The following is a 56,895-nucleotide window of genomic DNA, read 5'->3' on the forward strand; positions in this document are numbered from 1 at the left end:
CACCAGCAGGGCCCGGGCCAGATCGACCACGACGATCAGGCGCCGGCGATCGATGCGATCCGAAATCGCCCCACTGAGCAGCGCGAACAGGAGCCAGGGCAGTTGCTGGACCAGCCCGGCACCGGCGATGGACACCGGGTCGGTGGTCAGCGTGGCGACGAGCAGCGGGGCGGCGACGGCACCGAAGCCGTCGCCGAGGTTGGATACCGCGCTGGCGCCCCACAATTTGTGGAAGTCCGCGCCGAGGCGCGCGGTGACAGAGGCAGGCAAAGGAGAGCTCCTTGCGAAGGGCCGGAAACAGGGTCCGTATGCCGCTTCGGAGCGCGCTGTGGGAACAGACCTACGCCGAAGCGAGGACCTTGGCCGTACGCATGGGGAACCTCCTCTGCCGGTGCCTCATTGTCCGGTATCCATCCGCGAGGGAACAACCGATTTACCCATGACCGCGCCCGCTCAGTGATTGCGTTTGGAGGTGGTGGGTTTGCTGGGCTTCTTCTTGCTGTTGTTCGTGCCGTCGCTGTCGGGCTCCCATTCGTAGCCGGGAGTTCCGTTCTCGCAGTAGGAATCGGCGACCTTGGTGTCGGTGGCGTCGAATTCGCACCAGCGGTCGCCGCTGCAGGCGACCGAACCGAAGCCGGCCGCGAGGGTGATCACCACGGCGCCGGTGACAGTGCGCAGACGGGTGCCGGAATACATGTTCTCTCCTGGTTATTCGTGGGAAGGGCGACCGCGCGGTGGCGAATCAGGGGGTGAGCCGGAGGCGGGCCACGACGGCGCGATGGTCCGTACCCGCGAGGGTGAATGTACTGATGTGCTCGGTGGTGCCGCCTGATACCAAAATATGATCGATACCGATCAGCGGGCCCCAGGTTCGGTCGGCCGGATAGGTGAGCAGCCTGCCCGCACCGGCCTGTTCGGCGGCAGCGGCGAAATCGCCGCTCACCAGGCGACGGAAGGCCGCGTGGTCACTGGTCGCATTGAAGTCGGCGCCGACCACCGCCGGCCCCGGCGATGCGCGCAGGATGGTGTCGACGGCGCTCATCTCCTTCGCCCAGACAGCGGCGTCCACGGTCGGCGGGATCGGGTGGAAGGCGTGGATCGCGACAGGCCCGAGGGCGGGATGGGTGAGCGTCGCGGACAGGTTGCCGAGCACGAACTCCTGGTGGCGCATCGGATCCGACAGCGGGAACCGGCTGTAGATACCGGTACCCCCGCCGCCGGACCCCGGGTCCAGATAGTTGTACGGGAGCAGAGCGCCGAGACCGTCCGCGGTCAGGGCATCGACCGCCTCGGGCGTGAGTTCGTCCACGGTGAGCACGTCGACGCCGCGTTCCCGGACCGCGGTCACGAGCGCGGCCGTATCCGCTTCGCCGAACAGCAGATTCGATTGCAGCACGGTCAGTTCGGCGCCGGTCGCGGCGCGGCTGTCCGGAACGAACAGTGGCAGCTGGGTCCACAGCACACCGGCGAGCACGATCACCGCCGCCGCGGCGCTGCGCCATCCGCGCGCGGCCAGGAACAGCAGCAGGGCGGCCACGGCGCCCAGCATCAGATACGTCGCGCCCGCGGCCAGCAGGATCAGTTCCCGCCGCTGCCAGCCTCCGAGGTGAAGGGCCAGGCCGAAGGTCCCGGCCAGCAGCGCACACCACCCCGCGCCGAGCAGCACCCGGCGGACAACTCCGTGCGTCATACCCGCAAACCTATCGGCCGCGCTCGAGAAAACCTTGCGAAGTCCTTGCGGGGCGGTGGAACCGCAGCGGGGCGCCTACTCCCGGTCGCCGGTCAGAACGCCCCACCGGCATCGATCTGCTGGGTGGTCCCGGTGATGCGGCGGTCGTCGTCGGCGACCGGTGGCCTCCACCAGGCGGACCGTCTCCGCGAGGTCGGCGGCATCGGCCAGCGGATACGGCACAGTGGCGACCTCGGCGGTGGTGTCGACGGCGATGATATCGGCGCCCGACCCCGTGCCATCGCCCCGGGCCCGGTCGAGGCGACGAAGAGCGATTCCCGCTGTATCCAGCAGAATTCACCGCCGACCCGCACCGGGCCTACCAGGAGATGCGGTCAGAATCTGGAACCCCTTCTGCACGGCCATCGCCGCGGCAGCCTGCAGCACACGCGTTTTTCCCACACCGGGATCACCGACGAGCAGCCGAGCCCCGCCCCGAGCCGCAGCCCCGTCGAGGAAGTCCGACAGCTCGGTCAGCTCCCCACCGCGGCCGACGAGTTCTCCGCCGTCGTCAGCGCCCGACGTATCCGCGATCAACACGTTGGTCACCGTCCTTCACGCGGCCACCGCCTGCGGCCGAACCTCACATTCCACGCCCGCGACGCAGGTCACGTGCCCGTCTCGGCGAGTGCTCATAGTACTAACTCGCCGTTGGCTGCACACGGTGGCGAGCAGCCGATCCGCTCGGCAGGTGGTGGGTCCGCTAAGTGCCGGCCGCTGTCTTCCCGTGCCGGCAGCACTACCGATTCCCTGGTCCGCGAGCACAGGGCAGCGCCGGCCTGCGCGAGCGCACCCGCCACTCGCTCCCCGTCGCGGCGGCAGGGGAAGCGATTGCTCGGTGGCACGGACCGGATGTGCATCGGCGGGCTCGGCGACTGCACCACGCGATACAGTGCCCTGAACGGGTGACCGGTCCGGGCCCGGGAGTGGAGATGAGGAGCCGCACATGGGCGTCGTTCGGCCACGGTCGCGCATCGATGGAATTGCGGGCCCGGAATTCGATCCGGAAGCGCGGTGCTGAGGTGCCACTTCGGGTGGCACTCGCCGACGACGACGTCCTGTTGCGAGAGGCTCTGGCAACTCTGCTCACGAGTGCGGGCATCGAGGTGATCGGTCAGGCCGCAGACGCCCCTGGCCTTCTCGCCGTCGTCACCGCCGGACGCCCCGACCTCGTGGTCGTCGATATCCGGATGCCGCCGACCCACACCGCAGAGGGCCTCGACGCCGCGCTGCGGATCCGACGTGAGCATCCCGAGACCGCGATCCTGCTGCTCTCGGCGCACGTCGAGGTCGATCACGCACTGGAATTGCTCGATGGCGGAAAAGGGATCGGCTACCTGCTCAAGGGCCGAGTCACCGACGTCGCCGACTTCGTCGACACCGTGCACCGCATCGCGAACGGCGCGTCGGTCATCGACCCGGCCCTCGTGCACGAACTCGTCGCCGCCCGGCGCCGCGACGACCCGCTCGAGGCACTGAGCAGCCGGGAGCGCGAGGTGCTGGCGCTGATGGCCGAGGGTCTGTCGAACGCGGGGATCGGGCGACGACTGTGGATCACCGAGGGCACGGTCGAGAAGCACGTGCGCAGCATCCTCACCAAACTCGACCTCGCCGATACCGCCGACGACCACCGCCGGGTACGCGCGGTGATCATGTTCCTCGACGCGGCCACGTGAAGCGGGGATCGGACTCATCGCCCGCCCCCGGCCAGGAGCTGCCGGATCCGGTCCACCGACAACGCGAACTTCGGCACGAACCCCAGTGCCGAACTCGCCTCGATCATGTCGGCGAACTCCTCCTCGTCATGGGTGGACATGAGCACGACCGCGGGCTGCGAATCGCTCGACCGGACATGCAGGGCATCGACGACGTCGAACCCGCTTTCTACGCCGAGGTCGATATCCACCAGCGCGAGGTCCGGGCGCGTCGTGCCCGCTACCTGTACCGCGTCCTCCAGGGAGGAAACCGTACCGACCACTGCGATCCCGCCCGCCTCGAGCATGCTGCGCGCACTGGCGCAGAACGTGGGGTTGTCGTCCACTATGAGGCAGCGCACCGGGTAGGGGTCGTTCACACTGTCGAGCGTGTCAGAAAGCACCGCCCGGGACATGCACGCTAGCCGGAATATCGACCGCGGATCGCGATGGGATCGCGTCGCCGCCGTGGTGCTGCGGCCCACGTCCCCGCCGTTGCGCTGGGGTGTGGCGACCGCGGCGGTGCTGATCGCGGCCGAGGTCGGGATCGTCCATCTGCTCAAGCAGGTCTCTCCGGAGAACGCGTTCGGCGCCGTTTTCCTGTTCGGGGTCCTGGTGGTGTCCGCGGGCTGGGACTTCCGCCTCGCGGTGGCGACGTCGGTGGCCAGCGCGGGTGCCTACACCTGGTTCCACGTCCAGGAGAGCAGTGAGAACAGTTTCGTGCCCGCCGTCGTCGTGTTCCTCGTGCTCGCGCTGCTCACCAACCTGCTCGTCGGGCAGTCGCGCCTGCGGGCGCTGGACTCCGAGCAACGCCGTCTCGAGGCCGACCTCTCGGCCGCGCTGGCACGCACCGTGCTGCGCGCCGCCGACCGACGCGCGGCGCTCGCCGCGGCCGGCGCGCGGCTGTCGGAGGTGCTGGAGTTACCGCCCCCCGGGGCGACGCTGGGCGAGGCCGACGCGGCACCCGGGCCGGGACAGCAGCGCATCCCGTTGTTCGACGACGACCGCCCGGTCGGCTCCCTGGCGGTCCCCGTCGATCTCGCCGCTGCCGAGCGCCGCCGGGTCGAGCGGATGGTCCCCGGTCTCGAGGCGCTGCTGGCCGCGGCCCGCGATCGCGAACAGCTCTATGCGCGGACCGGCGCGCTGGCGCGTCAGCAGGCCGCGCTGCGTCGCGTCGCCACCCTGGTGGCCGCACGAGCGGACCCCGGCGAGGTGTATCCCGCCGTCGCCGCCGAACTGGCGGACGAACTCGGCGCCGAGCACATCTCGCTGGTGCGGTTCGACCCGGACGGCTCCTGCGAGGTGCTCGCGGCGCGCGACGACGCGGCAGCGGGAGGCGCCCCCGTCACCGGGGAACGGTTGCTACTCGGCGGGACCAATGTGTCCACCCAGATCGCCGAAACCGGGGAGATCACCGTGCTCGACTACGCCACGGCGAGCGGCCCTATCGCCGATCGCCTGCACGAGCGGGGTATCCGCCGCGGCATCGGCGTGCCGATCACCGTCGAGGGCCGAACCTGGGGCGCGATCATCGTCGGCGCCACTGGGCGCCCCGCCGCATCGGATCTGCGGCTGCGCCTCGTCGACTTCGCCGACCTGGTCGCGACCGCCGTCTACAACAGCGAGTCCCGGACCGCTCTCACGCGCTCCCGCAAGCGGGTCATCGCCGCCGCCGATCAGGCCCGGCGTGCCATCGAGCGCGATCTGCACGACGGCGTCCAGCAACGGTTGGTGGCACTCGGCCTCGACCTGCGCGCCGCCCAAGCCACTGTCCCCGCGGACCAGCCCGCGCTGCGGCGCCGGCTGGACGCCATCGTCGACTCGCTCTCGCACGTCCATACCGACCTGCAGGAGTTGTCCCGCGGTATCCACCCCGCGATCCTGTCCCGCGGCGGGCTCGCGCCCGCGCTCAAGGCGCTCGCACGCCGCTCCTCGGTGCCGGCAGTACTGAACGCCTCGGTGGCCGGCCGGTTGCCCGAGCCGGTCGAGGTGGCCGTCTACTACGTCGTCGCCGAGGCGCTGACGAACGCCGCCAAGTACGCGCAGGCCGGTGAGGTGGTCATCTCGGCGCACCTGGACGGTGACTGGCTGCTGCTGTCGGTGACCGACGACGGCGTCGGTGGCGCGCGCCCGGAGAACGGATCCGGTCTGGTCGGCCTGCGCGACCGGGTCGAGGCCGTCGAGGGCGAGTTCACGGTGGTGAGCCCGGCGGGTGGCGGGACCACGGTCGGCGCGCGCATCCCGGCCGCCGGCAGGCGGTCCGTTACCGGGTAGCCGGTAACCGGAAATCCCCGCCAGCGCCCGGCCGGGATGGGTGTCAGCGGCGACGACATCGCCCGCGGCGCGGACGAACCTGGAACCCAGCAACCCACAGGCTGGCCAGGAGGACACCGTGCCCTACATCACCACGACCGACGGAACCGAGATCTACTACACCGAGCAGGGCACCGGCCGTCCGGTGCTGCTCAGCCACGGCTGGCCGCTGTCCTCGGACGCGTGGCAGGTCGAACTGAAGCTGCTCGCCGACGCCGGATACCGGGCCATCGCCCACGACCGCCGCGGTCACGGCCGCTCGGCCAAGACCGCCACCGGCAACGACATGGACACCTACGCGAAGGATCTCGCCGAGCTCGTCGACGCCCTGGACCTGCGCGACCTGGTGCTGATCGGTCATTCGACCGGCGGCGGCGAGGTCGTGCGCTACGCCGCCCGGTACGGCAACGGGCGGGTCGCCAAGATCATCACCGCCGGCGCCGTGCCGCCGCTCATGCTGCAGACCCCGGACAACCCGGAGGGCACCCCGATCGAGGTGTTCGACGGGATCCGCGCCGGCGTGCTCGCGGACCGCTCGCAGTTCTACCAGGACCTGGCCGAATCCTTCTTCGGCGCAAACCGCGAGGGCGCGCAGGTGTCGCAGGGCGCGAAGGACGACTTCTGGCGCCAGGGCATGCTGGTGAACCTGTCCGCCGCCTACGACTGTGTCAAGGCGTTCTCCGAAACCGATCAGACCGACGACCTGGCTGCGATCGAGGTGCCGATGCTGATCGCGCACGGCGACGACGACCAGATCGTACCGATCGCCGCCTCCGCCGAGAAGGCCGCCAAGCTGGTGCGCAAGGGAACCCTGAAGGTGTACCCGGGGGCGCCGCACGGCATCTACGGCGCCTACCAGGAGGCCCTCGACGCCGATATCCTCGCCTTCATCGCCGAGTGATGCCGAACCGAACCGGACAGTGAGGGGCAGCCGTGGAAACCCCGCGGCACCCCGACCACGACGAGCGTTGTTGCCACCCTGGTCGGAGGAGAACGATCAGGCCGACACCGCCGCAGCTCGGCCCACGGTGAAATCGGTGGCGCAATGTCGGCGCTGCCCTGGATGGCTCCGGTCCCCGCGGTCGATCGCCGAGGGGATCGGGCCGACGGCGTGGTCCGAGGTCCCGGTGGAGGAACTGGTCCGGCGCCCGGGGCCGCTGCGCCGAACCTGCGGGGGCGAGGGAACGAGCTATCGAGCGACCAGGTCGGGTGTGGAACGACCGGGAACCGGGACGAACCGCGGGATGTACCGGAACATCACCCCGGCACCGGTCACCGAGACCACTCCCAGCGCCGCCACCGCCACGCCGAGCGCTACCACGGTGGCCGCGGCCCCGGCGGCCAACGGCCCGAGGAACATGCCGAAATCGTGGGTGAGCCGCCAGGCCGCCAGGAATTCCGCGCGAGTGGCGGCCGGGGCCACATCGGCGCCCAGGGTCATGATCACGCCGTTACCGAAACCATTGCCGATCCCCATGATCACGGCCACCGCGCCGATGGTCCACACATCATGGGCCAGCGGCAGCAGGAAATAGGACAGCGCGATGATCAGCAGCGACGGCACCGCGATGAACCGGCGGCCGTAGCGGTCCATCAGCTGCCCGGCCGGATACGAACACAGCAGGTCGAACGCGGCGCCGATACCGAACACCAGCGACGCCGACGCGGCGTCCAGACCGATATGGTCGGCCCACAGCGGAAGCGCCGCCTCCCGCGATGCGCGGGCCGCGCCCATGAGCAGCGATCCGGCGCCCAGCGTCGCCAGCAGCCGCCGGTGCCGGCGCAGGATCGTCCCCAGCGAGACCCCTCCGGCCGGTGCGTCGTGGGCGCGCGGCGGGTCGGGCACCCGCGACATCAGATAGCCGGACACGATCACGCCGGCCAGCTGGACGGCGAAACCGCCGCGGGTGCCCATCCCGAGGATCATCAGCGCGCCCGCGAAGGGGCCGATGAGGAAGCCCAGCCGCCACATCAGCGCGAAGGTCGCCATGGCCCGGGCCCGCATCTCGACCGGGACCACCTCGGCGAGATAGCTCTGCCGGGCCAGCCCCCACACCGCGTTGGACACCCCGGTGAGCAGGGCGCCGACCGCCAGCACCGCGGGCGTCCAGGCCAGCAGCGACAGCAGCACCCCGGTGGTGCCGATCAGCGATCCGGCGATGATCGAGCGCCGCTCGCCGAACCGGGCGACGACCCGGCCCGCCGGGAGATCGCCCAGTACCGCGCCGAGCCCGACGAGGGCCACGATCACCCCCGCCACGCCCACCGAGGCGCCCAGATCCCGGGCGGTCAGCGCGATCACGGGGGAACCGGCGCCCTGACCGATCCCGAACACCGCGGACGGGAGGAAGACGGTGGGCAGCAGGGGGCGCAGCGCTGTCCAGGTGGATGTCATCCGTTCGGCTCGGCCGCGCCCTATCCGACCACCTTGCCGTCCGGTCCGGCATTCTCCGGATAGGTGCCGTTGGCGTAGGGGTTGAACTCGTTGGTGTAGAGGTCCTTCGCGGTCAGCTTCCCGCTCTCCACCTCACCGTTGCGGACCAGCCAGTCGATCCACAGCTGGATCTCCTGCTCGCGCGTGACGCCACCGGGCCCCGCGACGCCGGTGCTCTTCCAGTAGTTCGCCTTGTCGGGGCTCTCGCCTTCCCGTCCGCGCCGCGTGATGATGTCCTTGAATTTCGCGATCACCTGGTCGCGCGGGGTGGTCTGGGCCCAGCGGATCGCGCGGGCGGTGCCCTTGGTCAGATCGGCGACGGCGTCACGGTTTCGGGCCAGGAAGTCGTCGCGAACGATGTAGGTGCCGTAGCTGAACGCACCGAACAGGTCGCCGTCGGTGAACAGCGGCCGGACTCCGCCCCGGGACACTGCCTCGTCCCGCCAGATATCGAACAGCGCGACCGCATCGATCTGCCCCTGCCGCAGCGCCTGTTCCGCATTGACCGGCGGCACCACGGTCAGCTCCACCTTGGCGATCTCATCGTTGGACAGACCCTGCTGGGCCAGCCACTCACGGGCCACGAACTCGTGGTGCGCACCGAGGGTGTTCACGCCGAACTTCTTGCCGATCAGATCGCGGGCACTGCGGATCGGGCTGTTGTCCAGCACGTAGTACCCGGTGAAATTCTCCTTGTCCGAGCCGTAGTAGCTGATTACCGACGTGATCGGGGAACCCGCGGCGGCGAGTTTCACGACGGCGCCGTTGAACGCGCCGCCGATATCGGTGGCACCGGTGGCCGCGGACTGGATGTCTTGTGGGCCGCTGGTCGTATTGCCGACCCAGTCCAGCGCGACCTTGTCGAAATAGCCCAGATCGGCGGCGAGCTCGGGATAGGTGACCTGACTGGCCCAGCCCTGGTACCGGATCAGCGTCCTCCCGTCCTCGGTCGTCCGGGCTTCCGACGAGGTACCGCACGCCGACACCAGGGAGACGGCCGCGAGCAGCGCGAAGAGCAAGGCCGGCACACGTTTACGCATGCCGTGATCATGACGACGCCGGCCGTCGGCGACGAGATTTGCACTACCCGCGATTCCAATCGTTGTCCGCCGGGTGACCCCGGGTGCAGCCTGGCATTCGTCACTGTGACCCGCGCTGCGCCGAGGTGGACGCGGTCGTGGAATGAGGGATTCGAATGACGGATGTGCACGAATTGAGCACCGATGTTCTCGTGATCGGTGGTGGCCCCGCCGCCACCTGGGCGGCCCTGCGCGCCGCCCGCGCCGGCGCGCAGGTGGTGCTCGCCGACAAGGGGTACTGCGGGACCAGTGGCGCCACCGCCTCGGCAGGCACCGGCGTGTGGTACGTCCCGCCGGACCCGGAAGCACGTGAGGCCGCGATCGCGAGCCGCGCGGGCCTGGGCGGCTATCTGGCCGATCGGCGCTGGTCGGAGCGGGTCCTCGACGAAACCTACGAACGCCTGAACGAACTCGCCGAACAGGCCCGCTTCCCGTTCCCGGTCGGACCGGACGGGAAGCAATTGCGCAACGGACTGCAGGGCCCGGAGTACATGCGGCGGATGCGGATCCGCGTACGCCGTGCCGGTGTGCGGATCCTCGACCACAGCCCGGTCACCGAACTGCTGGTCGACGCGACGGGTGCGGTCGCGGGGGCCGCGGGCTATCGACGTCAGGCCCGGGAGAGTTACCGGGTCCGGGCCGGTGCGGTGGTCCTGGCGACCGGTGGTTGCGCTTTCCAGTCCAAGGCGTTGGGTTGCGATGTGAACACCGGCGATGGCGCGCTGTTCGCGGTCGAGGCCGGGGCCGAGTTGTCCGGGATGGAGTTCTCGAACGCCTACGGCATCGCGCCGGAGGGGACTTCGGTGACCAAGACGGCGTTCTATCATTTCGCCACCTTCTACCGCGCCGACGGCAGCGTGCTCGAGGGGGCCGGCGGCCGCAACCGCTCCCCCATCGCGGCGGAACTGTTGCGCGACAAGGTTTTCTGCCGAATCGATCAGGCCGATGAGCCGGCCCGGGCCGCCATGCGTCGTGCCCAGCCGAATTTCTTCCTGACCTTCGACCGGCTCGGCATCGATCCATTCACCGAGAAGTTCCCGATCACGCTGATCGCCGAGGGCACCGTCCGCGGCACCGGCGGAATCCGGCTCGTCACCGACGAATGCGGTACCAGTGTGCCGGGCCTCTACGCGGCCGGTGACGCCGCGACCCGCGAACTCATCTGCGGCGGCTTCACCGGCGGCGGCAGTCACAATGCCGCCTGGGCGATCTCCTCGGGCACCTGGGCGGGCGCCGGCGCCGCCCGGTACGCCCTGTCGCTCGGGGCCGGTGCGGCGGGCCGCCGGGTGACGGGGATCGGCGACGTGGGCGCCCGGCCCGAGGGCCGCCGGACCGAGCACGACCCGCGGCAGGTGGTGACCGCCGTTCAGCGCGAGGTCCTGCCCTACGACAAGAACTATCTGCGGCGCGGCAGCGTGCTCACCGAATCGCTGACCACCCTGGACGCGCTCTGGTCGGAGATCCGCGACTCCTTGGGCGGCGACGGCGCGGAGCGGGTGCGCACCCGGCAGGCCGCGGCGATGACCGCGCACGCCCGCTGGATGTATCGGGCGGCCCTGGCCCGCACCGAGACCCGGGGCATGGCGAAACGGCTCGATTTCCCCGACCAGGACCCCGCTCAGCACCATCGGCTGATCACCGGCGGGCTGGACCGGATCTGGGTGCGGCCCGAACAGGCCACGATCCCCGCGGCGGTGGCGTCGTGATCGAACTCGTGTCCGCGCAGCGCTGCATCGCCTGCGACAAATGCATCGCGGTATGCCCCACCAATGTTTTCGACCGCGGCGCCGACGGTATCCCGGTGATCAGCCGGCACGGCGACTGCCAGACCTGCTTCCAGTGCGAGGCGAACTGCCCGGCCGACGCGCTGTTCGTCTCTCCGCGCACCACCCCGGAACCGGAATCCTCCGCGGCCGGAGATCAGGAGGAGTTGGCCCGCAGCGGGCTGCTGGGCAGCTACCGCGCGCAGATCGGCTGGGGCAAGGGCCGCAAACCCGGCACCCTGCGCGCGGTCGGGCCCGCGCTCCAACCCGACGGATCGCCGCTCACCAGCTGATCGACCGGCATACGGGCAGATTCCCGGCGGCCGCGACGATTACGGTACCGGGCCGCGGCCGCGGGGGCGGTCGGCTACCGCGCGTCCGTACTCGCGGCGATCGCCTCGCTCTGGATCCGCTCGAATTGCGCGCCCATGGCCTCCGCCAGCGCGGTGGCCGCCGAGAGCGGACGCACCATCACCATGAATTCGTCGATCTTGCCGTCCGCGTCGAAGTGCAGGAAATCACAGCCGGTGAGCCGCTTACCCGCGACCGTCGCCTCGAAGACGAGCGCGTGGTCGCGGCCGCCGGGGTCGGCGATCTCCCGGATGTAGCGGAAATCCTCGAAAACACGCAGCACACCGCGGAGAATGGCCGCGGTGAGGGGTTTACCGGGGTAGGGCTTGAACGCCACGGGACTGGTGAACACCACATTATCGGCCAGCAGTGCCTCGATGGCGGCGGAATCGCGCTCCTCCACGGCCTTGCGGAACGGGTGCATCGGATACCTCGCCTCATTGATCGGCAGTGCGGATCATCATAGACAGAACGGGACGACGCGCCGACCGCAGCAGCACATGAAAGACGCATCACGCGGTAGCTCAGCGACTTTCGCCCTGCCTGCACGTATCGTTGACAGAGTGCCCGGAACAGGCCTGGACCTAACGATAGCGCGGGTATTGCAGCGGGTCGGCAGCTCTGTCGGCGACGTCGCTCGGGTACTCCACCACGACACCTCCACGACAGCGCGGCGCCTGAACGTCGGCAGGACCACGCTGGCCCACAGCGACCGCAACCATCTGCCCAACTCTTCCGACAGTACGCATATCAAGCCTGCTTCGCACTACTCCGGCATCTACCCGGGCAGATGGAACCAGCCTCCCGTGCGCCGTGTCGAGAATGCCCCTGCCCTGATCGCGGACGAGCTCGAGCGGATTCATCGCGCCGGAGACAAAGCACGGTGGGCGAACTATGACCCCAAGTTGTTCCGCAAGGGCTATCGAACCTTGGAGAACTGGTTGAAGACCGAGGGCCCACTCGCGCCGTTGAGCGAGCGTTTCGGCCTGAATTGCTGGGAGATGGTGGCGTACGCGGCCGCGCGTACCGGAGTCCTGGACAAGCATCAGTTGCGTGAGCTGCTCGAGTTACAGCGACGTCCGGACGGCACGTGGGATGGGGCCCACCTGGATATGTGGCTCAACCGAATGGGTGACTGGCTGATCCCGGAGGGACGCCAGGTCTACACCGGGGCTCCCGACGGGCCACGACCGCAGCGCGGCGATATCGTCATGTGGGGGCGCAACGCAGAGCATGTCGCGGTCGCCACCGGACGCACCGGGCCGGATGGCTCGCCGGAACTCTATTCCTCCTGGTACCTACCGAAATACCCCCTGGACTGGGATCCCGAGACCAGATCCTTCTCGCAGGTCGTCGATGCGGTGCAGATCACCACTGTCGATGAGCTGACCAAGGGTATGTATGCCCTGAGGAGCCCGCACGGCCGACGCTATTACGACCCGGATGTTCCGTTCGAAATCGTATTCGGTCGCGGCCGGTGGTGAACCGTGGAAGCCCGGACCCACCGCCGTCGACCGCCCGCCCGACCTCGACTATCGGGGTCCGGAACAGCAAGCTCGGTCCGGCACGTGCTACCGCTGCGTGATCGCGATCCCGACCGACCCGTCCGCTCCGCGCAGCAGTTTGTGACCGCGGATCATGACCTTTCCGATCAACCCGTATTTCCGGCCCACGACCTCCCGGGCGCGCTCGGTGCCCGCCGCGTCCAGGATCTCGGCGGCGCCGGGAAGCACCTCGCCACCCTGCGTACGCCCACGGTTGTCCGAGATCTGCAGGGTGACCTCGGGGTTGCGGCGGATCCGCTTGACCTTCCAGGAGGTCGGGTTCGTCCACACCAGGAGGCGGTCGCCGTCGGGCGCCACCCAGACGGGGGTCCCGACGGGCGAGCCGTCCTTCTTATAGGTGGTCAGCGAAACATATTTGGCCTGCGCCAGCTGGTCCCAGCTCATTGCTACACGGTAGGCCGACAGCGGTCGCGCGTCACGGATTGCGGGCCGGGATTTCCTCGGCCGCCGGTTCTTCGCTGCCGGCCGGTCGTGGACGGGCCCGCAGGACGAGCGCGCCGAGGAGGGCGGCCGCCGCAGTGAATCCGGCACCCACCCACGCTCCTGTCGACATCGCGTCGGTGAACGCCATCTTCGCGACCTCGGAGTATCCGAGTTCGAATGCCGCGCCGATGGATTCCCGGGCGGCCGGGGGCGCGTCGGCCGGCATTCGCGCGGTGAAGACGCCGGCCAGCACACTGCCCAGGATGGCGATACTCAACGCCATACCCACCTGCTGCAGAGTGTCGTTGAGGGCCGCGCCGACGCCCGCGTGCCGCAGCGGTATGGCGTTCATGATGGCGGTGTAGGCGGCCGGTCCGGCCAGGCCCCCGCCGATCCCCATGACCAGCATGCCGGCCAGTACCCACAGATAGCCGGCGCCGATGGCCAGGATCGCGAAGGCGGCGGCCATGACCGACAATCCCGCCACGACCAGCGTCTTGTTCGCGAGGTTCTTGCCCAGGGTCGCACCGAGGCCGTTGCACACCGCGCCGGCCAAGGCATAGGGCAGCAGTGCGAGACCGGCTTTCATCGGCCCGTAGCCGAGGACGAATTGCAGGTACTGGGTGAGCATCAGCATGACCGCGCCCATCCCGAACACCATCAGCAGCACGGTGGCGCAGGTGCCGGTGAAATCGCGGTTCGCGAACAGTCCCAGGGGCAGCATCGGATGCTCCTGCCGACGCTCCCACAGCACGAAGGCGGCGGCGGAGACGACCGCCAGGATCAGCATCGGGAGGTTCCATTCGCGCTCGATGATCAGGTACACGGTCGAGGCGAGCGCGACAATCGACAGCACCACCCCCAGCGCATCGATCGGGCGCTGTTCACCGGTGGTCTCCGGCATCAGCACCAGGGCGGCGGCGATCGCCAGCACGGCCACCGGAATGTTCAGCAGGAATACCGAACCCCACCAGTAGTGCTGCAGCAGCAGACCGCCCAGCGTCGGACCGGCGACGATACCGAGGATCGACACCGTGGACCAGGCGGCCAGCGCCATCCGGCGTTCGCTCTCGTCGAAGGTGGTCATCAGGATCGACAGCGTCGAGGGCATCAGCAGGGCACCGCCCACACCCATGACGGCCCGGGCGGCGACCACCTGCCAGGGTTCGGCGGCCAGGACCGCGGCCAGTGAACCCACCCCCAGCACGATCAGGCCGAGGATCAGCATCAACCGGCGGCCGAACCGGTCGGACAGGCTGCCCGCGGTGAGCAGCAGACCGGCGAAGACCAGCACGTAGGAATCCAGGATCCACTGGATATCGGAAGGTGTCGCGTCGAGTTCCCGGATCAGCGAGGGGATCGCGATGGTGAGCACAGTGCTGTCGATCATCAGCACCAGCAACGCGAGGCACAACGCGGCGAGGATCAGCCATCGGCGGGGATCTCGTACAGTGTTCGATTCCACTCGCACAACGTACGACAAAATCGAACACTGTGCGAGTGCGGTTAGGATCGAACTGTGACCGAGCAGTTCAGAAGTGTGTGGACCCGTGCACCCCGCCGGACCAGGACCTCGGGCCTGAGCCGCGACCAGATCGTGCGCGCCGCGGTGGCCGTCCTGGACGCGGAGGGTCTCGACGCGCTCAGCATGCGCAGACTCGGCGCCGAACTCGGGGCGGGCGCCACCAGCCTGTACTGGCACGTCGCGAACAAGAACGAACTTCTCGAACTGGCCCTGGACGAGATCTGGGGTTCGATCGACGACGGCGGGCTGGAATCCGCCTCCGGCCTGCGCGAACTGCTCAGCACCTTCGCCTACAACTTCCGCGGTGCCCTGCTGTCGCATCCGTGGTCGGCGACGCTCATCGGCCGGATACCCAGTGTCGGCCCGCAGGCCTTCCGGCTGACCGAGCGGCTGCGCCGGGCGTTCACCGAAGCGGGTTTCCGGGGCTTCGACGTCTACCTGGCCAGTGGCACCGTCACCAGTTTCGTCCTCGGCCAGGTCGTGCCGCTGATCGCGATGGAGAAGGCCCACGGCGGCCCCGTGGACAGTGGCCAGGTGATGCGCATACTGGACGAACTCAGCGTCGACTATCCCCAGATGCGCGCCGATTACCGGACGCTCATGCCCGAGGATTCCGCGGTAGGCAATGCGCTCGGCTTCGATTTCGGGCTGCTGTGCCTGCTGGACGGGTTGGAGGCCCGGCTGCGCGCCCAGCAACCCGCGCCGCCCACGGACGTGGACGAATCCCACCACCGTCGCTGACGCCCGACGAGCCGCAACCGGCAGGCCGGCGCAAGCGCACGATCGGTGGCCTACGACACACAGCTGCTCTGTTACGGAGTTCGAATCGCCGGCGTCTTGTGTTCGTCCGTTTCACGACGAAACAAGGAGCCGACCATGAGCGAGCAGACCACCGGCAGGAAAGTCGCACTGATCACCGGCGCGAACAAAGGGATCGGGCGGGGGGCCGCCGAACAACTCGCTGCGCTGGGTACGACTGTCGTGCTCGGCGCCAGAGATCCGCGGCGGGGTGAGGAGGCCGCGGCGGCGCTGCGCGCGGCGGGTGGTGACGTACATGCTGTTGTCCTGGACGTCACAGACCCGGCCGGAGTCGCGGGGGCGGCGGAACAGATCGGGGATCGTTTCGGCCGTCTCGACGTGTTGATCAACAATGCCGGAATCACCGGCTCCGGACAGATCTCGCCGCAGGACGCCTACGATCAGGTACCCAGTACTGTCGATCTGCAGATGGTCCGGGCGGTGTTCGAGACCAATGTGTTCGGGGTGATCGCGGTGACCAACGCGATGCTGCCGCTGTTGCGGCGGTCGCCGGCGCCGCGCATCGTGAATGTGAGCAGCCATGCCGCCTCGCTGACTCTTATCAGCGATCCGGACGGGCCTTTCGCGGGACTGTTGCCCTCGGCCGCCTACAACCCCTCCAAGTCCGCGCTGGCGGCGCTGACCGTGAACTACGCCAACGAACTGCGCAAGGACGGCTTTCTCGTCAATGCCGCCTGCCCGGGCTACGTCGATACGGACAGCAACAACCACACCGGGTTCCGCACGGTCGCGCAGGGCGCCGCGGTGCTGGTGCGCCTGGCCACCCTCGGCGTCGACGGGCCGACGGCGGGCATGTTCGGCGATGAGGGCCCCGTGCCCTGGTGAAGACGGGTCGGCCGATTCGAGAGCCCGCACAGGGCGGGCTCTCGATACCATTCCGGTGATCTCCCGGGGCTTGCGGCCGAGGACGTTTCTGTCCGCAAGCCCCACCGAGACCCGGTCGGAGGATACCGACCGGCAACGATCGAAATCCCGTATGCCATGGACGGAGATCTGTGACCGACGAAATGTTCCTCGCCCACGTCGCCGGCCGGTTGGCCGGCCTGCCGACGGTGCACGCGGTCACCCTCGGTGGATCACGCGCACAGGGCACCCACACACCGGACAGCGACTGGGACTTCGCCGTCTACTACCGGGGCGCCTTCGACCCGGCGGATCTGCGCGCCGTCGGCTGGGCGGGCGAGGTCTCCGAGGTCGGCGGCTGGGGCGGAGGCGTTTTCAACGGCGGAGCCTGGCTCGTGATCGACGACCGGCACGTAGACGTCCACTACCGTGACCTCGACGTCGTCGAACACGAACTCGCCGAGGCCCGGCAGGGTCGCTTCCATTGGGAGCCGCTGATGTTCCACCTCGCGGGTATCCCCAGTTACCTCGTGGTCGCCGAACTCGCCGTCAACCAGGTACTGCACGGCACACTGCCCTGCCCCACCTACCCGGGTGCACTGCGCCGCGCGGCTCCGCCGATATGGCGGGATCGGGCGACCATGACACTGCACTATGCGCGAAACGCATACGTCCGACGCGGACAGGCGACAGAAGTCGCCGGCGCGCTGGCCACCGCCGCCGTACAGACGGCACACGCGGTGCTGGCGGCTCGCGGTGAGTGGGTCACCAACGAGAAGCGACTACTGGAACGTGCCGGGCTACGGTCCGTCGACGAGATCGTGGGCGGGCTGACGACCGACCCGGCGGTACTCGCCCGGGCGGTCGACGCGGCCCGGGAGCTGTTCGTCACCGTGTCGGCGGGCGACGCCGCCTGACCGTCCTCGGGTCACGATGCGGTCTCGGCAAGATCGAACATCACATGTTCGGCAAGATCGGTTTCCCGGGATGCGTCGGCGACCACGGGGCTTCTAGGCTCGCGGAGGGCCGCCACTCCCCCCGTGACCAGACCGCGGCCCGCCCGGCGCCCGAGCGACGCCGACCGCTTCGACCGGCCAACGGCGTGCCGGCACCGCCAGGGCGCCCCGAGCGCCGACGACTCCGAAGGACCCACTGTGAAAAAGACCGTCCTGGCCGCCGCTGCCGTCGTTCTCCCGCTCATCTCCGCCACCGCCGCCGGCGCCGAACCGGTCCCGGTGATCCCCGAACCGCCGATTGCGGCCGAGCAGGATCCGGTGCCTTCCGGACCGCTCGGCACCACGTTCCCGGTCCGTACCGGCGGCGATATGGCCGTGACGATCGCCCCCGCCGACGCGGTGGTCGAGCCGCGCGCCGACGGCCGGCGGGTGCTGGTCTACGACCTGACCGCCGAACAGACGGCGGGCAACCCCTACTTCCTGCCGACACTCGACCTGCGCATGGTGACCGCCGACGGGACGACGGTGTATCCGCTCACCGATGTCCCCGGCGAATACCCGGCCGGGTTCCTCGAGCCGGGACAGCCCCGCCACGGGCTGGTGGCCTTCGGCATCGACCAGCAGCAGACACCGGACCGGATCATCTTCGCCACCAGCGACTATTTCGTGCAGAGCAGCTGGACCCTCTGACCCGTCCCGGCGGCTACTCGAGTTCGCCCTCGGTCTCCAGGTACACCTGGCGCAGCCGATCCAGCGTCTCCCGCTCGGGGCTCGCCCACATCCCGCGTTCGGCCGCCTCCAGCAGACGTTCGGCGATACCGTGCAGCGCCCACGGATTGGATTGCTCCATGAACTTGCGGTTCGTCTCGTCGAACACATAGCTCTCGGACAGCTTCTCGTACATCCAGTCGGCGATCACATCGGTGGTCGCGTCGTAGCCGAACAGGTAGTCCACCGTGGCCGCCATCTCGAAGGCGCCCTTGTAGCCGTGCCGGCGCATGGCCTCGAGCCAGCGCGGATTGACCACCCGGGCCCGGAACACGCGCGTGGTCTCCTCCGACAGCGTGCGGGTGCGGACGGCATCCGGGCGGGTGCTGTCGCCGATATAGGCTTCCGGATTCTTCCCCGTCAGGGCACGCACCGTGGCGACCATCCCGCCGTGGTACTGGAAGTAGTCGTCGGAGTCGGCGATATCGTGCTCGCGGGTATCGGTGTTCTTCGCGGCCACCGCGATCCGGCGGTACGCGGTACGCATATCGTCGGCCGCCGGGGCGCCGTCGAGGTCGCGCCCGTAGGCGTAGCCGCCCCAGGTGGTGTAGACCTGCGCGAGATCGTCGTCGGTGCGCCAGCTCTTGGAATCGATCAGCTGGAGCAGCCCCGCGCCGTAGGTGCCCGGTTTCGACCCGAAGATACGGGTGGTGGCCCGGCGCTCGTCACCGTGCTCGGCGAGATCGGCGCGGGTGTGGGCGCGGACATAGTTGGTCTCCGCGGGTTCGTCGAGGTCGGCCACGAGCCGGACCGCGTCGTCGAGCAGCGCCAGCACGTGCGGGAAGGCGTCGCGGAAGAATCCGCTGATCCGTACCGTCACGTCCACGCGCGGCCGGCCCAGTTCCGCGGGATCGATCACCTCGAGGGTGGTGACCCGGCGGCTGGCCTCGTCCCAGACCGGGCGCACCCCGAGCAGAGCGAGTACCTCGGCGATATCGTCACCGGAGGTGCGCATGGCCGAGGTGCCCCATACCGACAGACCCACCGAGCGCGGATATTCGCCGTGGTCGGCCCGATAGCGTTCGAGCAGTGATTCGGCCATGGCCTGCCCGGTTTCCCAGGCCAGCCGCGACGGTACGGCCTTCGGGTCGACGGAGTAGAAGTTCCGGCCGGTCGGCAGCACGTTGATCAGGCCGCGCAGCGGCGAACCACTCGGGCCGGCGGGGATGAAACCGCCGTTCAGCGCGTGCAGTACGCGGTCGATCTCGACCCCGGTCCCGCGCAATCGCGGCACCACCTCGGTCGCGGCGAACCGCAGCACCGCGGCGACCGCCGCGCGATCTCCGCCGGCCGTTTCGAACAGTTCCGCGTGCTCGTCGACGAGCCCGTCCACGGCCTCGGGGGCCCACCCGGTGGCCTGCAACGCGACGATCAGTTCCCGGGCGCGCGCCTCCACCGTATCGACCCGCTCCCGCGCCTCCCCACCGGATTCGCTGAGCCCCAGCGCTTCCCGCAGCCCCGGCACCGACACCTCCCCGCCCCACAACTGCCGGGCCCGCAGCATGGCCAGGACCAGGTCGACCTCGCCGTCACCGGCCGGAGCGCGGCCGAGAATATGCAGGCCGTCGCGGATTTGGACATCCTTGATCTCGCACAGCCAGCCGTCGACGTGCAGCAGCATATCGTCGAAGGATTCCTCGTCCGGGCGTTCGGCCAGCCCCAGATCGTGGTCCATCTTCGCGGCCCGCATGAGCGTCCAGATCTGCTGCCGGATGGCGGGCAGTTTGGCCGGGTCCAGCGCGGAGATGTTCGCGTGCTCGTCGAGCAACTGTTCGAGACGGGAGATATCGCCATAACTCTCGGCACGCGCCATCGGCGGGATCAGATGATCCACCAGGGTGGCGTGGGCACGGCGTTTGGCCTGGGTACCCTCCCCCGGATCGTTCACCAGGAACGGGTAGATCAGCGGCAGGTCCCCCAGGGCGGCATCGGTACCGCACGCCGCGGACATGCCCAGGGTCTTGCCGGGCAGCCACTCCAGGTTGCCGTGCTTACCCAGATGCACCATCGCGTCCGCGCCGAAACCCCCGGACGCGGGCTCGGTGGACAGCCACCGGTAGGCGGCGAGGTAGTGGTGGCTCGGCGGGAGATCGGGGTCGTGGTAGATGGCGACCGGGTTCTCGCCGAAACCGCGCGGCGGCTGCACCATGAGCACCACATTGCCGAACCGCAGGGCGGCGATGACGATTTCGCCACGCGGGTCGGCGGAGCGGTCCACATAGAGCTCACCCGGGGGCGGCCCCCACGCCTCGACGACAGCGGTGCGCAGCTCCTCGGGCAGCGTGTCGAACCAGGCGGTGTAGACCTGGGCGCCGATCCGTACCGGGTTGCCCTCGAGCTGTTCGGCGGTGAGCCAGTCGGGATCCTGCCCACCGGCGGCGATCAGCGCGTGCATCAGCGCGTCGCCGTCGCGTTCCTCCAGGCCCGGGACCTCACCCGCGGCGCCTAGATCGTATCCGGCGGCACGCAATTCGGTGAGCAGCGCGATAGCGCTGGCGGGCGTATCCAGCCCGACGGCGTTACCGATACGGGCGTGTTTGGTCGGGTAGGCCGACAGCATGAGTGCCAGGCGTTTGCGGCCGGCGGGGATATACCGCAGCCGTGCGTGCCGCACCGCGATCCCGGCGACCCGGGCGGCGCGTTCGGCGTCGGGCACGTAGGTGGACAGTCCGTCCTCGTCGAACTCCTTGAAGGAGAACGGCACCGTGACGATCCGGCCGTCGAACTCCGGGACCGCGACCTGGGTCGCCACGTCCAGCGGGGACAGCCCGTCGTCGTTGGCCGCCCACTGCGCGCGGCCACTGGTCAGGCACAGGCCCTGCAGGATCGGTACATCCAGTTCGGCCAGCGCGCCGATATCCCACGCCTCGTCGTCACCGCCCGCCGCGGCCAGCGCCGGTTTGCTGCCGCCCGCCGCCAGCACGGTGACCACCAGCGCGTCGGCCTGCCGGAGAGTGGCGAGCAGGTCGGGCTCGGCGGTACGTAGCGAGGCGCAGTAGACGGGCAGCGGTACCGCGCCGGCGTCCTCGATCGCACCGCACAGCGCGTCGATATAGCCGGTGTTCCCGGCCAGATGCTGCGCCCGGTAGTAGACGACGGCGACCGTCGGTTTCCCGGCCACCGGTTCGGGATACCGCGCGGCGCGTTCGAGCCGGCCCCAGGCGGGCAGCTGCACCGGTGGTTCGAACCCGTGCCCGGTGAGCAGGACCGTATCGGAGAGAAAGTGGTGCAGCTGGCGCAGATTCTGCGGTCCGCCTGCCGCCAGGTAGTTGTGCGCGTCGGAGGCCACGCCGACCGGTACGGTCGAGCACTCCATCAGTTCGGCGTCAGGGGCCATCTCGCCGCCGACCGCGACCACCGGCACCCCGCTCGCCCGCACCGCGGCCAGGCCGTCCTCCCAGGCGCGCTTGCCGCCGAGGATCCGCACGATCACCAGATCGGCGCCCGCGAGCAGGCCGGGCAGATCCTCCACGAGCAATCGGGCCGGATTGGCCCACCGATACTCGGCGCCACTGGCGCGCGCGCTCAGCAGATCGGTATCGGAGGTGGACAGCAGCAGAATCACAGCGATGACCTTCCTGGGTGACGCGCCCGTGGGGGGTTGTGTGCTCGCCGGAGAGGGTCTGGCTGTGTCAGTGGCGCGACCGCACCGGAGTTCCACCGGTTTCCTCGTCACCCGTCGAGCACCCGGATGCTACCGCGAACACTGGGGGCGTCTGCACCACACCGGCGGGCGGCCGCCGAACGCCTCGGTGTAGAGGTGTTCGAAGACGGCCCCGGGTCAGTGCGTAGCCGCAGCGTCTGGCACGGAGCATTGTGCACCCTGGAGGCGCGCTGCCCGCCGGGTGCAGTAGCCCCCGCCGATCCTCCCCCATGTGCGCGCTCTCGAATCTTTCGAAGGCTGCACGCGACCACCTCAGTGGAATAGAACCGAACTCTGCGCGCGTTCCGGCCCGACAGTGCCGGAACGCCTCCTCGACCGCCACACGCCAGGTGGTCGTTCCCGTCGTCGAAACCGAGGTCCATGACCGATCGGGCCGACTCGTCGCGCAGATCATGCCGACCCGGGCGGTACAGGTAGAACGGTAGGCGGTCGGGCGGCTACCGATCGAGTCGCGAGACCTGTTCGGCGGCCTGCCGGACGGTGGCGAGAACCTGCTCGGCGATTTCGTCATATGTCAGTTGTTCGATACCCGGAGAAAATCGCAGCCCCACCAGACGGCCGCGCATATCGATGGTAGCGAGAATGCACCTGTCGGCGGACGCCGCACTCACGGTGGGCTCATTGCGCACAGGTTCGGTCCCGGCGATTGGGCGCAATTCCTGCCGGTGTCCGCCCGGCGCGCTCTCGGCATTCGAGTCCATATTGCTGTCGATCCTTTCCCCATCGAGCGATATTCCTGTCGTCCGACGCTGAATTTCCACTGCGTCGTGTATGGTCACGAACTCGTTCGACATCAGGGCTTACACGCTCAGGCCGAATGCGAGAGGCCGAATACCGTCGAGCAAGGCTGACGATTCCCGATCGTCGCGCCCGCGCCGTCGCATCCGTTACTCACGCAACCGCGAAAACCGCTGCCGCCACCCACATGTCGAATTCTCCGATGCCGGCGCCAGCGAGCTGTCCGGTCGCGCGCAATTGCTGAGCCGTTCCCTGTGCCGGACCCAGTTCATACGGTGGTCCGTGGAATGTCAATCGGCCGAGTGCCGCGAACCGAGTTACTTACATATTCTTGAGAATGCACCGAGCGCGGGCTTCGCTGCCCATCGGGGAAGCGGTGCGCCGAAGAGGCGTTTACCTGCATTTCGGTGAGTGCAGAATCCTATTTCCTTCTCCCTCTGGTCCCGGAATGGACAGATATACGCCCCTTCGGCGCTAATAGAATGGACAGTGGAACCGAGAATCAGAACACTTCGGGGGGTCGGCAGTTCGGCCCGTCGCGATGGACCCGCCGCGACAAGACCACCCCCACCCGCCGGCCCCGATCAGGACGACCACAATGAACGCACTCGATCCCGCCGGCGCTCATCGACGAGTCCATGACCGCCCAGAGGGGGAACAGGACTCACCTCGACCACGAAGCGCACCGCGACAGCCTTTCCCAGCAGCGGAACCCTGATCCCGGGCGCGTTCGCCGCGAAGTCGAGCGGCGGCGAATCGGATACGGACCTTGCCTCCGGAACCAAGTGCCGAGTACAAGCCGGCAAGTAGGCTGGAGCGGCAGATGACCAGGCCTTCCGTCGGGCAGAGCCCGAATCCCGGCGCGACCGTCGTGCGCGTGGATACGACAGCGGCCGCGGACCGGTCGACCGGCGCGTCAGCCCGCCGGTTGCATACTCGGCACCCGGCTCCCTCCCCGCACCCGATCGATCAGTGCCGCCGGATCCGCGGGGATCTCGGCGCCGCGCCAAGCGATGTACTGGTCCGGCCGTACCAGGATCAGTGCGGCTCGGAGCCGTTCGGCCGCTGCAGCAGAGGGGAGATCGACGACCTTCAGCGGCACCTTGCGTTCGGTGGAAGCCTCCAGAATCTTCTCGACACTTACGGAAGTGCTCCATCGATCGGGCGCTGAGCGAACTGGCCCGTGGGACGGTCGGCGACCGGTCGGATTCCTCTACCAGGAGACACGGCACTCCGCGCCGGCCCAGCTCCAGAGCCAAGGTCATCCCGACCGGCCCACCGCCTGCGATGAGCACTGGTATGTCGTTCACCGGCCGGCCTCCACCCGCATCGAGCCCACATCACGGGGTACGAGTTCCATGACCGCCATGGAGCTGTAGGACGCCGTCGTCTGCACTCGGTTCAACGTCAGGTCGGCCGCAGCGAACAGCTGCTCGAACTCGTCGCGGGTGCGTTCCCGCCCGGTGAGCGCGGCCGGCATCATCAGATCCAGCGACCACACATAGTGCGGCGTATTCGCGGGTGGCGCAATTGTTTCCGCGACCAGTATGCGGCTCTGCGCCGTCATCGCCGCGCGGCAGCGGCGCAGGATGCGCACGCACTCGTCGTCGTTCCAGTCGTGCAGAATGTGTTTGAGAATGTAGAGATCGCCTGCGGCGGGGGCGGATTCGAAGAAATCACCCGGTACGGCGCTCCACCGGCCGGCCAACTCCGGGGTATCGAGCATATGCGCCTCGAGCACGGGCTCCCGGCCGAAGAGAACACCCGTGGCCAACGGGTTCCGAGCCAGGAACAATGACTTCGCGAAGAATGTGCTGGGTACCGCCGAATCGGCACCTCGGCTCTGCGTCGTCACCGGCCGCGCGCGGAGCAGTCGATGACGGCGGTCTTTTCGGAGCATCAGCAATACTGCCGCTCTCCAGTGGGTTCGGCACCGAGACCAGCAGTTCTTTGCAATCCCTTCGTATTACCACCGGAATGCCGGACCGCTGCCGATGGACGGAGCCGGCCTCGATAGCGGGCTCACCATCTCCGCACCACCCCGCATGGATGCTGCACCTGTTCGATACCGCCCGAAGGAATCTCGTCGTGGTCGCGGTCGTGGCCCCATATCGTTGTCGGTGTTCAGTCGGCAACCATCGCCGGACGTTCGCTGTGGATATCGACATCGGCCATCAGCTCGGCGATGAAGTCGACGGGACGCATCGTGGCGGCCCGCGCGCGTTCGCCACCGGTGATGGGGATGACAGTGATGATGCGTACGCTCTCCTCACCGAGGTACAGACAGTCCGGCATGTTCGCGGCAGCAGGCCCGGAGAGGAACACCGCCCGGCAACCGGGAAAAGTGGGGAAGTCCGTGTCGATGCCGAGGGTGTGCCCCCAATCGAGCCGGTTTCCGGTGATCCACGGATGCGCGGCTATATTCGCCAACTGCTGTGCCACAGCCTCTTCCTCGGCCACGGTCAGACCCCCGCGACGCGCGAGCCGAAGCTCGGCGCGTCGGCTGTCGCCGGGAGCGTCACCGGCCGGCATCGGCTCGATGGACATGCCGACAGTGATCAACGACGTCATCGGATCGCGGTCACGGGGACGGCGGACCAGCACGTCGAGGCGATCGATCGGGCCCGGACCACTGAGATAGGTGTACCCGTCGTCCTCGGGGCCGAAGGTGTCGTGCAGTGCCCGGTGGACATCGCGCAGCAGAGCAGGAGCAGTCATGATCATCCGTTCCGTGTCACGGAACCCTTTCGCTACACCGTGGAAACCGGGCACCCGAGCGAACCCTCGAATGACCGGCGGTGTTCGACGATAGGGCCCGAAGCACACTCGAGCCCGCCCATCGAGCACGATTCGACCCCTACTCGAGCCGCGGGCCCCGGTCGCGTCCGAGGCGTACGAACAGTGCGAGCCGACTCCGCAAATGACCGAGGCCGCTCCCCCGGAAACGGCCCACACAGGTAGGACGTTCGCGGCGGACCGGTGGCCGGGCGATCGATCGCTTCGACGCGCACCTATCCTGGGGAGGTCATGGCTCGTACCGAACCCGATTCCTGCCCCGGTGTCCTGCGCCTGCACGAGGCCGCCGACGGCCCGCTGGCCCGGGTCCGGGTACCGGGCGGGGCGCTCGCACCGGAGCAGTTACAGGCCCTCGCCGCGGCCGCCGGCGAACTCGGCGACGGGAATATCGAACTGACCTCGCGCGGCAATGTGCAGCTGCGCCGGGTCCGGGACGCGGACGCGCTCGCCGAACGGCTGGCGGGCGCCGGGCTGTTGCCGAGCCGGACCCATGAGCGGGTCCGCAATATCATCGCCTCGCCCCTGTCCGGCCGGGTCGGTGACCACCCCGATATCCGGCCGCTGGTCGCCGCTTTCGACGCCGGGCTGCTCGGTTCGTCCCGGCTGGCCGAACTCTCCGGCCGGGTCCTGTTCACCCTCGACGACGGCCGGGGCGATGTGAGCCCGCTGCGTCCGGATATCGGTCTGCACCTCCTCACCGACAACCGCTGCGCGCTGTTGCTCGCCGGTGCGGACAGCGGGATCAGGATCGCCACCGCCGACGCGACCGAGGTGCTGCTGGCAGCGGCACACGGATTCCTCGAACTGGCCGCGGGTCAGTGGCGCCTGCACGAGATCGAGGACGGCGCCGCACGGCTGGCGACGCTGCTGGGCCTCGGTCCCGGCCCTGAACGTCTGGCACTCGCGGACTCGGCCGACCTGCCGATCGGCTGGCTGCCCCAGCACGACGGCCTGGTCGCGCTCGGCGCCGGGGTCCGGCTGGGCTCGCTGCCCGCCCGCACCGCCGAATTCCTCGCCGCCGTCGAACGCCCCGTGCTACTCACCCCGTGGCGTGGTCTGATCGTCACCGATCTCGAGGAGTGGCCGGCCGAACAGGTCGTGCGGGTGCTGGCGCCGATGGGCCTGATCTTCGACGCCGCGTCGCCGTGGCTGCGGATCACCGCCTGCGCCGGGCAGCCGGGCTGCGCCAGATCGCATACCGACGTGCGTGCCGACGCGGCGGCCGCGATCGAATCAGGCCGGACGGATCTCCCTGATGCCGCGGTCCCGGAAGCTCCGATCCCGGCCGCCTCGATCACCACAGCGGGGCGGCAGCACTGGTCCGGTTGCGAGCGCCGCTGCGGCCGGCCCGCTGCGGCGGTCACCGAGGTCACCGCCGGCCCCGAGGGGTATCTGGTGCGACCGCCGCGCACCTGAGCCGCCGTACCGCGGAGTGCCGGGACTCCCCCGGCGGACCGTCCCTACTGCTGCTGTGACGTCGAAGGCTTTTCGATGGGCCGCGAACGACGGTCCCCGTCGTCCTGTTTGCCGTGGCTGGCCACCAGGAGCACGACGATCAACAGTCCCATCACGGCCGCGACGGCCAGCGAAGCCGAGGGCTTGCGCAGTTGCTCGGTTTCCTCGCGCACCGACATCTCCTCCGGAAACAGCGGAACGGGTTCGACGGCGCGGCGCTCGGGTGCCGGGCATCCGTTCGACCGATTCGAATTCCCGGTGATGAACGACGATCTGCCTTGCGGCTCCTGAACTGTGAGCATGCGGAAATCGTATCGACGTCCGACCGGCAGATATCCGGAAACTTCCCGGTAATGGGAAATTAACTTCGCCTCAATGCGATAGTGGCCCAGGTCACGTATGCGCCGGTCAGGGGCCCGGAGCCGGGATCGGCAGGCACGCAAGGCAAATGGAGCCGGTGTGACGTAGGGTACGCTGTCCCGCCCCGCTGGGCGTTGTGTCGCAAACCATAGGTCAGCCGGCCTGTACGCGCCGGATTCCCGAGTAGGCGCGGGGCGCGTACCGCAGTCGATCGGGTAACAGCGGCCAGACTGTACGCACCGCCGTCGCGAACACCCCGAACAGCTTCTGGTCCACCGCCGTCCAGCGCAGGTCCAGGATCTCGCGGGCACGTTCGGGCATGAGCGCGTTGGCGAGCCAAACATTGAACGCCATCACCGGTCGCCAGATCACCGACCACACCGGTTCCGGGACACCGGGTAGCGCCGGGATCCGGGTGCTACCGAGCCGGAGCGCGAAATCGGTGGTGGCGTTGGCCTCGAGCACCTCGTCGATGGTGCGGTGCCAGTACTCCTCGAACTCGGCGTAGTTCGCCACCAGCACCCGGTCGGACAGGCCGTACATCCGCCACCAGGTGATGCCCTCGGCGATCAACCGATCCTTCTCGGCGGCGGTGAGGGGGGTCCCGAAATGCTCATTGAGGGCGATGGTGAGCTCGACGAAGGTCGCGTGGGTCCACCAGTACACCTCGGGATTGAGCGCGTGGTAGCGCTCCCCACGGGAGTCGGTGCCCTTCAGCGGGCGATGGTAGTCACGCACCCGGGCCGCCTGCGCCTCGTTGTCGGCGTCGTAGATCATGCCCTGGATCTGCGGCAGGGAGCGGATGAGGCGGTCCCAGGGGTCGCGGAAGAAGTTCGAATGGTCCTGCAGGGCCGCGCCCACCGCCGGATGCATGTTCTGCAGGATGCCGGTGCGGCCGAGGAACAGCATGTTCCGCAGATCTCCGGCGTACTCCCAGGTCAGCGACCCGGGCCCGATCGGTGCCCCCACGAGACGGGATGTGGCGGCGGTATCCGGAGCACCCACGATCTGACCTCCTTGTCGAACGGCGCGAAACTCTGAGACGAATAGTAGGTCATCATCTCAGTTTCTCGTCGCCACGGGTGGCGGACATCTCGCCGACGGATTCCGCGGCGCCCGGCGGCATCGTGTCGTATCGTCGTCTGGACTATTGTCCATACACTTGTGCATACAGCCGGGCCCCGCTACTTCACGAGCCCGGAGCGGTAGGAGAAAGCAGGTTCACCGATGAAGACCAAAGGCGCTCTCATCTGGGAATTCGACCAGCCGTGGCAGATCGAGGAGATCGAGATCGGCGATCCCCGCAAACACGAGGTCAAAGTCCAGCTGGAAGCGGCCGGAATGTGCCATTCCGACCACCACCTGGTCACCGGCGGCATTCCGATGATGGGATTCCCGGTACTCGGCGGGCACGAAGGTGCCGGCATCGTGACCGAGGTCGGCGAGGGCGTCGAGGATCTCGCGGTCGGTGACCACGTCGTCCTGTCGTTCATCCCGTCGTGCGGGAAATGCAAATCCTGTCAGGCGGGTCTGCGCAATCTGTGCGACCTCGGCGCACTCCTGCTCGCGGGCACCTCGGTGACCGACGGATCGTTCCGGATCCAGGCCCGCGGCCGCGACGTCTACCCGATGGCCCTGCTGGGCACCTTCTCCCCGTACATGGTGGTGCACCAGAGCTCGGTGGTGAAGATCGACCCGTCCATCCCGTTCGAGGTCGCCTGCCTGGTCGGCTGCGGTGTCACCACCGGGTACGGGTCGGCCGTCCGCACCGCCGATATCCGGCCGGGCGAGGACGTCGCGATCATCGGCCTCGGCGGTGTGGGTATGTCCGCCTTGCAGGGCGCGGCCCATGCGGGCGCCCGCTACATCTTCGCGGTCGACCCGGTGCCGTGGAAACGCGAACAGGCCCTGAAGTTCGGGGCCACCCACGCCTACGCGACCATCGAGGAGGCGACCGCCGGCTGCGCGGAGGTCACCTGGGGCGGTATGGCCAAGAAGGTGATCGTGACCGTCGGCGAGGTGCACGGCGAGGACGTCGACAGCTGGATGGGCATCACCGCCAAGGCCGGCACCTGCGTGCTCACCGCCATGGGCAGCCTGACCGAGAACAAGACGACCCTGAACCTGGCCATGCTCTCGCTACTGCAGAAGAACCTGCAGGGCACCATCTTCGGTGGCGGCAATCCGCACTACGACATCCCGCACCTGCTGTCGATGTACCAGGTCGGCAAGTTGAATCTCGACGATATGGTCACCCGGCAGTACCGGCTCGAGGACATCAACGACGGCTATCAGGACATGCTGGCCGGCCGCAATATCCGCGGCATCATCCGCTACACCGACGCGGACCGCTGAGCCGCCCGGACCACCGGCGCCGGCCTGCCACGCGATCGGATAGTGACGAGGAGGACGTGTGAGCTACCGGGTCGTGCAGTGGGCCACCGGATCGGTCGGCCGGGCCGCACTGCGAGCCATCATCGATCACCCCGAACTCGAACTGGTGGGGTGCTGGGTGCATTCGCCGGACAAACGCGGCCGTGATGTCGGGGAGATCCTCGGCCGGGCGCCCGTCGGGGTGCGGGCGACCGACAGTCTCGACGAGATCCTCGCGCTGCCCGCCGACGCTGTGGTCTACGCGCCGCTGCTGCCGCGCACGAAGGAGGTGGCGGCACTGCTGCGGTCGGGGAAGAACGTGGTGACGCCGGTCGGCTGGTTCTATCCCGACGACGAGCAGGCCGAACCGGTCCGGCAGGCCTGCCTGGCGGGCGGGAGCACGCTGCACGGCACCGGGATCGATCCCGGCGGGGTCACCGAGGTGTTCCCGCTGATGTTGTCGGCCATGTCCGCGGCAGTCACCTTCGTGCGCGGCGAGGAGTTCTCCGATATCCGGACCTACGGCGCGCCCGATGTGGTGCGCCACATCATGCGGTTCGGTGCCACTCCCGCCGAGGCCGCTGCGGGCCCGATGAGGCAACTGCTCGACGGCGGCTTCCGCCAATCGGTCCGGATGATCCTGGACACGCTGGGTTTCGGCGGGAACCCGGAGATCCGCACGGTACACGAGACGGCGGTCGCCACCGCGCCGATCGAATCACCCATCGGCACCATCGAGCCCGGGCAGGTGGCCGGCCAGCGCTTCCACTGGGAGGCGGTGGCCGGCGGCGAAACCGTCGTGCGCATCGGGGTCAACTGGCTGATGGGCCAACAGCATCTCGACCCGCCCTGGACCCTCGGGGCCGAGGGCGAACGGTTCGAGATCGAGATCGACGGCGACCCGGGCTCGTTCGTCACGATCCGCGGGTGGCAGTCCGAACCCGGCGACCCGCCGGAGGCCGAGAATCCCGGGATCGCCGCGACGGCCGCGCACTGCGTCAACTCCGTCCCGTACGTCTGCGCGGCCGAACCCGGTATCCGCACCTCGGTCGAGCTACCGATGGTGGCGGGCCGGGCCCATCCGCGGTTCTCGCGCGGGTCGTAGACGAAAACGGCGCGCGCCGCTAGGCGCGTCGCAACGCCAGGACGGGGATGGTGCGGAAGCCGGCCGCCTTCTGCTCGTATTCGGCGAAGCCGGGATAGCGGCGGGCCTGTTCGCCGTAGATACGGTCGCGCTCCGCGCCGGTCACCTCGGTGACCGTGACGGGGTAGGTCTCGGTGCCCCGCTCCACCGTGGCCTCCCCGGCCGCGGTCAGGTTGCGATACCAGTCGGGATTCGTCGGCGCACCCGCCTTGCTGGCGAATACGTAGACCAGGCCGTCGGGATCCTGTTCATCGGCCAGGTACATCATCGGGGTCACCGATTCGCGTCCGGTGCGCCGGCCGCGATGGTGCACCAAGGCCAGCGGGGCACCCTCGAAAGGCCCGCCGACCCGGCCCTCGTTGGCCCGGAATTCCGTGATGATCCGGTCGTTCCAGTCGTCTGCCATACCCGGCATTATGCAGCGGACCAGCGGCCGGGCACATACTCCGGGCCGCGCGGCGGGTCATCACCGGGCCGGCTGTCACACTACGGACCATGGCGTTCACCGACGACCCCGACGGCGACCGGTTCTTCGCGCTGCGCACCTTCCGCGCCGACGGCGCACCGGTCACCACCGCGATCTGGCTGGCCCCGCGGACGGCCGCTGGTACGGATACACTCCCGCTCGCTCCTGGAAGGTCCGCCGGATCGAGCGCGATCCCCGGATCGAGGTGGCGCGCTCCACATTCGACGGCACCCCGACCGGCGCCTGGCAGCCCGGCACCGCACGCATCCTGCCCGCGCACCGATTACGCGTCGCGCGACATGCCATGACCACCAAATACGGTGTGGCATTCCGGATCTTCGTGCTCGTCACGCTGCTCGGCCGTTTCCGCCGCCACGGCGGACGCGCCGTCGGCCTGGAAATCGAGCTGGCGGGCGATCTGCCCCTGCTCCGCCGGTGAACAGCGACGCACGGACCCTGGGAAAGTACTGGGTGTCCGCGACGATCACCGCGGCGCGGCGGTCAGCGGAGGCACAGGGGCGTGATGTCGGAGCGACCACCGGTGGTGGGCGAGCTCAGATACATACAGGGTGTCTGACCCGCCGCGCTGATGGCGGACTTCACCTGGTCCCAGGCCCGCGCGCCGAGAGCGGCCGAGCGGGCCAGCACGAAACCCGACAGGCGGCTCGGGTCGGTTACCAGCGCCCAGGAGTAATCGGGGGCCAGCGCGGTGACGATGTAGTTCGTCGGGCCGTCGAGCATGTCCTGACCCGGCACTCCGGGGAAGCCGACATGTAACTGCGCACCGGTCACCGGGTCGTTCACCTTCGCGGTGCCGCGGATCTCGTTGCGGCCGCCCGCCCAGGTGGTACAGGAATTGTGCACGGCGACATTGCCCTGCGGGTCGAGCGTGTACTGCGCGCGGGTGTCGCGTGCACAGTCGAGATTGAACGGCTGCGGTACCGCGGCGAGCTGGTTCCAGTCGCCGAGGTACCGGTTCAGGTCCAGTGCGGGGACCGGGGCGGGGCCGGGCGGCAGCGGCGGCTGGGCGACCGCGCCACCGGCAGCCAGGGCACCGAAGGTCAGCAGGGCGGCCACGAGGCCGGTGGTGCGGCGAACTGCGTGATGTGCTGTCACGAAAACTCCTCGCATTCGGCGGTGTGTGACCACTCCAACCAATATAGATGCATAATCGATGCGTACTGATTCGGCGCAGGAGAATAGATGGTAGCTATGGGATTCCTCCGATTCGCGGGAGCGGCCACGGCGTGTTCCGGACCGGCCGTGGCGATCCGCCCGGCGGTGCTGCTGCGGCCGTGCGGCCGGGACGAGGACGATCCCACCCGCCCGCCGCGCGCCGACGCGGACGACCGCCTGCCGGGATATCGCCTCGGGGCCCGGGACGGCCCTCGCCCCGACCCCGGCCGCCCTGCGGGTGGCCACGGGCTCCCGGGTGCTCTCCGACCTGTCCGACGCCGCCCTCCTCGCCGCCGCGCTGCGCGACCGGCCGCAGCGCACCACGGCCGTCGCGGTGGCCACCGGCCGGGCCCTGCGGTGTGGCGCGGCGGGCCCGACCGCGACGCGGACCCGGTGAACACGGCCGTACGCCGTCGGCGCCCACGCCGAAGTTCCGGGTCCGCCTCGGGCGGCGAATCGGAACAGGCAGAATAAGACGATGCCCGACGGTTCCAGCTCCGCCTCCGACGCGGCCGGCTACACCGTCCGCGCGGTCGCCGAGCGGCTCGGTATCCCGACCGCCACCCTGCGCAGTTGGAACCGGCGCTACGAGATCGGCCCCACCGGGCACCGGCCGGGCACCCACCGGCTGTACACCGAAGCCGATATCGCCCAGCTCGATCGGATGCTCGGACTCATCCGCGGCGGCGCCACCCCGGCCGGTGCCGCGGCCACGGTGCGCGCCCCGGCCGTCGCCCCCGGCGACCTGTCTTCGCTGGTGACCGCCGCCTTCGCGCTCGACTACCGGTCGGTGACAGCGCAATTGGCCGGCGCGCTGCGAACCTACGGCGTGACCGACACGTGGGAACGACTGTGCCGCCCCGCTTTCGCCGAGATCGTCGCCCGCCAGCTGGGCGGCGAGGGCTGTATCGATGTCGAGCACCTGCTCTCGTGGTGCATCACCTCGGCGCTGCATCGCAACAACCCGCCGGACCGGCTGCGCCCGCGGCCCATCGTCCTCGCCTGCACCGGCGGCGAATCCCACGCGCTCCCCCTCGAGGTGCTGCGGGCAGCCCTGGCCGAGCGCGAGATCGGGGCACAGATGCTCGGAGCGGATGTGCCCACCGCCGCCCTCGCCGACACCCTGGCGCGGCTGGACCGGCCGGCCGAACTGGTGCTGTGGTCGCAGCACGAGTCGACGGCGCTGACTTCCAGCGTGCGGGCGGGCACCGACGCCGGCGCGCGGGTCTTCGTCGGCGGCCCGGGCTGGGACGCGGTCATCCTCCCGGCGGCGGTCGAACGCTTGGCGAGTCTTCCCGAGGCGGTCCGGCGACTCGGCTGAGTCCGGTCCCGCCCACTCTTTCACCCCACCCATCCGGGCATCCCGGACCCGGCGAACCACCTCGCGGCCGCGTGGCCCGACGGCCCGTGAACCGGCGCCCGGGTCGCCATCGACCACAAAACGATGCATACTCGATGCAGAGAGGCGACCGGTGGTCGCCGAGCGGAGGAGTGCGATGGTCGAGCAGGGCAAACCGGACCGGTCCGGGCGCCGGGTCGCGGCTGTGGCAGAAGCGGTTCGATGGGTATACCGACGAGACGAGCGCGCTCGGCTTCGCCCCCGTGTTCCAGCGCATGTGGCAGTTCTGTCCGGCCTGTGCCGGGGCGGGCTTCCGCAGCGGCCATCCGGATGCCGAGCAGTTCGTGCCGACGAGACGAGACGAGGTGTGATCCGATGATCCGTACAGTCGACGCTCTGCTCGACCGGACGATAGTGCCCGGCTACACCCGCCTCGGCTACCACCTGCGCAAGGTCTCCTGGACCAGTGACGACCCGCCCACCGATGCCCTGCACGGCAAAACCGCCCTGGTCACCGGCGCGAACTCCGGAATCGGCAAATCGATCGCCACGCGCTGCGCGGGCCTGGGCGCCCGCACCGTGCTCGCGGTCCGGGACGCGGACCGCGGCGAGCGGGCCCGCCGGGAGATCCGCGACGCCGTCCCCGAGGCGCAGGTGGAACTCGAGCTGTGCGATATCGCCGAACCCGGCAGTATCGATGCCTGCGCCCGGGCCTTACGCGAGCGCCACGGAGCGCTGGACGTGCTCGTCCACAACGCGGGCGTACTGCCCGGCGAGCGCACCGAGAACTCCGCCGGACACGAGCTGGCCCTGGCGACCCATGTCCTCGGCCCGCTACGCCTCACCGACCGGCTCGCTCCGCTGCTGGCCGCCTCCGGCGACGCCCGCATCATCTTCGTGGCCTCCGGCGGGATGTACACGCAGCCGCTGCCGTTCCGAGATCCGCAATATCGCCGCGGCGAATACCGGGGCACCACCGCCTACGCCCGCACCAAGCGGATACAGGTGGCGTTCGGGCCGCTGCTGGACGGACGTCTCGCCGATCACGGGGTCAGCGTGCACAGTATGCATCCGGGCTGGGTCGCCACACCGGGGATCACCGCCGCGCTCCCCCGCTTCGGTTCCGCGCTGCGCCCGGCGATGCGCACCGCCGCCGAGGGTGCCGATACCGCGGTCTGGCTGGCCACCACCAGCCCGGCGCCGCTGTCGGGTCATTTCTGGCACGACCGCCGCATCCGTGACGAACACTATCTGCGCCACACCCGCTATACGGAGGGCCATCTGCTGTCGCTGTGGGAGTACTGCCTCGACGCGGCGGACGTGCCGTTGCACCCGCCCCGACCCCCGATCCGCCCGCGCCGCGCATCCGCCGGGCCCGGCGGATCCGGCAACCGATGAATTCCGCTCGCCCACGCCGTCGTTCACAGTGAGCCCGCGTGGATCTCGTTGCGAGAAGGAGTCCCGATGCCGGATACCGATCACGACCCCGCCGCCCCGCGGCGGCTGACGCAGCACCCGACCGTCCAGCGGATGGCCGGCCGTGAGCGCGAAAAACCCGACCCGGTCCTCGCCGCCGACCGGCTGCGCGAGATCTGCCTCGCGGCCGGCGCCGATGATGTGGGGTTCGTCGCCGTCGAGGATCCGCGGGTGGCCGACGAACTCGAGCACGCACGGGCGATCCTGCCCGCCGCGCGCACATTCGTCTCGTTCTGTGTACGGATGAACCGGGACAATCTGCGCAGTCCGCAGCGCAGTCTCGCCAATACCGAGTTCAATCACGCCGACGACGAGACCAACGTGGTGTCCCGCCGGATCACCCGGGCGCTCCAGGACGCCGGTTACCGCGCGGTCTACCCCGCCCCGGGGTATCCGATGGAAGTGCAGCAGTTTCCCGGGCGTATCTGGGTGATCGCGCACAAGGTCGTGGCCGAGGCCGCCGGGCTGGGCGTCATGGGCATCCATCGCAATGTGATCCACCCCCGATTCGGCAATTTCATCCTGCTCGGCACCGTGGTCACCGACGCGGTGATCGACACCCCGAGCACGCCGCTGGATTTCAATCCCTGTCTCGAATGCAAACTGTGTGTCTCCGCCTGCCCGGTGGGAGCGATCACCCCGGACGGGGGTTTCGATTTCCAGGCGTGCTACACGCACAACTACCGGGAATTCATGGGCGGCTTCACCGATTGGGCGGAGACGGTCGCCGACAGTGCCGACCGCGACGAATACCGGCAACGGGTCACTACCGGGGAATCGTTCTCGATGTGGCAGAGCCTGTCGTTCAAACCGAACTACAAGGCCGGCTACTGCATGGCCGTGTGCCCGGCCGGCGAGGACGTGATCGGCGCCTACCTCGACGATCGCCGAGCCCACCTCGACGAGGTGGTCCGGCCGCTGCAGAGCAAGACCGAGCCCGTGTACGTGCTACCCGGTTCGGCAGCCGAAGAGCATGTCGCGCGCCGCTTCCCGAACAAGACGCCGCAGCAGGTCACCAATGGTTTCCCGGATGAGGTCAACGATCTGCTCGACCAGATCGGGCCGCGCCCGCGCGGCGGTGCCGGCGGGACCGCGTAAGCCCGGTCCGCGCCACCGGTACGACGGGTGCCGCTCCGGCAGCGTTGTCCGCGAGAGGTCGAGGCGTGACGCCGGCTGCGGGGGCGGTATTCGCCGGATATCGGATCATCCGGCCGCTCGCTTCGGGTGGTATCGGGCGCGGTGTATCTCGCGCTGCATCCGCGATTGCCGCGGCAGGAGGACGCGGTGAAGCTGCTCGACAGTGCGCTCGGTGCGGATGCCGAATTCCGGGCCCGGTTCCGGCGCGGCCCCGCTGTGACCCGGGCGCCCCGGTCACCGAGGCCCACCCGCACCGGCCCGGCGCGCTCGGCCCGGCATAGGGTGTCCGCATGTCCGACACGCGCACCAGCTACGTCACCGACGCGGCCGAGATCTACCGCCGGTCGTTCGCGATCATCCGAGCCGAGGCCGAGCTGGACCGGTTCCCGGCCGATATCGCGCAGGTCGTCGTGCGCATGATCCACGGCTGCGGCCAGGTCGACCTGGCCGGGGACGTGGTGTTCACCCCGGGGGTGGTGGCCGCGGCACGCGCCGCACTGCGCGCCGGCGCGCCGATTCTGTGCGATGCGAACATGGTCGCCTCGGGAGTCACCCGGACCCGGCTGCCCGCGGACAACGAGGTGCTGTGCCTGCTGCGGGACCCCCGGGTGCCGGAGCTGGCGGCCGAACTCGGGACCACCCGGTCGGCGGCGGCGCTGGAATTGTGGCGGGAGCGGCTCGACGGCGCGGTGGTGGCCATCGGCAATGCGCCGACCGCGCTGTTCCACCTGCTGGACATGATCGCCGCGGGCGCACCGAAACCGGCCGCCGTGCTCGGGATCCCGGTGGGCTTCGTCGGCGCGGCCGAATCGAAGGACGCGCTCGCCGCGAGCACGGGCGTGGAGTATCTGACGGTGCGCGGGCGGCGCGGCGGAAGCGCCATCACCGCGTCCGCCCTGAATGCGATTGCGAGCGAAGTGGAATGACGGTGGCTACGGGAAAGCTGTGGGGGGTCGGGCTGGGCCCGGGCGATCCGGACCTGGTGACGGTCAAGGCGGCCCGGGTGATCGCCGAGGCCGATGTGATCGCGTTCCACAGTGCCCGGCACGGCCGCAGTATCTCGCGCGGTATCGCCGAACCGTACATGCGGCCGGGCCAGCTCGAGGAACACCTGATCTACCCGGTCACCACCGAGACCACCGATCATCCCGGCGGTTACCAGGGCGCGATCGACGAGTTCTACGCCGCGGCGGCCGAACGGCTGGCCGCGCATCTGGCGGCGGGCCGGTCGGTGGCGCTGCTGGCCGCGGGGGACCCGCTGTTCTACAGCTCCTATATGCATATGCATCGGCGGCTGGCCGACCGGTTCGAGGCGGAGATCGTCCCCGGGATCACCTCGGTGAGTGCCGCGTCGGCGGCCCTGGCCACTCCCCTGGTGGAGGGGGAACAGGTACTGACGGTACTGCCCGCGACCCTGCCCGCCGACGAACTGACCCGCCGCCTCGCCGACAGCGAGGCCGCCGCGATCATGAAACTCGGCCGCACCTACCCGGCCGTCCGCAAAGCGCTCGCCGACTCCGGCCGCCTCGACCGCGCCTACTACGTCGAACGGGCCAGCACCGGACGCGAACGGGTGCTTCCCGCCGGAGAAGTGGACGACGCCCAGGTGCCGTATTTCGCGATCACCATCGTCCCGGGCCCCGAACCGACCACCCCGGTCCCCGCCCGCCCGGATCCGGCCGCCGCCGAACCGGTGGCCCGCGCGGCGAGCACCCCGGCGGCCGAGATCGCCGCGCCGAGTGGTCTCCCGGGCGCCGGCGAGGTGGTGGTCGTCGGCCTGGGCCCGGGTGATACGCGCTGGACCACCCCGGAGGTCTCCGCCGCGCTCGCCGCCGCAACCGACCTCGTCGGCTACACCACCTATATCGACCGCGTCCCGGCCCGCCCCGGTCAGCGGCGGCACAGCAGCGACAACCGGGTCGAATCCGAACGCGCCGCCATGGCCCTGGACCTCGCCCGCCGCGGCGGGCGGGTCGCCGTGGTCTCCTCGGGCGATCCGGGCGTTTTCGCGATGGCCGCGGCCGTCCTGGAGGAATCCGCGGACCCGCAGTGGGCGGGGGTGCCGGTGCGGGTGCTGCCCGGGATGACGGCGGCGAACGCGGTGGCCAGCCGCGTCGGCGCCCCGCTCGGACACGACTACGCCACGATCTCCCTCTCCGACCGCCTCAAACCGTGGGACGTGGTGGCCCGGCGCCTGGCGGCGGTGGCCGCGGCCGATATGGCCATTGCCGTCTACAACCCGGCCTCGAGTAAACGCACCTGGCAGGTGGGCGCGATGAAGGACATCCTGCTGGCGCACCGCGCACCGGACACCCCGGTGGTGCTCGGCCGCGATGTGGGCGGCCCTGGCGAATCGGTGCGGGTGCTGGCACTGGGCGAACTGGAACCCGCCGAGGTCGATATGCGGACCCTGCTGATCATCGGCGCCTCCACCACCACGGTCGTCGACGGCGCCGGCGCACCGCGGGTCTACACCGCGCGGCGCTACAACGCCTGAGCCGAACCCATCCGATAGCATTCCACTATGGAATAGCGACGGTGGAAGGATACGTGGTGAACGGCAAACAGAAACGGCCGCTGAACTCCACGGCCGCCTCACTTCTGGGTTTTCTGCACGAGGGGCCGATGTCGGGCTGGGATCTGGTGACGCTGGCCCAGGACCGCATCGGCGATTTCTGGACCATCACGCAAAGCCAGGTCTACCGGGAACTCGCCACCATGGACTCGGCGGGCCTGGTCGTCAAGGGCGAGACCGGTGCCCGCGAACGCACTCCGTACCGCATCACCGACGCCGGCCGCGCCGAATTCGCCGAGTGGATCGCGCGCGACCCGAGCCCGGAGACCATCCGGTTCCCGCTGCTGCTCACCCTGCATTTCGGCGGTCACCTCGAACCGGCGCATCTGGCCTCGATCATCGACAACGCCCGCAAGGTCCATCAGGAACGACTGGACCGCTACCGCGCCGAGGAAGCGGGCCCGGATCTGTCCCCGCACACCCGGGCGACGCTGGAATTCGGTATCGGATACGAGCGCGCGGTCCTGGACTGGTTCGACCGACTACCCGAACTGCTCGGTTCCTGAACGCGCAGTACCGATTACGTCGGGCGATTCGGCCGGTTCCGGAATCGCCTGTCGGCACGACCCCATATCGCTCAGTCCTTTCGGCCCGCCCGCCCGCCGGTATCTTCCGCGGACCACTCGGACAGCACCTCTCGTACTTGCTCGACCGTGGCCACTACGGTGACCCCGGCGGGCACGGGCGGCCGGTCCACGACCACCACCGGAATGCCGGCGGCGCGCGCGGCGGTGAGCTTCGCGGCGGTCGCCGCACCCCCGCTGTCCTTGGTGACCACGACATCGATTCGGTGCCGGGTCAGCAGTTCCGATTCCTCGGCGACCGTGAAAGGCCCTCGGGCCAAGAGAATTTCGTGCCGCGGGGGAAGTTCACCCGCGGGCGGGTCGATGGCCCGGATCAGATACCAGGGCCGGGTATGGTCAGCGAAGGCCGCCACCCCCTGACGGCCGATGGTGAGCAGTATCCGGTCCCCCAGTCCGGCGGCGGTGTCCGCGGCGGCGACCAGATCAGGGACCCGGTACCAGCGATCGCCGGGGCCGGCGGCCCAGCCCGGACGGCTCAACCGGATCATGGGCAGTCCGAGTCGCGCGGTGGCCCGCGCGGCATTGGCGGTGATCATCTCGGCGAAGGGATGGGTGGCGTCGACGACGAGATCCATCCGGTTGTCCGCCAGCCATTCGCGCAGCCCGTCGGCACCGCCGAATCCGCCGATCCGCACTTCGCCCGCGGGCCGGATCGGCTCGGAAACCCGACCGGCGAGCGAGGACACGATCTCGTGTTCTCGCTCGCCGGTGAGCAGCCGGGCGAGTTCCCGGGCTTCCCCGGTGCCGCCCAGCAGCAGAATTCTCAGGGTTGGCCGCTGAAGTAGGCGATGGCCGAATCCAGCAGCGGCGGACCGCCGGCGACCGCGAGGCCGATACCCGCGCCGATGATGGCGCCCGGAATGAGGCCGACACCGAGGAACAGGAAGCCGATACCCGCGCCGATGGCGGCGCCCACGGCCGCACCCAGCGATGCCCGCTGCAGTTCGCTCATGAACCATTGCTGGGCACCGATGAACTGCGCCTGTGACGGCGCGCCCGCGACCGGAGTGGCCCGCGGGGTCAGCGTCAGCCGGCTGTTGCCCTCGTCGATGGTGGCGGCGACCGCGACCACCTGGCCATTGGTGGCCTGGGTGAGCGGGATACTGGTCAGCCGCTCCCCGGCGGCGTTGCTCAGCACCACCGCGTCGTTGGCGGCGTCGAGACTGAACGCACCGCCGGAAACCGTGGTGACCAGCGACTTTCCGGCTTCGGCCAACGCCAGGGTGTAGTCCACGCCGCGATCGTGACCGGTGACCTCCGGAACCGCGTTCTGCTGCTGCTCGACAGCGGGCGCCGTCGGAGCGGGCGCCGCGTAGCCCGTGCCCGCGGCGATACCGGTGGCCGCTGCCGCCATGATCGCGGTCGCGGCGAACTTCTTGTATTTCACTATCGATCTCCCCGTCACGCGCGAATCCGCGTGACCCGCGCTAGGAACCCCCGTGACCTTACTCCCGATGCCCTATTCGTCCATTCGTGTTGTCACATACGGGAAGTCCCGCCGGCCCAGCACCCTTCACCACCGACCATTGGGTCACCGGCAACTGGGGCCGCCATGTGGTGAAACGCCCCAGCGGTTCCCCGCGGTAGACCTGGAAGCGGCGCAGACCGCCGCCGTGCGCGGCGGACCAGTCCAGCAGCAGCGCCTCCGATTCCGCGGTGACCGCGTTCGCCACCAGCCGCCCGCCGGCGGGCAATCGAGACCAGCAGTGCTCGAACAGCGCGGGCGTGGTGAGTCCGCCACCGAGGAAGATCGCGTCGGGATCGCCGGCCACCGCATCCCCGGCGAGTTCGGCCACCGCCTCGCCGCGCACCTCGATACCGGGTACGCCGAGCGCGACGGCATTGGCGGCGATCTGCGCCCGGCGCCGCGCCAGGATCTCGAACGTGACCGCCCGGCAGGCGGGATCGGTACGGCACCATTCGATGGCGATACTGCCCGAACCGCCACCGATATCCCACAGCGTCTCCCCAGGTGCGGGAGCCAGCGCCGCCAGGGTGAGCGCCCGGATCTCGGTCTTGGTGAGCTGCCCGTCCCCGCCGTAGGCGTCGTCGGGCAGGCCGGGCAGCCGGGTGAGGCGGGGGCGCCCGGGTTCGCCCGCCGCGGTGACGGCGACGATATTGAGAGGGTCGCCCGCGGGCTCCCGCCAGGTGGCGGCGGTCCCGGACACCAGGCGTTCGGCGGGCCCGCCCAGCTGCTCCAGCACGGTCAGCGCGGAGGGGCCGAACCCGTTGCACCGCAGCAACTCCGCGATCCGCGCCGGGGTACCGGCGTCGGCGCTGAGTACGAGGAGCCGCCGCCCGTGGGCCAGTTCGGGCAGCAACCGCTCCAGCGGCCGGCCGACCGTGCTGACGATCCCCACCTCGGCCACCGGCCAGCCCAGCCGGGCACACGCCAGCGAGACCGCCGACGGTTGCGGAAACACCCGCAGCGCGCCGGGCCCGAGCAGCCGGGCGAGGGTGACACCGATCCCGTAGAACATGGGATCGCCGCTGGCGAGAACCCCGAGCCGGGTTTCCCGATGCTCGGCCAGCAGCCCGGGCAGCGCGGGGACCAGCGGTGCCGGCCACGGTTCCCGCCGCGCGCTCACCTCGGCGGGGAGCAACGCCAGCTGGCGCGCCGAACCGAACAGCACCGCGCAGTCGCGCAGGGCCTGCCGGGACCGGTCGGGTAGCCCCGCCCAGCCGTCGGCGCCGATACCCACCACCGGAATCGGGGGCCCCGCCCAGGAGAGCGCGGGGTCGGCGGTCACCGGGGCAGCCGCCGCCAGACGGCCTGCGGCAGCAGGCGCATCCCGAAGAACACCGGGCGCAGGATTCCCGGAATCCACACGCGCGCCGAGCGGCGGCTCAGCGCGGTCACCACCGCGGCGGCGACCTGGTCCGGCGTGCTGGAGAACGGCGCCGGGCTCATTCCCTCGGTCATCTTGCCCACCACGAAGCCCGGCCGCGCCAGCAACAACTGCACCCCGCTCCCGTGCAGCGCGTCGGCCAGGCCGGAGGCGAATCCGTCCAAGCCCGCTTTGGCGGATCCGTAGACATAGTTCGCACGCCGCACCCGGACCCCGGCCACCGAACCGAACACGACCAGCTGACCGCTGCCGCGGGCCCGCATCTCGTTGGCCAGGACGGTCAGCACACTGATCTGGGCGGTGTAGTCGGTGTGCACCACCGCCAGCGCGTGGGCGGGGTCGGCCTCGGCGCGGGACTGATCGCCCAGTACCCCGAAGGCCAATACCGCGACCCCGATCGGCCCGTAGTCGGCGGCGATCTTGCCGAGCAGGGCGGGATGGCTCGCGGTGTCGTCGGCGTCGAACTCCACCGGATGCACCGCGGTCGCGCCGGCGGCGGTGAGCGCCGCGGTCTCGGCGTCCAGATCCTCACAGCGCCGGGCGGCCAGTACCACCGCCCGCCCGGGCGCGAGCCGCAGCGCCACCTGCAGACCGATCTCACTGCGTCCACCCAGCACCAGCACCGTGCCCGGGTCGATCCCTCGTGTTCGACGCACAACCATGCGCTCAGTCTGTCATCCGCACGCGGCGGTGTGCGGAACCGGGAGACGTGCCGGGGGCGCGCGGCGACCCGCTACGGTCGATCCATGACGCTGCGTACTGCCGAATTGTCCCCGGCGGCCGTCGAGTTCCTCACCGAACGGCATCTGGCGACCCTCACGACTCTGCGGGCCGACGGCACCCCGCACATGGTGCCGGTGGGCTTCACCTGGGACCCCGACGCCGGGCTGGCCCGGATCATCACCGACGGCGCTTCGGTGAAGGCCCGTAATGTGCGCCGATCGGGTTATGCCGCCGTCGGCCAGGTGGATGGTGCGCGCTGGCTGACCCTGGAGGGTCCGGCGGTCGTCCTCGACGATCCGGCCGCGGTCCGCGAAGCCGAACGGCGCTACGCCGAGCGCTACCGGGTGCCGCGGGAGAACCCGACCCGGGTGGTGCTGGCCATCGAGGTCCAGCGGGTGCTGTGCGGGGTCCGGTTGCGCGAGGCCTGAACGCCGGGCCGGCTATCTGTCGGCCGGCAGGACGGTCAGTCCGTGCGGGCGCTCGTTCATCGCCACACAGCCGTCCTCGGTGACGACGACGATGTCCTCGATCCGGGCACCCCATTCGCCCGGGAAGTAGATCCCCGGTTCGATACTGAACGCCATTCCCGGCCGCAGTTCCAGATCGTTGCCCGCGACGATATAGGGCTCCTCGTGCACCGACAGGCCGATACCGTGCCCGGTCCGGTGGACGAACGCGGGTCCGAACCCGGCGGCTTCCAGCGGTTCGCGGGCGGCCGCGTCCACGGCTTCGGCGCGGACACCGGGCCGCACGGCGGCCACGGCGGCGGCCTGGGCGCGTTCCAGTTCGGCGCAGCGCGCGGCGATCTCCGGATCGGGTTCGCCCAGCACATAGGTCCGGGTGGAATCGGAGTAGTAACCGGGCTCCACCGGGCCGCCGATATCGATCACCACCACGTCACCGGCCTCGATCCGCCGCTCCGACACCTCGTGGTGCGGGTTGGCGCCGTTGGGCCCGCTGCCCACGATCACGAAGGCGGCCTCGGTATGGCCCTCGGCCACGATGGCGTCGCTGATGTCCTTGCCGACCTCGGCTTCGGTCCGCCCGACCCGCAGGAACTCCCCCATCCGGGCGTGCACCCGGTCGATGGCCGCGCCCGCCCGGCGCAGCGCCGCGATCTCGGCGTCGTCCTTGATCATGCGCAATTCGCGCAGTACCGGGGTCGCCGAGACCGGAAGCCCGCTGAAACTGTGTGCCAGCGGCAGTAGATGCAGCGCGGGCATGGAATCGGCCACCGCGACGCGGGAGCCGATGTGCAGCGCCGACCGGACCAGCTGATACGGATCCACCCCGTCCACCCAGTCCAGGACCCGCAGGCCGAGTTCGTCGACCGCGGACTCCTGCAGTCCCGCCACCTCCAGTTTCGGGATCACCACCGAGGGTGTGGCCTTGTCGGAGGTGATCACCAGACAGGTCAGCCGTTCGAACGACTGGGCCGCCGATCCGATGAGGTACCGCAGGTCCGGGCCGGGGGTGATGAGCAGGGCGTCGAGATGGGCGTCGCGGATCAACTGGACCGCCCGCTCCACTCGCTGCCCGTAGACCTCCGCCGCGAACCGTGACTCCGTGTGCGCGCTCATGACCTCGAACCTACCTCGCACCCGGGGGGCGGCACATCGGATACGTCGGTGGGTCCTTGTAGATTCACCGGGTGACTACGACCGAATCCACGCCGCGTCCCCTGCTGCTGCTGGACGGCGCGAGTCTGTGGTTCCGGGCCTTCTACGCGATCCCGGACAAGATCACCGCGTCCGACGGCCGGTCGGTGAACGCCCTGCGCGGGTTCACCGATATGGTCGCCTCCCTCGTCACCAGGCATCGCCCCGCCCGGCTCGTGGTGTGCCTGGACCTGGACTGGCGGCCGAAGTTCAGAGTGGATCTGGTACCCACCTACAAGGCCCATCGTCTCGATACCTCCGCCACGGCCGCACCGGGCGCCGAGGAGGTACCGGACCGGCTGACTCCGCAGGTCGACATGATCCTCGAGGTGCTGGCCGCCGCCGGTATCGCCACGGGCGGCGCGGAGGGCCTGGAAGCAGACGATGTCCTGGGCACCCTGGCCTCCACCGAGCTCACCGACCCGGTGATCGTGGTCAGCGGCGACCGGGATCTGCTGCAACTGGTCCGCGATACCCCCGAACCGCCGGTACGGGTGCTGTACGCGGGCCGCGGGCTGGCCAAGGCCGAATTGTTCGGGCCGGTGGAGGTCGCGGCGAAATACGGCGTCCCGGAGCGGAACGCGGGCCCGGCCTACGCGGATATGGCGACGCTGCGCGGGGATTCGTCGGACGGGCTCCCGGGCGCCGCGGGGATCGGCGAGAAGACCGCCGCCACCCTGATCAGCAGGTTCGGGTCGCTCGAGGCGCTGCGGGCGGCGGTCGACGATCCCGCGGCCGACCTGGCCCAGGGTATCCGGACCAAATTGCGCACGGCCGCCGACTATCTGGACGCGGCGGCGCCGGTGGTGCGGGTGGTGCGTGACGCCGATGTGATCCTGTCCCGGCCCGACACCTTGCACCCCATGCCGGCCGATACCGACGCGCTGCGGGAACTCGCCCGCGCCTACAACGCGGAGAGTCCGGTCGAGCGGTTGATCACCGCGCTGGCGAACTGCGCCTGACCGGGCCGCGACAGCGAAAACCCGCCGGAGGGCAGCGTCCGGCGGGTTCGTCCGGCGAGAAGATCAGCTCGGGCGGCCGACTTCGTAGGTGCCGTCGTCCTTGGTGATCTTGATATTGACCTTCTTGGCCTCGCCACCGACCTTCAGATCGCAGGTGAACGTGGCGTCCACCGCGACCTCTTGGCCCGCGGGGCACTGGACATCCTTGACGTCGTCGATTCCGTAGGAATCCGCGAGGACTTTCGCCACGCCCGTCTGCACGGCGGCCTGATCCAGCTGGTCCTTGGCAGTAAGGGTCAGGATGCCGACGACCGCGCCGACGACGAGCACCACCGCCAGCACCGCCACCCCGATGATGAGTCCGGTTTTCTTACCACCGCCCGACGGCTGCTGCTGACCGGCCCACTGCTGCTGATTCGGCTGCCCCCACTGCTGCTGCGGCTGCTGCCCCCACTGCTGCTGATTCGGGTCACTCCACTGCGGCTGCTGCTGATTCGGGTCGCCCCACTGCTGCTGGGGCTGCTGCCCCCACTGCTGCTGATTGGGATCGTTCCACTGCTGCGGCTGGGGCTGCTGCGGTTGCGGTTGCGGCTGGCTCCACTGCTGCTGCGACGGCGGGGCGGGCTGCCACTGCTGACCACCCTGATCGCCGCCCCACTGCTGGGTGGGCTGCGCCTGCTGCGGGTCGGGTACCGAAGGCTGCGCGGGCGGCTGGTTCCCCCACTGCGGCGCCGCGCCGGGCGGCTGCTGCCCACCCCAGACCTGGGTGGGATCGTTACGTCCCTCCCCGGTGCCCGGGGCGTCGTTCGGTCCGTACGGCCCGCTCATCTGGTTGCCTCCACTCGCATTGTCCAACACACGGTAGCCCCCCGCGTGCGGTTGAAATCAAATCACAATCGATGGTCTCACGCTGCGTCCACCGCGACGACACCACGCCGGATCGCCCGGACGGCCTTGGCCGCGGTGGCCGCGACCTCGGTATCGTCTGCGGTGGTGTGGATCTGATCGAGCAGATCGATCACCTGCCGGCACCAGCGCACGAAATCCCCGGCCGACAGCGGTGTGCCCTGATCGCCGCTGGCCAGCAGCGAATCCACCAGTGCGTCACCTCGTGCCCATTTGTAGATACCGCCCACGAACCCGAGGTCCGGTTCGCGGCTGGGGGCCAGCCGGTGCTCGGACTCGTCGTTGCGCAACCGTGACCACTCGGCGATGGTGTCGGCGACGGCGCGGCGGATCGGCGCGGTCGGTCCGGTGGCGCCGAGATATCCCCCCTCCGAACGCGATTCGTACACCAGAATCGACACCACGGCCGCCAGTTCGGCCGGGCCCAAACCGCGCCACAGCCCCTGCCGCAGACATTCGGCCACGAGCAGATCGCTTTCCGCGTAGATACGGGCCAGCCGCCGCCCGTCCGCGGTGACCTCCCCCTGGTGTACGAAACCGCGTTCCTCCAGCAGCCCGACGATCCGGTCGAAGGTACGGGCCAGCGAATTGGTGGTCGTCGCGACCTTCTGCCGCATCGACTCGGTTTCCCGCGCCACCCGGTTGTAGCGCTCCCCGACCCGGGCCAGCTGCTCCCGATCCGGCCGGCTGTGGGCGGGATGCGCCCGCAGCGCCCGGCGCAGGGCGCCCAGTTCGGCATCGTCGGCGCCCGCGGCCCGTTTGTCCCGGCGGGGGCGGTGCGGTGCGCTGATCCCGGTGCTGCGCAGCGCCGAGGCGAGATCGCGGCGGGTCCGCGCGGTGCGATGGTCCACCCGGCGCGGCAGTCGCATCCGGCCCAGCGGCTGGGCGGGCACCGGGAAATCGGCGACCGAGACCCGGCCCGCCCATTTGTCCTCGGTGAGCACCAGCGGGCGCGGATCACCGGGGGTGGCGTCGGGTTCCAGGATCACGGCCAGGCCCGCCCGGCGACCGGCGCCGATGGCGACCACATCACCGCGGCGCAGTTCGGTCAGGGCGGCGACACCGGCGGTCCGCCGGTCGGTGCGGGTCTGCTGGTTGAGCTGTCGTTCGCGCTGTTTGATACGTTCCCGCAGGCCGAAGTACTCCAGGAAGTCCCCGTCCTCGCCGCCGAGCTGGGCGGCGAGTTTACGCAACTGGCTCTCGTTGCGTTCGATACCGCGGACCAGGCCGACCACCGACCGGTCGGCCTGGAACTGGGCGAAGGAACGCTCGAGCAGCAGCCGCGCTTCGTCGGCGCCCAGCCGGTCGATCAGGTTGATCGACATGTTGTAGCCGGGCTTGAAGGAACTGCGCAGCGGATAGGTGCGGGTGGAGGCCAGACCGGCGACCGCGCTGGTATCGACCTCGGGCTGCCACAGCACGACCGCGTGGCCCTCCACGTCGATACCGCGCCGGCCGGCCCGCCCGGTGAGCTGGGTGTATTCACCCGGGGTCAGTTCGGCGTGGGTCTCCCCGTTGAACTTGACCAGCCGCTCGAGCACCACGGTGCGCGCGGGCATATTGATCCCCAGTGCCAGCGTCTCGGTGGCGAATACCGCTCGGACGAGGCCTTTCACGAACAGTTCCTCGACGGTGTGCCGGAACGCGGGCAGCATCCCGGCGTGATGGGCGGCCAGGCCGCGGTGCAGCGCCTCCCGCCACTCCCAGTATCCGAGCACCTCGAGATCGGCCCGCGGCAGTTCGCCGGTGTGCTTGTCGATGATCGCGTCGACCACCTCCGGATCCGCCGCGCCACCCAGATCCAGCCCGGAGCGCAGGCACTGGGCCAGCGCCCCGTCACATCCGGCCCGGCTGAAGATGAAGGTGATCGCGGGGAGCAGGCCCTCTTCGTCGAGCCGGGCCAGTACCTCGGGCCGGGGCAGCGGCCGGAAGAACCGCCGGGGGCCGCCCCGCCCCCGCGGACCACCCCACCCTTCCATCCGGTCGGCGCTCTCCCGCTGTTTGATGTAGCGAACCAGATCCGAATCGACCAGTACCCGCTGGTCGGAGGATTCGCTGTCGAACAGGTCGAACATGCGGCGCCCGACCATCACGTGCTGCCACAGCGGCACCGGCCGGGTCTCGTCCACCACCACCGCGGTGTTACCGCGCACGGTTTCCATCCAGGCGCCGAACTCCTCGGCATTGGACACCGTGGCCGACAGGCTCACCAACCGCACTTCCGGGGGCAGATGCAGGATCACCTCTTCCCAGACCGCGCCGCGGAAGCGGTCGGCCAGGTAGTGCACCTCGTCCATCACCACATGGGACAGGGAGCGCAACGCGTCGGACGAGGCGTAGATCATGTTCCGGAGCACCTCGGTCGTCATCACCACGACCGGGGCGTCGGAATTGATCGACTGATCGCCGGTGAGCAGACCCACCTGGTCCCGGCCGTACCGCTCGGTGAGATCGGCGAACTTCTGGTTCGACAGCGCCTTGATGGGCGTGGTGTAGAAACATTTCCCGCCCGACGCCAAGGCCAGATGCACGGCGAATTCGCCGACGACGGTCTTCCCGGCGCCGGTGGGCGCGCAGACGAGTACCCCGTGTCCCTCCTCGAGGGCGGTACAGGCCTGGCGCTGGAAGGGGTCCAGCTCGAATGTCAGCTGGACGGCGAACCGGGACAGTTCGGCGGTCAGCGACGCGTTCGGTGTCACGGCTCCGAGACTAATCGAGGAATCCGACACCGGTCGCGCCGATAATTTCCGGGACGGAGCCCGCAGCGGTCAGAGTGTGTCCGAATAGTCCGTGGTCGGGCGACCGGTCCGCTCCGGGGCGGGCACCGTATCGGCCGACGGGATGGGCGTGGCCGGATCGACCGAGGTCGGCGCCTCGATCCGCGAGGCCTCCTCATCGTCGAGGGAGCCCAGCCGGTGCGCCTCGATCCGGGCCCGGCGCCGGTCGTTGAACCGGGCGAACTGCACCGCGAACTCGAACAGCACGGTCAGCGCGAGCGCCAGTGCCAGCATGGAGAACGGGTCCTGCGGGGTGACGATCGCCGCGAACACGAACAGGCCGAAGATGATGCCGCGCCGCCAGGCCTTCAACTTCTCGTACGGCAGTACCCCGATCAGGTTGAGACCGACGACCAGCAGCGGGGTTTCGAAACTGACGCCGAAGATGATCAGCAACTGGATGATGAAACTGAAGTACTGGGAACCGCTCAGCGCGGTGATCTGCACATTGTCGCCGATACTGAGCAGGAAACTCAGCGCGTGCGAGATGACCCAGTAGGCCAGCACCGCGCCACCGACGAACAGGAACGAGCCGGTCACCACGAAACCGACCGCGTATCTGCGTTCCTTCGGATACAGACCCGGTGTGATGAACGCCCACGCCTGATACAGCCAGACCGGGCAGGCCAGCACGACGCCGGCGGTCAGGCCGACCTTCAACCGGAGCATGAACTGCTCGAACGGTGCCGTGGCCAGCAGGCGGCACTCGCCGTCGGGCGACAGCGAGGCACGCGCCGAATCGGGGAGCGAACAGTACGGACCGCGCAGGATCTCGCCGAGGCTCTCCAGCCCGAAGAACGAATGCGCGTACCACAGGAAACCCACGATGGTGGTGACCAGCACGGCCGCCAGCGAGATCAACAGCCGGGTGCGCAACTCCCGCAGATGGTCGACCAGGGACATGGTGCCGTCGGGATTGGTCCGGCGCTTGCTGTGCCGGGGGTCGAACGGAATTCGCATGGTGTGTGGATGCCCTCGTATCAGCGTGCCTCGCTCCGCTCGGCCTGCGGCGCTGCCCGGTGCCCCGGCGATACTCCGCCCGGTATTCGGTCAGGGCCCGGCCGGCAGCGCCGGGTCGACAGCGTCGTATCGGGGTCCGGGTGTGCCCGGAACCGGGGATACGGGCTCAGAGCGTTTTCGACTCGCTCCGCGTCTCCGTCGCCGGCGGCGCCGCCTCCCGGCCGGCCGGCAGTTCCGGAGCGGGCTGCGCGGTCGCGGTGCCCGCGGGCTTGCCGTCATTGTGCATCTCGCTCACTTCGCTCTTGAAGATACGCAGCGACCGGCCGAGACTGCGGGCCGCGTCGGGCATCCGCTTCGCGCCGAAGAACATCACGAACAGCGCCGCGATGATCAGCCAGTGCCAGATGCTCAGACTGCCCATTGTGGTTACCTCCCAAGACTGTGGTCTTTCCGATGCTACCTGGCCCAACGGCGGCATCGAACCCAACCTGGGGCAGATGCCCGCACGTCACACGCCGGTGGCGCACTGTTCACCAGCGCCTCGGGTGGTCGCGGGCGCGCGGAGTGTCCGCCGGTTGTCAGGCGGGCTCGCCGAGTCCCGCGGCCGCATACGCCGCCAGGGCGGCATCGGAGCGGTCCCGGACCGCTGCCACCAGATCGGGCGGGCCCAGCACGGTCACCCCGGATCCGAACCCGAGCGCCAATCGCGCCATCCAGTCCAGTGTGGCGAAACGCATGGTCGCCTCGATACTCCCGTCGGCGTGCACCGCCACCCGGTGCATCGGATACTGGTCCAGCACCCAGCTGTGATCGGCGGTGATCCGCAGTCGCGCCAACGGGACCGCGGGATCGTCCTGGAACAGATCCAGCCCCGCCTCCGTATCGCGCGCCTCCCGCGGCGGGCGGGCCGGTTCGTCGAGTTCGGCCGCCGATTCGATGCGGTCGAACCGGAACAGTCGCACCCCCTCGGCCTCCCGGCACCATGCCTGCAGATAGCTGTTGTCGTCGACGGCGACGATCCGAATGGGATCGACCACCCGGTCCGACACCACATCGCGGCTGGCCGAGTAGTACTCCAGCCGCAGCGCCCGGCGCGCCGCCACCGCGGACCGCACCGTGGTCACCGCCGGCGCCTCGGCGGGCAATTCGCCGACCGGAAGGGCCTCCGTGTCCTCGGCCGGCACCGCGCCGGAGATCGCCGCTTCGAGTTTGGCGATGGCCGAATGCGCGGCGGTCGGGTCCACCATGCCCGGCAGATCGACGATCGACCGCAGCGCCACCAGCACCGCCGTCGCCTCGATCGAGGTCAGCCGCAACGGCCGCTCGATCCCCGCGGTAAACGTGACCTGCACACTCTCCTCCGAAAAGGACAGATCGATCAGGTCACCGGGACCGTAGCCGGGCAGCCCGCACATCCACAGCTGATTCAGATCGGCCATCAACTGCTTGGTCGTGACCCCCAGATCGGCCGCGGCCTCGGCCGCACTGATTCCCGGATTGGCCACGAAATACGGAACCATGTTCAACAGCCGCGACAGGCGCGCCGACAACCGCGTGCTCACAACGCCACCTCCGTCCGGTCGATCACCGAACGCAACCGCGCCACCACATCGGCCCGCAACTCCGCCGGTTCGAGCACCAGTGCATCGGCGCCCAACCCGGTGATCAACCGGGCCAGCCATTGCTGCGATCGGATCGGCACCTCGAGGACACTGCCCGGCCGGCCACCGACGGTCCGGCTCCCCACCACCTCGCCGATCCGGCGCAGGTCCCGGCCCCGGCCCTGCGCCACCCAGATGGTCGCCGACCCGGTGACCGGCGCACTACCGGTCACCCTGGTCACGATCTCCCGCAGATCCGTCCCGGCGGGGGGATGCACGGCGTTACGCGGCCCGTACGCGGTGATCTCCTCCCCGATCCTTGACAGCCGGAAAGTCCGCACCGCATCCCGATCGCGATCGTGCCCCACCAGGTACCAGCGCCCCCGCCAGGTCACCACCCCCCACGGCTCGACGTCCCGCATCAGAAACGGCGCGTTACTGGCACCGCGATGCTCGAATCGCACCGCCTGCCCGGCATCGATCGCCGCGAGCAACTTTCCCAGCACCGGCTCGGACCCGCGCGTGCGCGCCGGTACCGCCGGAATGGCCGCGAACGCGGTATCGGTCTCCACGTGCACACCCCCCGCCCGCAATTTCAGCAGCGCCCCCGCCGCGGCCGCCGCCAGCTCCGGCGACTCCCACATCTGCAGAGCCACCGCCACCGCCGCAGACTCCTCGCTGGTCAGATCGATATCCGGCAGCTCATAGGCGTCCCGGTTGATCCGGTAACCCTCCACCGTCGAAAAACGACCGGACGGGCCCACCTCGAGCGGTATGCCCAGATCCCGGAGCTCGTTCTTGTCCCGCTCGAACATCCGGCTGAACGCCTCGTCGCTGGCACAGTCCTCATAGCCCGCGACGCTCTCGCGGATACGCTCCGCAGTCAGGAACTGCCGAGTCGACAGCAGCGCGATGACCAGATTCATCAGGCGCTCGACCTTGGATATCGCCACCCGAGCAGGATAATGCAGTGTCTATTTGCGGCGCCGCCGGTCGGGGCCTTCGTGACCCCGACCCCTGAGGAGAGAGCATCCGGAGCGGACGGAAGGTACGGCGGGTCCTCGGACGTCGCCTAGACCTCGGCGTTGTGCTCGTCGGTGACGAGTTCGGCGGGAACGCGATAGGTCTCCTGGTCTGCGGTCGACCAGACTTTCGGCCGATCGGCCAGGTAGTCGCGAACCGCCGGGGAGAAGTCGACCTCGTCCAGCTCGTCGTGGACGACTTCGAACCACGCGGTGTTCTCGACCCAGAACCGGTACAGGAACCGCTCGAAATCATCGGCCACCAGGATCAGCACGGAGTTCAGGTGTGCGACGGACGGTACAGGTCCCTCGTCGCAGTACCGTTCACCGGCGGCGACGACCTGGTGGGTTCCGTCGGACAGCATGTGCAGGTACCACAGAACACAGTCCTGTGAATCGGCGAGAAACCGGACGAGGCGGTCGCCGTTACCGAACGGACCGGGGATGGTCGCCTCACTCACGTCCCAATAGCAGTCGGTGCACGACGGGATGGCCTGTTGCAGCTCGGGTCGGTCGAAGAAGGTGGCGAAAACGGCCGGGACCTGGCCCCGCAACGCTTTCGGTAGCGAATCGGCGCCGACGCTCGCACGGACCTCGTCCGGTACCAGCCAACCGAACGTTCCGTCGAAAATGCGATCGGGCAATGCCGGGAGCTGCTCGACCGCGTAGTGGTCGTAGGTGCCGTCGCACAGGCGATAGGGGCCGAGATCGGTACCGATCCAACTCGTCCGAAGATCCATAGGGCGCACGGTAGCGTCGAGCACCGACACGCTCCGGTGTACGAGAACTCACGCGACCGATCCCGTAGGCATACCAGCGCGGTGCGAGTTCGGCGGGATCGGCGCAAGACGACCCCGGCGCCGACCGGACCGAGGTCCGATCGGCGCCGGGGACGACGATCTACATCGATGCGATCAGGCGATCCACCCGTTCGTCCACCGAGCGGAACGGGTCCTTGCACAGCACCGTACGCTGGGCTTGATCATTCAACTTGAGGTGGACCCAGTCGACCGTGAAGTCCCGGCCGGCCGCCTGGGCGGCGGTGATGAAATCACCGCGCAGTTTCGCCCGGGTGGTCTGCGGTGGGGTGTCGACGGCGGCGTCGACCGCGTCGTCCTCGGTGATCCGCTTGGCCAGACCCTTGCGCTGCAGCAGGTCGAAGACGCCGCGGCCCCGTTTGATGTCGTGGTAGGCCAGGTCCAGCTGGGCGATCTTGGGATCGGACAGCTCCATGCTGTAGCGGTCCTGGTAGCGCTGGAACAGCTTGCGCTTGATCACCCAGTCGATCTCGGTGTCGACCTTGGCGAAATCCTGCGACTCCACCGCGTCCAGGGTGCGGCCCCACAGATCGACCACCTGATCGACCTGCGGATCACGGTCCCGGTTGCGCAGATGCTCCACGGCGCGGGTGTAGTACTCGCGCTGGATGTCCAGAGCACTGGCCTGCCGGCCGCCCGCCAGCCGCACCGGACGGCGGCCGGTGAGGTCGTGGCTGACCTCGCGGATGGCCCGGATGGGATTGTCCAGCGCGAAATCGCGGAACGACACCCCGGCCTCGATCATCTCCAGCACCAGGGCGGCGGTGCCGACCTTGAGCATGGTGGTGGTCTCGGCCATATTGGAATCGCCCACGATCACGTGCAGACGCCGGTACTTCTCGGCGTCGGCATGCGGCTCGTCCCGGGTGTTGATGATCGGACGCGAGCGGGTGGTCGCCGAGGAGACGCCCTCCCAGATGTGCTCGGCCCGCTGCGACAGGCAGAACGTGGCCGCCTTCGGCGTCTGCAGCACCTTGCCGGCCCCGCAGATCAACTGCCGGGTCACCAGGAACGGCAGCAGCACGTCGGAGATCCGGGAAAACTCGCCGGCCCGTACCACCAGGAAGTTCTCGTGGCAGCCGTAGGAGTTGCCCGCCGAATCGGTGTTGTTCTTGAACAGGTAGATGTCCCCGCCGATACCCTCCTCCGCGAGGCGCTGCTCGGCGTCGATGAGCAGCTCCTCCAGTACTCGCTCCCCGGCCCGGTCATGAGTGACCAGCTGGACCAGGCTGTCGCATTCGGCGGTGGCGTACTCCGGATGCGAACCGACGTCGAGGTAGAGCCGGGCACCGTTTCGCAGGAACACATTGGAGCTGCGCCCCCAGGAAACGACCCGGCGGAACAGATACCGGGCCACCTCGTCGGGGCTGAGCCGGCGGTGTCCGTGAAAGGTGCACGTCACACCGAATTCGGTCTCGATCCCCATAATTCGTCGCTGCACACTATCGAGGTTACAGCGCGGAGAGATTCCTGCGGGTCAGTGCGGAAAACCCGATGTATACGGCTTGGCAACGATTGGGTCGGCGATCGTTCTGTGCTTGTTCGCCGGGGCGGGCCGGGGTCCTGTTGACCCGGCCACGAAGGCGACCATCCGGAGTCGACGAAAGGTCCGTGCACAGGGGCGTCGAGAAGACATTCGCCCGGGGGCCGGGCAGGCCGACGGCGTTGCCGCGAGCACTGTCGCCGAGCCGCAGCCGGCCGATCCCGGATACAGAGACGGGTCGCGCACCGTTATCCGGTGCGCGACCCGTGTACTCTGCCGCGATTCCGACCGAACGCCTCAGTCGGGGTTCCCTCCGGTGTCCGGCGCGTCGGAGCCGGAATCACCGGTCGAGCCCAGCAGCTCTTCGAGGGCGGTGCGGCCGATCCGGCGGAAGGCCCGCCGCGGGCGCGCCTGCTCCAGGGTCGCGACCTCCAGCGAACCGAACCCGAGGGACCGCTTGTCCTTGTCCGCGCCTTCGCTGGACTGCAGCGCCGAGACCGCCGTGCGCAGCGCCGCGGCCAGATCCAGGCCCGGCCGGTAGGACTCTTTCAGCGCGCTGACGATGGGTTCGGTGGTTCCGCCCATCACCACGTACTCGCGCTCGTCGACGATCGACCCGTCGAACGTGATCCGGTAGAGGACCGACTCGGGCTCCTGCTCCGGATAACCGACCTCGGCGACGCAGATCTCCACCTCGTAGGGTTTGAGCTGATCGGTGAAGATCGAGCCCAGTGCCTGCGCATAGGCATTGGCCAGCGCCCGGCCGGTGACATCGCGACGATCGTACTGGTAGCCACGCAGATCGGCTTGCAGGATGCCGCCCCGGCGCAGATTCTCGAATTCGTTGTACTTGCCGACGGCGGCGAAACCGGTCCGGTCGTAGAGTTCGCTGACCTTGTGCAGGGTCGCCGACGGATTCTCCGCCACGAACACCACACCTTTGTCGTAGGCGAGCACCACGACACTGCGGCCCCGGGCGATACCTTTGCGCGCGAGCTCGGTCTTGTCGCGCATGATCTGCTCGGCGGACGCATACAGCGGCAGGGTCATGCCCGGGCGCTCCCTTCCTCTGCGGCCTGACGGTCGGCGGCGATACCGCGCGCGATCTCCTCGAGCCGGGCTTCGGCCACCTCGACGGCGCCGTCGTCATCGATCACGATCGCGGTCGGGTAGATCCCGCGCAGCAGATCCGGCCCGCCGGTGGCGGTATCGTCGTCGGAGGCATCCACCAGGGCCTCGACCGCGATACGCAGCGCGCGGTCGACGTCGATCCCCTTGGAGTACAGCTTCTTCAGCGAGGTCCGCGCGAACATGGAGCCGGAGCCGACGGCGGTGAACCCGAACCGCTCCTCGCTGCGCCCGCCCACCACGTCGTAGGAGACGATGCGCCCGGCCCGGTCCGGATCGGTGGCCTGCTGGTCGTAACCGACCAGCAGCGGCACCACCGCCAGGCCCTGCAGGGCGGCCGGCAGGTTGTCACGCACCATCTTCGACAGTTTGTTGGCCTTGCCGTCGAAGGTGAGGGAAACGCCTTCGATCTTCTCGTAGTGCTCGAGTTCCACCGCGAACAGGCGGACCAGTTCGATGGCCA

Annotated in this window: 57 protein-coding genes and 2 pseudogenes (2 of these 59 running past the window's edge); 24 read left to right on the forward strand and 35 right to left on the reverse strand. The window is 69.3% G+C overall.

Going from position 1 to position 56,895, the window contains the following annotated elements:
- From NF4_RS06080 to NF4_RS06100, 4 genes are all read right to left on the reverse strand, one after another.
- Nucleotides 1-270, reverse strand: partial view of an MFS transporter gene (locus tag NF4_RS06080; RefSeq protein ID WP_063126300.1) — the beginning only. The gene continues 954 nt to the left of window position 1, outside the view; only the first 270 of its 1,224 coding nucleotides appear in the window; its start codon is at nt 268-270; its stop codon lies beyond the left edge, outside the window.
- A 183-nt stretch (nt 271-453) separates the two neighbouring features.
- Nucleotides 454-696 carry a hypothetical protein gene (locus NF4_RS06085; protein ID WP_063126301.1) on the reverse strand — a complete coding sequence of 81 codons (243 nt, stop codon included), beginning with the start codon at nt 694-696 and terminating at the stop codon, nt 454-456.
- Between the two features lie 46 nt (nt 697-742).
- Nucleotides 743-1,690, reverse strand: a complete 948-nt coding sequence (locus tag NF4_RS06090; protein ID WP_063814509.1) for an endonuclease/exonuclease/phosphatase family protein — start codon at nt 1,688-1,690, stop codon at nt 743-745.
- 336 nt (nt 1,691-2,026) lie between these two features.
- The gene (locus NF4_RS06100) at nt 2,027-2,278 is read right to left on the reverse strand and encodes an ATP-binding protein (RefSeq protein WP_063126303.1); all 252 of its coding nucleotides are present in this window, start codon (nt 2,276-2,278) and stop codon (nt 2,027-2,029) included.
- A gap of 428 nt (nt 2,279-2,706) precedes the next feature.
- Here NF4_RS06100 and NF4_RS06105 point away from each other — a divergent pair, with 428 nt between their 5' ends.
- Nucleotides 2,707-3,405, forward strand: coding sequence for a response regulator (locus tag NF4_RS06105; RefSeq protein ID WP_063126304.1), 699 nt, complete (start codon nt 2,707-2,709; stop codon nt 3,403-3,405).
- Nucleotides 3,406-3,419: 14 nt separating this feature from the next.
- Here the strand turns inward: NF4_RS06105 and NF4_RS06110 are convergent, their stop codons facing one another.
- A complete protein-coding gene (locus tag NF4_RS06110; RefSeq protein ID WP_232330333.1) occupies nt 3,420-3,803 on the reverse strand; it encodes a response regulator in 384 nt (127 codons plus the stop codon).
- 34 nt (nt 3,804-3,837) lie between these two features.
- Between NF4_RS06110 and NF4_RS06115 the strand changes: the two genes are divergently transcribed.
- From NF4_RS06115 to NF4_RS39755, 3 genes and pseudogenes are all read left to right on the forward strand, one after another.
- Entirely contained in the window at nt 3,838-5,697 is a 1,860-nt protein-coding gene (locus tag NF4_RS06115) for an ATP-binding protein (RefSeq protein WP_084532882.1), read from the forward strand.
- A 118-nt stretch (nt 5,698-5,815) separates the two neighbouring features.
- A complete protein-coding gene (locus NF4_RS06120) occupies nt 5,816-6,637 on the forward strand; it encodes an alpha/beta fold hydrolase (RefSeq protein WP_063126390.1) in 822 nt (273 codons plus the stop codon).
- A 127-nt stretch (nt 6,638-6,764) separates the two neighbouring features.
- Nucleotides 6,765-6,833 (forward strand): annotated as a pseudogene (locus tag NF4_RS39755) (DUF6011 domain-containing protein); the annotation flags it as partial.
- A gap of 92 nt (nt 6,834-6,925) precedes the next feature.
- Here NF4_RS39755 and NF4_RS06125 read toward each other — a convergent pair.
- Both NF4_RS06125 and NF4_RS06130 read right to left on the reverse strand, forming a co-directional pair.
- Nucleotides 6,926-8,131, reverse strand: coding sequence for an MFS transporter (locus NF4_RS06125; RefSeq protein WP_063126306.1), 1,206 nt, complete (start codon nt 8,129-8,131; stop codon nt 6,926-6,928).
- Between the two features lie 20 nt (nt 8,132-8,151).
- Nucleotides 8,152-9,210: an ABC transporter substrate-binding protein gene (locus tag NF4_RS06130; RefSeq protein WP_063126307.1), complete on the reverse strand. Its 1,059-nt coding sequence runs from the start codon at nt 9,208-9,210 to the stop codon at nt 8,152-8,154.
- A 155-nt stretch (nt 9,211-9,365) separates the two neighbouring features.
- On the opposite strand from NF4_RS06130, the gene NF4_RS06135 reads away from it, so the two are divergent.
- A complete protein-coding gene (locus NF4_RS06135; RefSeq protein ID WP_063126308.1) occupies nt 9,366-10,955 on the forward strand; it encodes an FAD-dependent oxidoreductase in 1,590 nt (529 codons plus the stop codon).
- Complete coding sequence (locus tag NF4_RS06140) at nt 10,952-11,305, forward strand: 4Fe-4S dicluster domain-containing protein (protein ID WP_063126309.1); 354 nt, start codon at nt 10,952-10,954, stop codon at nt 11,303-11,305. Before NF4_RS06135 ends, NF4_RS06140 begins: the two co-directional genes overlap by 4 nt.
- Nucleotides 11,306-11,379: 74 nt before the next feature.
- Here NF4_RS06140 and NF4_RS06145 read toward each other — a convergent pair whose 3' ends face one another.
- Nucleotides 11,380-11,787: a nuclear transport factor 2 family protein gene (locus NF4_RS06145; RefSeq protein ID WP_063126310.1), complete on the reverse strand. Its 408-nt coding sequence runs from the start codon at nt 11,785-11,787 to the stop codon at nt 11,380-11,382.
- A 139-nt stretch (nt 11,788-11,926) separates the two neighbouring features.
- Between NF4_RS06145 and NF4_RS06150 the strand changes: the two genes are divergently transcribed.
- Nucleotides 11,927-12,847, forward strand: a complete 921-nt coding sequence (locus NF4_RS06150) for a hypothetical protein (protein ID WP_157120021.1) — start codon at nt 11,927-11,929, stop codon at nt 12,845-12,847.
- 87 nt (nt 12,848-12,934) lie between these two features.
- On the opposite strand, the gene NF4_RS06155 is transcribed toward NF4_RS06150, so the two are convergent.
- Together NF4_RS06155 and NF4_RS06160 are read right to left on the reverse strand one after the other, a co-directional pair.
- Nucleotides 12,935-13,312: a PPOX class F420-dependent oxidoreductase gene (locus NF4_RS06155; protein WP_063126312.1), complete on the reverse strand. Its 378-nt coding sequence runs from the start codon at nt 13,310-13,312 to the stop codon at nt 12,935-12,937.
- Nucleotides 13,313-13,343: 31 nt separating this feature from the next.
- Nucleotides 13,344-14,816, reverse strand: coding sequence for an MFS transporter (locus NF4_RS06160; protein ID WP_063126313.1), 1,473 nt, complete (start codon nt 14,814-14,816; stop codon nt 13,344-13,346).
- Between the two features lie 54 nt (nt 14,817-14,870).
- Between NF4_RS06160 and NF4_RS06165 the strand changes: the two genes are divergently transcribed.
- The 4 genes from NF4_RS06165 to NF4_RS06180 all read left to right on the forward strand — a co-directional run bounded on the left by NF4_RS06165 (nt 14,871) and on the right by NF4_RS06180 (nt 18,184).
- Nucleotides 14,871-15,617, forward strand: coding sequence for a TetR/AcrR family transcriptional regulator C-terminal domain-containing protein (locus tag NF4_RS06165; RefSeq protein WP_063126314.1), 747 nt, complete (start codon nt 14,871-14,873; stop codon nt 15,615-15,617).
- A gap of 135 nt (nt 15,618-15,752) precedes the next feature.
- Nucleotides 15,753-16,520: an SDR family oxidoreductase gene (locus NF4_RS06170; protein WP_063126315.1), complete on the forward strand. Its 768-nt coding sequence runs from the start codon at nt 15,753-15,755 to the stop codon at nt 16,518-16,520.
- Between the two features lie 182 nt (nt 16,521-16,702).
- Nucleotides 16,703-17,455 (forward strand): nucleotidyltransferase domain-containing protein, encoded by a 753-nt coding sequence (locus tag NF4_RS06175; RefSeq protein ID WP_198165242.1) that lies wholly within the window; start codon nt 16,703-16,705, stop codon nt 17,453-17,455.
- Between the two features lie 237 nt (nt 17,456-17,692).
- Nucleotides 17,693-18,184, forward strand: coding sequence for a hypothetical protein (locus NF4_RS06180; RefSeq protein ID WP_063126317.1), 492 nt, complete (start codon nt 17,693-17,695; stop codon nt 18,182-18,184).
- Between the two features lie 13 nt (nt 18,185-18,197).
- Here NF4_RS06180 and cobN read toward each other — a convergent pair whose 3' ends face one another.
- The 6 genes and pseudogenes from cobN to NF4_RS06210 all read right to left on the reverse strand — a co-directional run bounded on the left by cobN (nt 18,198) and on the right by NF4_RS06210 (nt 25,382).
- Entirely contained in the window at nt 18,198-21,827 is a 3,630-nt protein-coding gene (gene cobN, locus NF4_RS06185; RefSeq protein ID WP_063126318.1) for a cobaltochelatase subunit CobN, read from the reverse strand.
- Between the two features lie 536 nt (nt 21,828-22,363).
- Complete coding sequence (locus NF4_RS06195) at nt 22,364-22,537, reverse strand: hypothetical protein (RefSeq protein ID WP_157120023.1); 174 nt, start codon at nt 22,535-22,537, stop codon at nt 22,364-22,366.
- A 1,043-nt stretch (nt 22,538-23,580) separates the two neighbouring features.
- Nucleotides 23,581-23,793 carry an aromatic-ring hydroxylase C-terminal domain-containing protein gene (locus tag NF4_RS39060; protein WP_369690916.1) on the reverse strand — a complete coding sequence of 71 codons (213 nt, stop codon included), beginning with the start codon at nt 23,791-23,793 and terminating at the stop codon, nt 23,581-23,583.
- 22 nt (nt 23,794-23,815) lie between these two features.
- Nucleotides 23,816-23,974, reverse strand: a pseudogene (locus tag NF4_RS39760) (FAD-dependent monooxygenase); the annotation flags it as partial.
- Complete coding sequence (locus NF4_RS06205; protein ID WP_198165234.1) at nt 23,971-24,438, reverse strand: methyltransferase; 468 nt, start codon at nt 24,436-24,438, stop codon at nt 23,971-23,973. The pseudogene NF4_RS39760 and the gene NF4_RS06205, both read right to left, overlap by 4 nt.
- 350 nt (nt 24,439-24,788) lie before the next feature.
- Nucleotides 24,789-25,382, reverse strand: a complete 594-nt coding sequence (locus NF4_RS06210; RefSeq protein WP_198165235.1) for a suppressor of fused domain protein — start codon at nt 25,380-25,382, stop codon at nt 24,789-24,791.
- Between the two features lie 309 nt (nt 25,383-25,691).
- Between NF4_RS06210 and cobG the strand changes: the two genes are divergently transcribed.
- Complete coding sequence (gene cobG, locus NF4_RS06215) at nt 25,692-26,876, forward strand: precorrin-3B synthase (RefSeq protein ID WP_063126324.1); 1,185 nt, start codon at nt 25,692-25,694, stop codon at nt 26,874-26,876.
- A gap of 44 nt (nt 26,877-26,920) precedes the next feature.
- Here cobG and NF4_RS06220 read toward each other — a convergent pair whose 3' ends face one another.
- Both NF4_RS06220 and NF4_RS06225 read right to left on the reverse strand, forming a co-directional pair.
- The gene (locus NF4_RS06220) at nt 26,921-27,217 is read right to left on the reverse strand and encodes a hypothetical protein (RefSeq protein ID WP_063126325.1); all 297 of its coding nucleotides are present in this window, start codon (nt 27,215-27,217) and stop codon (nt 26,921-26,923) included.
- A gap of 211 nt (nt 27,218-27,428) precedes the next feature.
- A complete protein-coding gene (locus tag NF4_RS06225; RefSeq protein WP_232330334.1) occupies nt 27,429-28,280 on the reverse strand; it encodes an oxygenase MpaB family protein in 852 nt (283 codons plus the stop codon).
- A gap of 222 nt (nt 28,281-28,502) precedes the next feature.
- Here NF4_RS06225 and NF4_RS06230 point away from each other — a divergent pair, with 222 nt between their 5' ends.
- Together NF4_RS06230 and NF4_RS06235 are read left to right on the forward strand one after the other, a co-directional pair.
- Nucleotides 28,503-29,630: an NDMA-dependent alcohol dehydrogenase gene (locus NF4_RS06230; protein ID WP_063126327.1), complete on the forward strand. Its 1,128-nt coding sequence runs from the start codon at nt 28,503-28,505 to the stop codon at nt 29,628-29,630.
- Nucleotides 29,631-29,688: 58 nt separating this feature from the next.
- Nucleotides 29,689-30,753, forward strand: a complete 1,065-nt coding sequence (locus tag NF4_RS06235; protein WP_063126328.1) for an NAD(P)H-dependent amine dehydrogenase family protein — start codon at nt 29,689-29,691, stop codon at nt 30,751-30,753.
- Nucleotides 30,754-30,772: 19 nt separating this feature from the next.
- Here NF4_RS06235 and NF4_RS06240 read toward each other — a convergent pair whose 3' ends face one another.
- The gene (locus NF4_RS06240) at nt 30,773-31,198 is read right to left on the reverse strand and encodes a nitroreductase family deazaflavin-dependent oxidoreductase (RefSeq protein ID WP_063126391.1); all 426 of its coding nucleotides are present in this window, start codon (nt 31,196-31,198) and stop codon (nt 30,773-30,775) included.
- Nucleotides 31,199-31,463: 265 nt separating this feature from the next.
- Here NF4_RS06240 and NF4_RS06245 point away from each other — a divergent pair, with 265 nt between their 5' ends.
- Nucleotides 31,464-31,697 (forward strand): PNPOx family protein, encoded by a 234-nt coding sequence (locus NF4_RS06245; RefSeq protein ID WP_063126329.1) that lies wholly within the window; start codon nt 31,464-31,466, stop codon nt 31,695-31,697.
- Between the two features lie 62 nt (nt 31,698-31,759).
- Here NF4_RS06245 and NF4_RS06250 read toward each other — a convergent pair whose 3' ends face one another.
- Nucleotides 31,760-32,374, reverse strand: a complete 615-nt coding sequence (locus NF4_RS06250) for a lipocalin family protein (protein ID WP_439956739.1) — start codon at nt 32,372-32,374, stop codon at nt 31,760-31,762.
- Between the two features lie 298 nt (nt 32,375-32,672).
- Here NF4_RS06250 and NF4_RS37540 point away from each other — a divergent pair, with 298 nt between their 5' ends.
- From NF4_RS37540 to NF4_RS06285, 7 genes are all read left to right on the forward strand, one after another.
- On the forward strand, nt 32,673-32,831 hold the full coding sequence (locus NF4_RS37540) for a hypothetical protein (protein WP_157120027.1): 159 nt from the start codon (nt 32,673-32,675) through the stop codon (nt 32,829-32,831).
- A gap of 81 nt (nt 32,832-32,912) precedes the next feature.
- Nucleotides 32,913-33,755 carry a MerR family transcriptional regulator gene (locus tag NF4_RS06255; RefSeq protein WP_063126330.1) on the forward strand — a complete coding sequence of 281 codons (843 nt, stop codon included), beginning with the start codon at nt 32,913-32,915 and terminating at the stop codon, nt 33,753-33,755.
- A gap of 393 nt (nt 33,756-34,148) precedes the next feature.
- Nucleotides 34,149-35,171, forward strand: coding sequence for an SDR family NAD(P)-dependent oxidoreductase (locus NF4_RS06265; protein WP_063814510.1), 1,023 nt, complete (start codon nt 34,149-34,151; stop codon nt 35,169-35,171).
- Nucleotides 35,172-35,237: 66 nt separating this feature from the next.
- The gene (locus NF4_RS06270) at nt 35,238-36,347 is read left to right on the forward strand and encodes a 4Fe-4S binding protein (protein WP_063814511.1); all 1,110 of its coding nucleotides are present in this window, start codon (nt 35,238-35,240) and stop codon (nt 36,345-36,347) included.
- A 329-nt stretch (nt 36,348-36,676) separates the two neighbouring features.
- A complete protein-coding gene (locus tag NF4_RS06275) occupies nt 36,677-37,312 on the forward strand; it encodes a precorrin-8X methylmutase (RefSeq protein WP_063126332.1) in 636 nt (211 codons plus the stop codon).
- Entirely contained in the window at nt 37,309-38,883 is a 1,575-nt protein-coding gene (locus NF4_RS06280; protein WP_063126333.1) for a precorrin-2 C(20)-methyltransferase, read from the forward strand. Before NF4_RS06275 ends, NF4_RS06280 begins: the two co-directional genes overlap by 4 nt.
- A 128-nt stretch (nt 38,884-39,011) precedes the next feature.
- The gene (locus tag NF4_RS06285; protein ID WP_084532905.1) at nt 39,012-39,467 is read left to right on the forward strand and encodes a PadR family transcriptional regulator; all 456 of its coding nucleotides are present in this window, start codon (nt 39,012-39,014) and stop codon (nt 39,465-39,467) included.
- A gap of 71 nt (nt 39,468-39,538) precedes the next feature.
- On the opposite strand, the gene NF4_RS06290 is transcribed toward NF4_RS06285, so the two are convergent.
- Genes NF4_RS06290 through dprE2 form a run of 4 tightly spaced genes read right to left on the reverse strand, consistent with a single transcriptional unit; the run spans nt 39,539 to nt 43,056 of the window.
- Nucleotides 39,539-40,312, reverse strand: coding sequence for a cobalt-precorrin-6A reductase (locus tag NF4_RS06290; RefSeq protein WP_063126394.1), 774 nt, complete (start codon nt 40,310-40,312; stop codon nt 39,539-39,541).
- The gene (locus NF4_RS39075) at nt 40,309-40,932 is read right to left on the reverse strand and encodes a DUF8020 domain-containing protein (RefSeq protein WP_063126334.1); all 624 of its coding nucleotides are present in this window, start codon (nt 40,930-40,932) and stop codon (nt 40,309-40,311) included. Before NF4_RS39075 ends, NF4_RS06290 begins: the two co-directional genes overlap by 4 nt.
- A gap of 58 nt (nt 40,933-40,990) precedes the next feature.
- Nucleotides 40,991-42,295, reverse strand: a complete 1,305-nt coding sequence (locus tag NF4_RS06300) for a bifunctional cobalt-precorrin-7 (C(5))-methyltransferase/cobalt-precorrin-6B (C(15))-methyltransferase (RefSeq protein ID WP_063126335.1) — start codon at nt 42,293-42,295, stop codon at nt 40,991-40,993.
- Nucleotides 42,292-43,056 (reverse strand): decaprenylphospho-beta-D-erythro-pentofuranosid-2-ulose 2-reductase, encoded by a 765-nt coding sequence (dprE2, locus tag NF4_RS06305; protein ID WP_063126336.1) that lies wholly within the window; start codon nt 43,054-43,056, stop codon nt 42,292-42,294. The genes NF4_RS06300 and dprE2 overlap by 4 nt, the downstream gene beginning before the upstream one ends.
- An 84-nt stretch (nt 43,057-43,140) precedes the next feature.
- Between dprE2 and NF4_RS06310 the strand changes: the two genes are divergently transcribed.
- Nucleotides 43,141-43,545 carry a pyridoxamine 5'-phosphate oxidase family protein gene (locus NF4_RS06310; RefSeq protein WP_063126337.1) on the forward strand — a complete coding sequence of 135 codons (405 nt, stop codon included), beginning with the start codon at nt 43,141-43,143 and terminating at the stop codon, nt 43,543-43,545.
- Nucleotides 43,546-43,557: 12 nt separating this feature from the next.
- Here the strand turns inward: NF4_RS06310 and NF4_RS06315 are convergent, their stop codons facing one another.
- Nucleotides 43,558-44,697 carry a M24 family metallopeptidase gene (locus NF4_RS06315; RefSeq protein WP_063126338.1) on the reverse strand — a complete coding sequence of 380 codons (1,140 nt, stop codon included), beginning with the start codon at nt 44,695-44,697 and terminating at the stop codon, nt 43,558-43,560.
- Nucleotides 44,698-44,768: 71 nt separating this feature from the next.
- On the opposite strand from NF4_RS06315, the gene NF4_RS06320 reads away from it, so the two are divergent.
- Nucleotides 44,769-45,737 (forward strand): 5'-3' exonuclease, encoded by a 969-nt coding sequence (locus tag NF4_RS06320; protein WP_063126339.1) that lies wholly within the window; start codon nt 44,769-44,771, stop codon nt 45,735-45,737.
- A gap of 63 nt (nt 45,738-45,800) precedes the next feature.
- On the opposite strand, the gene NF4_RS06325 is transcribed toward NF4_RS06320, so the two are convergent.
- The 10 genes from NF4_RS06325 to prcB all read right to left on the reverse strand — a co-directional run.
- Nucleotides 45,801-46,565, reverse strand: coding sequence for a DUF4333 domain-containing protein (locus NF4_RS06325; protein WP_063126395.1), 765 nt, complete (start codon nt 46,563-46,565; stop codon nt 45,801-45,803).
- A 77-nt stretch (nt 46,566-46,642) separates the two neighbouring features.
- Nucleotides 46,643-49,342, reverse strand: coding sequence for a DEAD/DEAH box helicase (locus NF4_RS06330; RefSeq protein WP_063126340.1), 2,700 nt, complete (start codon nt 49,340-49,342; stop codon nt 46,643-46,645).
- Between the two features lie 69 nt (nt 49,343-49,411).
- Complete coding sequence (gene tatC, locus NF4_RS06335; protein ID WP_063126341.1) at nt 49,412-50,380, reverse strand: twin-arginine translocase subunit TatC; 969 nt, start codon at nt 50,378-50,380, stop codon at nt 49,412-49,414.
- A gap of 166 nt (nt 50,381-50,546) precedes the next feature.
- Nucleotides 50,547-50,801, reverse strand: coding sequence for a Sec-independent protein translocase subunit TatA (gene tatA, locus NF4_RS06340; RefSeq protein ID WP_063126342.1), 255 nt, complete (start codon nt 50,799-50,801; stop codon nt 50,547-50,549).
- A gap of 157 nt (nt 50,802-50,958) precedes the next feature.
- Nucleotides 50,959-51,942, reverse strand: a complete 984-nt coding sequence (locus NF4_RS06345; protein WP_063126343.1) for a helix-turn-helix transcriptional regulator — start codon at nt 51,940-51,942, stop codon at nt 50,959-50,961.
- A complete protein-coding gene (locus NF4_RS06350) occupies nt 51,939-52,934 on the reverse strand; it encodes a helix-turn-helix transcriptional regulator (protein ID WP_157120029.1) in 996 nt (331 codons plus the stop codon). The genes NF4_RS06345 and NF4_RS06350 overlap by 4 nt, the downstream gene beginning before the upstream one ends.
- Before the next feature lie 119 nt (nt 52,935-53,053).
- Nucleotides 53,054-53,743, reverse strand: coding sequence for a hypothetical protein (locus tag NF4_RS06355; protein ID WP_063126344.1), 690 nt, complete (start codon nt 53,741-53,743; stop codon nt 53,054-53,056).
- A gap of 160 nt (nt 53,744-53,903) precedes the next feature.
- Complete coding sequence (gene pafA, locus NF4_RS06360) at nt 53,904-55,262, reverse strand: Pup--protein ligase (RefSeq protein ID WP_198165236.1); 1,359 nt, start codon at nt 55,260-55,262, stop codon at nt 53,904-53,906.
- A 339-nt stretch (nt 55,263-55,601) separates the two neighbouring features.
- On the reverse strand, nt 55,602-56,354 hold the full coding sequence (gene prcA, locus NF4_RS06365; protein WP_063126346.1) for a proteasome subunit alpha: 753 nt from the start codon (nt 56,352-56,354) through the stop codon (nt 55,602-55,604).
- Nucleotides 56,351-56,895 carry the 3' portion of a proteasome subunit beta gene (gene prcB / locus NF4_RS06370; protein WP_063126347.1) on the reverse strand. It continues 328 nt past the right edge of the window, so the window shows 545 of its 873 coding nt (coding positions 329-873); its start codon lies beyond the right edge, outside the window; its stop codon occupies nt 56,351-56,353. The genes prcA and prcB overlap by 4 nt, the downstream gene beginning before the upstream one ends.

Source organism: Nocardia fusca NBRC 14340, from assembly GCF_001618425.1.
GTDB lineage: Bacteria > Actinomycetota > Actinomycetes > Mycobacteriales > Mycobacteriaceae > Nocardia > Nocardia fusca.

What these genes read in the sequence shown, in the direction of transcription:
- NF4_RS06085 (WP_063126301.1), bottom strand. Translation starts at nt 696, where the DNA reads ATGTATTCCGGCACCCGTCTGCGCACTGTCACCGGCGCCGTGGTGATC.
- NF4_RS06090 (WP_063814509.1), bottom strand. Translation starts at nt 1,690, where the DNA reads ATGACGCACGGAGTTGTCCGCCGGGTGCTGCTCGGCGCGGGGTGGTGT.
- NF4_RS06105 (WP_063126304.1), top strand. Translation starts at nt 2,707, where the DNA reads ATGGAATTGCGGGCCCGGAATTCGATCCGGAAGCGCGGTGCTGAGGTG.
- NF4_RS06115 (WP_084532882.1), top strand. Translation starts at nt 3,838, where the DNA reads ATGCACGCTAGCCGGAATATCGACCGCGGATCGCGATGGGATCGCGTC.
- NF4_RS06125 (WP_063126306.1), bottom strand. Translation starts at nt 8,131, where the DNA reads ATGACATCCACCTGGACAGCGCTGCGCCCCCTGCTGCCCACCGTCTTC.
- NF4_RS06130 (WP_063126307.1), bottom strand. Translation starts at nt 9,210, where the DNA reads ATGCGTAAACGTGTGCCGGCCTTGCTCTTCGCGCTGCTCGCGGCCGTC.
- NF4_RS06135 (WP_063126308.1), top strand. Translation starts at nt 9,366, where the DNA reads ATGACGGATGTGCACGAATTGAGCACCGATGTTCTCGTGATCGGTGGT.
- NF4_RS06145 (WP_063126310.1), bottom strand. Translation starts at nt 11,787, where the DNA reads ATGCACCCGTTCCGCAAGGCCGTGGAGGAGCGCGATTCCGCCGCCATC.
- NF4_RS06155 (WP_063126312.1), bottom strand. Translation starts at nt 13,312, where the DNA reads ATGAGCTGGGACCAGCTGGCGCAGGCCAAATATGTTTCGCTGACCACC.
- NF4_RS06170 (WP_063126315.1), top strand. Translation starts at nt 15,753, where the DNA reads ATGAGCGAGCAGACCACCGGCAGGAAAGTCGCACTGATCACCGGCGCG.
- NF4_RS06175 (WP_198165242.1), top strand. Translation starts at nt 16,703, where the DNA reads ATGTTCCTCGCCCACGTCGCCGGCCGGTTGGCCGGCCTGCCGACGGTG.
- NF4_RS06210 (WP_198165235.1), bottom strand. Translation starts at nt 25,382, where the DNA reads ATGACTGCTCCTGCTCTGCTGCGCGATGTCCACCGGGCACTGCACGAC.
- cobG (WP_063126324.1), top strand. Translation starts at nt 25,692, where the DNA reads ATGGCTCGTACCGAACCCGATTCCTGCCCCGGTGTCCTGCGCCTGCAC.
- NF4_RS06220 (WP_063126325.1), bottom strand. Translation starts at nt 27,217, where the DNA reads ATGCTCACAGTTCAGGAGCCGCAAGGCAGATCGTCGTTCATCACCGGG.
- NF4_RS06230 (WP_063126327.1), top strand. Translation starts at nt 28,503, where the DNA reads ATGAAGACCAAAGGCGCTCTCATCTGGGAATTCGACCAGCCGTGGCAG.
- NF4_RS06240 (WP_063126391.1), bottom strand. Translation starts at nt 31,198, where the DNA reads ATGGCAGACGACTGGAACGACCGGATCATCACGGAATTCCGGGCCAAC.
- NF4_RS06255 (WP_063126330.1), top strand. Translation starts at nt 32,913, where the DNA reads ATGCCCGACGGTTCCAGCTCCGCCTCCGACGCGGCCGGCTACACCGTC.
- NF4_RS06265 (WP_063814510.1), top strand. Translation starts at nt 34,149, where the DNA reads ATGATCCGTACAGTCGACGCTCTGCTCGACCGGACGATAGTGCCCGGC.
- NF4_RS06270 (WP_063814511.1), top strand. Translation starts at nt 35,238, where the DNA reads ATGCCGGATACCGATCACGACCCCGCCGCCCCGCGGCGGCTGACGCAG.
- NF4_RS06275 (WP_063126332.1), top strand. Translation starts at nt 36,677, where the DNA reads ATGTCCGACACGCGCACCAGCTACGTCACCGACGCGGCCGAGATCTAC.
- NF4_RS06280 (WP_063126333.1), top strand. Translation starts at nt 37,309, where the DNA reads ATGACGGTGGCTACGGGAAAGCTGTGGGGGGTCGGGCTGGGCCCGGGC.
- NF4_RS06285 (WP_084532905.1), top strand. Translation starts at nt 39,012, where the DNA reads ATGTCGGGCTGGGATCTGGTGACGCTGGCCCAGGACCGCATCGGCGAT.
- dprE2 (WP_063126336.1), bottom strand. Translation starts at nt 43,056, where the DNA reads ATGGTTGTGCGTCGAACACGAGGGATCGACCCGGGCACGGTGCTGGTG.
- NF4_RS06310 (WP_063126337.1), top strand. Translation starts at nt 43,141, where the DNA reads ATGACGCTGCGTACTGCCGAATTGTCCCCGGCGGCCGTCGAGTTCCTC.
- NF4_RS06315 (WP_063126338.1), bottom strand. Translation starts at nt 44,697, where the DNA reads ATGAGCGCGCACACGGAGTCACGGTTCGCGGCGGAGGTCTACGGGCAG.
- NF4_RS06325 (WP_063126395.1), bottom strand. Translation starts at nt 46,565, where the DNA reads ATGAGCGGGCCGTACGGACCGAACGACGCCCCGGGCACCGGGGAGGGA.
- tatC (WP_063126341.1), bottom strand. Translation starts at nt 50,380, where the DNA reads ATGCGAATTCCGTTCGACCCCCGGCACAGCAAGCGCCGGACCAATCCC.
- tatA (WP_063126342.1), bottom strand. Translation starts at nt 50,801, where the DNA reads ATGGGCAGTCTGAGCATCTGGCACTGGCTGATCATCGCGGCGCTGTTC.
- NF4_RS06355 (WP_063126344.1), bottom strand. Translation starts at nt 53,743, where the DNA reads ATGGATCTTCGGACGAGTTGGATCGGTACCGATCTCGGCCCCTATCGC.
- prcA (WP_063126346.1), bottom strand. Translation starts at nt 56,354, where the DNA reads ATGACCCTGCCGCTGTATGCGTCCGCCGAGCAGATCATGCGCGACAAG.